The following is a 42891-nucleotide window of genomic DNA, read 5'->3' as shown; positions in this document are numbered from 1 at the left end:
TCGGACGGGTGAGTCCGGTGGCTGCGGTGCATGTGGTTCGACGGCTCGGATGCGAGGTGGGCCGCGAACGTCGCTCGTAAGGCTCGCTCCGTGGTGGTCGGTGCGGGTGGAGCGTTCGGCACCTGGTGTATGCGCGTCGGACGGGTGAGTCCGGTGGCTGCGGTGCATGTGGTTCGACGGCTCGGATGCGAGGTGGGCCGCGAACGTCGCTCGTAAGGCTCGCTCCGTGGTCGTTGCGGATGGGATGATCCGGTGCGCTTGGGCTCGGCTTCAGCGACCGTGGCGCAATCGGAAGATGGCCTTGGCTGTGCGCAGATGGCGTGGGTGCCGGTCGAAGGTGGACAGGTTCACCGGTGCCCGGTACCGCTTGCGCGCGATCGCCAGCGTCCGGCTGAACTCGCGCAGTCCCTGGTCGCCGTGATGGTGTCCCTGCCCGTACTCGCCGACCCCGCCGAACGGCAACGCCGGAATCCCGGCGTAGGTGGTCGAGGAATTGATGGTCACAACGCCGACCCGCAGCTGTTCGGCGAAGGATTCGATACCGTGCACATCCCGGGTGAACACCGATACGGCGACACCGTTGCCGACCGCGTTGATCCGCTGCGCCGCCTCGTCCATATTCGCGACCTTGTTGACGATCAGCAGTGGTCCGATGCCCTCGCCGGTGATCGCGACGCTCTCCTCCGGCACCTCGGCCAGCACGATCGGCTCGATATAGGGATCGCGAATCGAATCCAGTCCGCCGACCACCGCGCGTCCGCCCCTGGCCAGCGCGTCGCGCACCTGCTTGCGCACCACATCGACCTGCGACTCCAGAATCATCGGACCATAGGACGCGCGCTTGTCCGCGCCGGGTCGCAGCCGCCGCGCCTGCCCGATCACCAGCTCCAGGAAGCGGTCGTACACGGAGTTGGCGACGTAGGCCCGCTGGATGCCGGTGGAGTTCTGGCCCGCATTGGCCATCGCGCCGAATACCGCGGCCTCGGCGGCTTCGTCGAGTTTGGCGTCGACGTGAACCACCATGGTGCCCTTGCCATTTCGCTCGACCACCACGGGCGTCAAGGTCTGCGCGCACAGCGTGATCACATCGCGCGAGCCCGCATCCGAACCGGCATAGGCGATTTTGTCCACCTTGGCGCGACAAAGTGCCGCGGTGGTGGCGTGATCCCCGGTAACGACCTGCAGCACAGGCTGATTCGGCGCCAGCTTGTTCCAGCTGTCCGCCAGCCAGACCCCGACGCCGGTGGTGAGCTCGTCGGGTTTGAACACCACGGCATTGCCCGCGGCCATCGCGTAGGCGATCGAGCCCATCGGGGTGAACACCGGGTTGTTCCACGGCCCGAGCACACCGACCACGCCGAGTGGCAGATAGCCGACGGAGGCATGCTGATTGCGGGTCAGCCAGGTGGAGCCGAGCTTGCGCCGATCCAGTACGCGCGCGGCATTGCGGGCCGCCCAATCCAGATTCTCGACGGCGTGCATCACCTCGATTGCCGCGTCCGCCGCGGGTTTTCCGGTTTCCTCGCACAGGATTTCCACCAATTCGCCTGCGCGCCTGGCGATGCTGCGTTTCCAGTCCAGCAGCCAGCGTTTGCGGGCACTGAATCCGAGCTCCGCCCACCACTTTTCGGCGGAGCGTGCGGCGCGCACGGTGCGGTTGATTTCGCCCGAACCCATTACGGCGTAGTTGCCGACGATTTCGCCGGTGCGCGGGTCATAGGACGTCAACACGTTCGGTCGGCTCGATCCTCCCGGATGCGCTGCCAGCCTGGGCTGCGCGGTCTCGGCCATGGTCACCTCTCGCAGGGTCGATCCGCCGCAGTCCGCTGAACGCTTGGCGAAGCAGCGCTGCCGCAAACGAGTGAGTGCTAGTTCCCCCGCCTAGCAGACTATGGTCGCCGCGACGGTGCGACAAGGTGTCGTCGCCGCCCCTACGCTGCCCCTCGAGGGCCGCCACCAGGGACGTTCTCGAGTCGGGTGGATCGGCGGGAAGAAATGTGAGTAAGGACACAGTTAGGGCGCGGTCCGCTGGGTATGGCGCGGTCCGCCCTGCGGGGATGCCCAGCCCGGTAACATCACGCCTGGCGGCAGGGATCACTAACCGGGACGTATTCATGCGCGCACTTCGGCGACCCGGTCGTCGCCGCCCCGGCCCCGCGAACGCCGCCGATCAGACACAGTGGAGAGTTGATGCCGAGCTTGAACCAAGCGGATTCGCATACCAGCGAGCCGCCACCCATCGACGGTGGTGACACCGCCGTCGCGGTCGCGGATGTCCGAAAGTCATTCGGCGATGTGCACGCACTGCAGGGCATCAGCTTCACCGCCGCGCGGGCGAGTGTGCTCGGCATCCTCGGGCCCAACGGTGCGGGTAAGACCACTATGGTCAAGGTGTTGTCCACCCTGCTGCGGCCGGACTCCGGCACCGCCGTGGTCGCGGGCCACGATGTGCTGAAGGATCCGGCGGGTGTGCGTCGCTCGATCATGATGACCGGCCAGTACGCCGCGCTCGACGAGAACCTCTCCGGCCGGGAGAACCTGGAATTGTTCGGTCGGCTGATGGGCCTGGGCAAATCGTCCGCCCGCAAGCGAGCCGACACCCTGCTCGAGGAATTCGATCTGGTGAGCGCGGGCCGTCGCGCGGTGCGGCACTATTCCGGCGGTATGCGTCGTCGGGTCGATATCGCCTGCGGACTGGTGGTGCGCCCGGAGGTGGTGTTCCTCGACGAGCCGACCACCGGTCTGGATCCGCGCAGCCGCCAGGGCGTGTGGGATCTGGTGACCGCGCTGAAGAATCAGGGCATCACGGTGCTGCTCACCACGCAGTATCTCGAAGAAGCCGATGTACTCAGCGACAACATCATCGTCATCGATAAGGGCACGGTGATCGCCGAGGGCACCGCCGACGAACTCAAGGAGAAGACCGGCGGCAGCTACTGCGAGGTGGTGCCGCTGGATCCGACCCAGCTCGGCAAGGCCGCCATCGCACTCGGTGACCTGGTGCCCGCCGCCGTACTCGCCGATATCAATGGCGGCGGCGACCAGATCTCGATTCCCGCACCCGACGGCGCGGCCACGCTGTCGGAGGCATTGCGCAGGCTCGACGCCGCCGGGATCCAATTGGCCGATATCGCGCTGCGCAGGCCCTCGCTCGATGATGTCTTCCTCTCCATTACCGGCCATTCGGGCGGCCACGCGTGAGTGAGCGACGCCTTGATACCGGACTGGAAGTCACGACGGAGCCGAGCGCCAGCGAGGCGCCGTCGTGAGTTCTGCAACCGTTGAGCAGCCCGATTCGGCGCTGCTCTTCGCCGAGCTGCCCACGGCCCGGCTCTCTTACTTCGCACAGTGGCAGGCGCTGGCCGGACGCATTGTGCGGACCATGGCCGTCAAGGGTGAACTGATCGTCGCGATGATCACCCCGTTGGTATTCACGCTCGGCTTCTATCTGCCGCTGCGCTACGTCATGAAGTTCCAGGGCATCGACTACGCCCAGTTCGTCATGCCGATCATCGTGCTGCAGACCATGGCGTTCACGATGATGTCGAATGCCCAGTTGTCCGCATACGAGGCGCTGACCGGTCTGAGCACCCGACTGCAGACGATGCCGATCGGCATGCTGGTGCCTTTGAGCGCGCGGATCGGCGCCGGCCTGGTCCGTTCGCTCACCTCGCTGACCGCTGCGATCATCTTCGGCTACATGATCGGCTTCCGCTTCATCGCCGGCCTCGGTCAGGCCGTGCTGTTCTGTGTGTTCTCGCTGGCGGTCGGTACCGTGCTCGCGCTCGGCGCGGACGCGCTCGGCAGTCTGACCAAGAGTCCGGAGTCGCTGAGTCAGGCATTGACGCTGCCCACCTTGATCTTCGGCATGCTCTCCTGCGGATTCGTCCCGGAAAGCGCCTTTCCGATGTGGATCCGGCCGTTCGTGCGCAATCAGCCGGTCTCCCAGTTCTCCTTCGCGCTGCGCGATATGGCCCATGGCGGGGTGACCTGGGATGTGCTGTGGGTGCCGCTGACCTGGCTGGTCGGTCTGGCGATCGTCTTCATTCCGATGGCGATCTGGGCGAGTGTGAGGCGGTCATGAGTTCTGTCGAAACCTTGGAGCGCACCGAGGTGGACGGATTCGCCCCGCTCCCGCGGGTGGCCACGCCGTCCGAACGCGCGCTGTCGACCTGGATCACGCACAGTCTGATCCAGTGCAAGCGGCTGTTGCTGGTGTGGGCACGCGATCCCGCGACCACCATCCAGACCCTGATCTATCCGGCGCTGACGCTTTTCATGTTCCGCATCGTGCTCGGCAATTCGATCACCGCGGCCACCGGAAAACCGAGCATCTACGGCCAGGTCGCGCTGATCACGTTGGTCGCGGCAATGTCGGGTGCGGTGGTCAGCGCACTCGGCTTCAAGGGCGAGAAATACACAGGACTACTCGGCCGGTTCTGGACCATGCCCGTGCATCGGGCGGCCGGCCTGACCGGCAGGCTGCTCGCCGAGGCGGTTCGCGTGCTGGTCACCACACTGTTCGTGATCGCGGTCGGCCTCACCCTCGGCTTCCATTTCGGGCAGGGGCCGCTGGCGGCCATCGGATTGATCGGCATTCCGGTGCTGTTCGGTGTCGGCTTCGCGGTGCTGGTCACCGCGTTGGCCACCATTACCGAGGGCGTCATGCTGGTGAGCATTATCGGCATCGTCAATACCCTGCTGATGTTCTTCAATACCGGGTTCGTGCCCGTCATCGCCTATCCGACCTGGTTGCAGGACGTGGTCGCGAACCAGCCGATGAGCTGCGCCATCGATGCGATGAAGGGACTGTCCTACGGCGGTGCCGTCGCCGAACCCCTGTCGAAGGCCGTCGCCTGGGTGCTCGGGCTCGTTGTCGTATTCGCGTACCCCGCGATCCGCGGCTACCGGCGCGCCGCCGAAACCGGCACCTGATCCGGTCAGCCGATCCGGCCTGGTTCGCGGTCGGCTGCGGCGAAGTCGAAACCGACCCAGCGGTTTCGGTTCGTCCAGCCGACCAGGTCGTAGCGCCAGCGGAACGGCCAGGTGCGGGCGACGGTATTGAAGAGGACGGCGCCGAGCGCGGTGTAGTCGTCGTGGGCGGAGAGCAGGGCACGCTGGCCGCGGGGTGAGGCATTGAAGAACGCGTCGAACATGGCGGCGGACTGTTCGGCGGTCAGGCGGCCAAGGCCCCAGAGACCGCGCATGCGCATCCAGTAGGTAAGGCGCGCTTGCCAGGGCCACAAATCGGCGAGTGGGTCGCGGCCCTCTAGCAGTGCGGTGATCGCGGTATCGACCAGCGCGAGCGAATCCGCGACGCTGTATCCAGTGCACGGGTGCATCATGCCGCCGCGTGAGCCGAATGGAATCGCCTGGGCCGTACCCTTTCTCGGCGGCCGCTGATCCAACGGGTAATGCGCGGCCTCGCTCGATTCTGTGCCGGTGAGCGTGATTCCGTGCGCGGCCAGCCGGCTCAGCGCACGCTTGCGCAGTTCGTGCTGCGGCATGCCGCCGCGCAGTCCTTGGCTGACCTCTTCGAAGAGCACCGTACCGTCGCCGAGCGGAACCGCGTAGAGGAACGACGGCGGCTCGTCTGGTCCCGCACCATTCGTCAACCGCCAATCCAGCAGCAGCGCTTCGCCTTCGGTCACCATCGGCGCTGCGGCCTCGGCATCGACGAAGATACCGTACGCGCTGGCGGCCCGGCGCTGTCGGGGTGTCGGCAGTCCGCGGGTATCGAAAACCGTTGCGGCCCTGAGGATCGTGCCATCCGTGAGCTCCACGTCGTTGGCTCCGACACGAGTGGCCCGCCCGGCGACGACGGTGGCATCGTCGAGCGGTAATGCATCGCGCAGTCCGGTCTTCGACAGTACGCAGTACGGACGGTCGATCCGATGCATGGCGTTCGTCCAGACTGCCGGCTTCGGGACGCGGACGGCAATGGCGCTCGGCGGCAACCACTCCGGCAGTTCATCGATCCAGCAGGCGAACGTGGGCGGCCAGAGCCGGTCCGGCCGTGGATCGACGGCGACAACGGTGAGTCCGGCGCGCACCGCCCGGTGCGCAAGGGCCCGCCCGGTCGGCCCGAGCCCGACCACGCAGACCTCGAATTCCCGGATCGCACCGTCACTCATAAAACGCATTCAAACCCTTCTGTCTGCGCCCCTGCAACACGCCGCCCCCGCGCACCCCCTCCATATCGACTGCGTGCCTGCTGTTGCTGGCGTGCGGTTCAGATAAGTGGTGTGCATACCCTGGCGCAACCTACCTGGGCGTGACCCAGGTAGTGATGTCGGCGTGCACGACCTCGAGGCCGTGCTTGTCGTAGATGGCGACCGGGACGATGAGCTCTTGCCCCTCGGTGATCAGGGTGAAGTCGGGCACCTCGGCCAGTTTCGCGACCGCGCGCAGACCGGTCTCGGCCTTGGCCAGGTATTGCACATTCATGGCCTTGGGAATCCAGCGATGGGTGTCGGGCACCGTTGCCTCGCTCAGCATGCCCATTGCCACCTCGGCCAGGTTGCAGGCCGCGATCGCGTGGAAGGTGCCCAGGTGGTTGTGGATACCGAACCACTTCGGCGAGGTCACCTCGCACAGTCCGGGCGCCAACCGCACGACGCTCGGCAGGACTGTCCCGAAGTAGGGCACCCTGGCCACCATGCCCAGCGAGAACAGGGTGTGCCCCAGCCGGTTGTCCGGCAGCTTGTTCCAGATGCGATGGGTCGCGGTCGGTTTCGTCATGTCCCTATCTTACTCGGAAGTAAGTTTCCCGGTGATGGGGGCGTGGCACGCTGTGCTGCCATGTGGGGGAAGTGGGTCGTCAGATCAGTGGCAGCCGCCCGTCGGCGGCTATCCGCAGCCCGGTCGATACCCGCCACCCGGTAGCGCTGGGGCATATCAACCCCACGTCTGACCTGACTGCCGTCGGTCCCTCGGCGGGTGCTGGCACCCCGCATTTCCCCGCTGCTCATCCGCGGACCGGTAGCCTGGGCACGCCCGGGATTCGCACTCTGACCTGGCGGTGAGTCGTTGGTAGGGGGCGGATTTGAAGTCGCCAACGCGGTCGGGCATACTGTTCGGGTTGCCTTGCACCGGGTCATGCCGTTCGGCGGTTGTGGCGGGTGGCGAGGCGAGCAACACCCAATCGTGTACCTCGCTGGACATCCAGCGTGGGTGCGTCCGGGACAGCGTTCCAGGCCAGGTGAAGTTTCGAACCGAGGCCGAGGAATGAGCGGAGGGGCGACACGCCCGACCGCGTGGACCGGAGAACCATGACAGATGAACAGCGGCGAGACTGTCGCATGTCAACCGGCGGAGCCGGACGGCGTGCCCGGTCGGGGGTCTCACTGAGACGTCTTTCGTGTGTTCGGGCTGTGCAATTGAAGGTGGTACGGAAGCCGGCTTCCGGACCACGAACGATAAGCGGAGAAAAGGACACTTAGCGTGGCGGGACAGAAGATCCGCATCAGGCTCAAGGCCTATGACCACGAAGCGATCGACGCGTCCGCGCGCAAGATCGTGGAGACGGTGACCCGCACCGGGGCCCGTGTGGTCGGGCCGGTGCCGTTGCCGACCGAAAAGAACGTGTACTGCGTCATCCGTTCGCCGCACAAGTACAAGGACTCGCGCGAGCACTTCGAGATGCGGACGCACAAGCGGCTGATCGACATCCTCGACCCGACGCCGAAGACGGTTGATGCCCTCATGCGCATCGATCTCCCGGCCAGCGTCGACGTCAACATTCAGTGACGGGGACTCGAATCATGACTGATAACAAGAACAGGCCCGCGGCGGGCATCCTGGGCACCAAGCTCGGTATGACCCAGGTGTTCGACGACAAGAACCGCGTCGTCCCCGTGACCGTCATCAAGGCCGGACCGAACGTCGTTACCCAGATCCGCACCGTGGAGCGCGACGGCTACAGCGCCGTCCAGGTCGCCTTCGGCGCCATCGACCCGCGCAAGGTGAACAAGCCGGTCTCCGGCCAGTTCGCCAAGGCCGGTGTCACCCCGCGCCGCCACGTCGCCGAGATCCGGGTCGCGGACGCCTCCACCTTCGAGGTCGGCCAGGAGATCAACGCCGATGTCTTCGAAGAGGGCGCCTACGTCGACGTCACCGGCACCAGCAAGGGCAAGGGCTTCGCCGGCACCATGAAGCGCCACGGCTTCCGTGGTCAGGGCGCTTCGCACGGTGCGCAGGCAGTGCACCGTCGCCCGGGTTCCATCGGTGGCTGCGCCACCCCCGGCCGCGTGTTCAAGGGCATGCGCATGTCGGGTCGCATGGGTAACGACCGCGTCACCACGCAGAACCTCTCGGTGCACAAGGTCGACGCCGAGAACGGCCTGCTGCTGATCAAGGGCGCGATCCCGGGTCGCAAGGGCGGCGTCGTGATCGTCAAGAGCGCAGTGAAGGGTGGTGCGCACGCATGACCAGCGTCGAGAAGAAGACCAACCTGACCCTCCCGGTCAAGGAACTCGGCGGCAAGACCAACGGCACCGTCGAGCTCCCCGCGGAGATCTTCGATGTCACCGCGAACATCTCGCTGATGCACCAGGTCGTCGTCGCGCAGCTCGCCGCCGCACGCCAGGGCACCCACGCGACGAAGACGCGCGGCGAGGTCTCCGGTGGTGGCAAGAAGCCGTACCGCCAGAAGGGCACCGGCCGCGCCCGTCAGGGTTCGACCCGCGCGCCGCAGTTCACCGGCGGTGGCACCGTGCACGGTCCGCAGCCGCGCGACTACAGCCAGCGCACCCCCAAGAAGATGATCCGCGCCGCACTGCGCGGAGCTCTCTCGGATCGTGCGCGCAACGAGCGCATCCACGTGATCAGCGAACTGGTCGCGGGGCAGACCCCCTCGACCAAGACCGCGAAGTCCTTCCTGTCCGAGCTGTCGGACCGCAAGAAGTTCCTCCTCGTCCTCGGACGTGAGGACATCGCGGCCTGGAAGAGCGTGCAGAACCTGGAGTTCGTGCACCCGATCGCGCCGGATCAGCTCAACACCTACGACGTGCTGGAAAGCGACGAAGTGGTGTTCAGTGTCGAGGCCTTGAACGCCTTCGTGCACGGCCCCGCCGAATCCGCACAGGAGGAGAGCAAGTGACCACGATCGCCGACCCCCGCGACATTCTGCTGGCGCCGGTCATCTCGGAGAAGTCCTACGGACTGATCGAGGAAGGTACCTACACCTTCATCGTGCACCCGGATTCCAACAAGACGCAGATCAAGATCGCCGTCGAGAAGGTCTTCGGTGTGAAGGTGACCAGCGTCAACACCGCCAACCGTCAGGGCAAGCGCAAGCGGACCCGCTTCGGTTACGGCAAGCGCAAGGACACCAAGCGCGCGCTCGTGACCATCTCGGCCGACAGCAAGCCCATCGAGATCTTCGGAGGCCCGGTCGCGTAGGCGGCTGGGAATCCAGAAAGCAGAGAAGAACTCATGGCAATCCGTAAGTACAAGCCGACAACGCCGGGCCGTCGTGGCTCCAGCGTCTCGGACTTCGCTGAGATCACTCGGTCGACCCCCGAGAAGTCGCTGATCCGCCCGCTGCACAGCAAGGGTGGCCGCAACGCGCACGGTCGCATCACCACCCGCCACCGCGGTGGCGGCCACAAGCGTGCCTACCGTCTGATCGACTTCCGTCGCCTGGACAAGGACGGCATCCCGGCCAAGGTCGCACACATCGAGTACGACCCGAACCGCACCGCCAATATCGCGCTGCTGCACTACCGGGACGGCGAGAAGCGCTACATCATCGCCCCCAAGGGCGTGGTGCAGGGCACCCCGATCGAGTCCGGCCCGACCGCCGACATCAAGCCGGGTAACAACCTGCCGCTGCGCAATATCCCGACCGGTACCACGATCCACAACGTGGAGCTGCGTCCGGGCGGTGGCGCCAAGCTGGCCCGTGCCGCAGGCATGAGCATCCAGCTGCTCGGCAAGGAAGGCCCCTACGCCACGCTGCGTATGCCCTCCGGTGAGATCCGCCGCGTCGACGTGCGCTGCCGCGCCACCGTCGGCGAGGTCGGCAATGCCGAACAGTCGAACATCAACTGGGGTAAGGCCGGCCGCATGCGCTGGAAGGGTCGCCGCCCCACGGTCCGTGGTGTCGTCATGAACCCGGTCGACCACCCGCATGGTGGTGGTGAAGGCAAGACCTCCGGTGGTCGCCACCCGGTCTCGCCGTGGGGTCAGCCGGAAGGCCGCACCCGCAAGCCCAACCGTCCGAGCGACAAGCTCATCGTCCGCCGTCGCAAGACCGGCAAGAAGCGCTGAAGGAGGAGGTAAGAAATGCCACGCAGCCTCAAGAAGGGCCCGTTCGTCGACGACCACCTCCTCGCGAAGGTGGACGTACAGAACGAAAAGGGCAGCAAGCAGGTCATCAAGACCTGGTCCCGTCGTTCGACCATCATCCCCGATTTCATCGGTCACACCTTCGCCGTCCACGACGGCCGCAAGCATGTACCGGTGTTCGTCTCGGAGTCCATGGTCGGCCACAAGCTGGGTGAGTTCGCGCCCACCAGGACGTTCAAGAGCCACGTCAAGGAAGACCGGAAGAGCAAGCGGCGATGACCACTGAGACTCAGAACCCGACTGCGCGCGCGACCGCCAAGCACGTTCGCGTGACCCCGATGAAGGCTCGTCGTGTCGTGGACCTGGTCCGCGGCAAGCGGGTCGAGGACGCCCTCGCGATCCTGAAGTTCGCGCCACAGGCCGCGAGCGAGCCGGTCGCCAAGGTCGTGGCCAGCGCCGCGGCGAACGCCGAGAACAACCTCGGCCTGAACCCGTCGACCCTGGTGATCTCGACCGCCTACGTCGACGAAGGCGCGACCATGAAGCGGTTCCAGCCGCGTGCCCAGGGCCGTGCGTTCCGGATTCGCAAGCGCACCAGCCACATCACCATCGAGGTCGAGAGCGTGCCCACCGCCGGTGGATCCACTCGTAACCGCCGGAAGGGAGGGGCAAAGTAAATGGGACAGAAGATCAACCCCCATGGCTTCCGCCTCGGTATCACCACCGACTGGAAGTCGCGTTGGTACGCGGACAAGCAGTACGCGGACTACGTGAAGGAAGACGTCGCCATCCGCAAGCTCCTCGCCAGCGGCATGGAGCGGGCCGGCATCTCCAAGGTGGAGATCGAGCGCACCCGTGACCGGGTTCGCGTCGACATCCACACCGCGCGTCCGGGCATCGTCATCGGTCGCCGCGGCGCCGAGGCCGATCGCATTCGCGCCGAGCTGGAGAAGCTCACCAAGAAGCAGGTGCAGCTGAACATCCTCGAGGTCAAGAACCCGGAGTCGGATGCCCAGCTCGTCGCCCAGGGTGTGGCCGAGCAGCTGTCCAACCGTGTGGCGTTCCGTCGCGCGATGCGCAAGGCCATCCAGTCGGCCATGCGTTCGCCGAACGTCAAGGGCATCCGGGTGCAGTGCTCGGGCCGCCTCGGTGGCGCCGAAATGTCGCGCTCGGAGTTCTACCGCGAGGGTCGCGTCCCGCTGCACACGCTGCGCGCGGATATCGACTACGGCCTCTACGAGGCCAAGACCACCTTCGGTCGCATCGGCGTGAAGGTCTGGATCTACAAGGGTGACATCGTCGGTGGCAAGCGTGAGGTCACGGCCGCGGCCGCGCCCGCCGCTGGTGACCGCCGCGAGCGTCGGGAGCGGCCGAGCCGCCCGCGTCGGTCCGGTTCCGCAGGCACCACCGCGACCAGCACCGAGGCCGGGCGGGCAGGCGCTGCTACCGCGGTTGCCGACGCCCCGGCAGAAACACAGGAGGGCTGACGCATGTTGATGCCACGGAAGGTCAAGCACCGGAAGCAGCATCACCCGGGCCGCAGCGGCATGGCCAAAGGCGGCACTTCGGTCGCGTTCGGTGAATACGGCATCCAGGCTCTCGAGCCCGCCTACGTCACCAACCGGCAGATCGAGTCCGCGCGTATCGCGATGACCCGCCACATCAAGCGTGGCGGCAAGATCTGGATCAACATCTACCCGGATCGCCCGCTCACCAAGAAGCCGGCCGAAACCCGCATGGGTTCCGGTAAGGGCTCGCCCGAGTGGTGGATCGCGAACGTCAAGCCCGGACGCGTGATGTTCGAAATGAGTTACCCCAACGAGGAGACCGCTCGTGAGGCACTGCGCCGCGCGATGCACAAGCTCCCCATGAAGTGCAGGATCGTGACCAGGGAGGAGCAGTTCTGATGGCTACCGGTACACCGGCCGCAGAGCTCCGCGAGCTCAACGAAGAGGAGCTCGTCGCCCGCCTGCGCGAGTCGAAGGAAGAGCTGTTCAATCTGCGCTTCCAGATGGCGACGGGTCAGTTGGACAACAACCGTCGCCTGCGCGTCGTGCGTCACGAGATCGCGCGCATCTACACGGTCATGCGCGAGCGTGAGCTCGGCCTGGCCTCGGCACCCGCTGGTAAGGGAGATGCGGCATGAGTGAACAGGAAAAGCGCGGTACCCGTAAGGTCCGCATCGGTTACGTGGTCTCGGACAAGATGAACAAGACCATCGTGGTCGAGCTGGAAGACCGCACGCGGCACCCGCTCTACGGCAAGATCATCCGCTCCACCACCAAGGTGAAGGCGCATGACGAGAACGAGATCGCCGGCATCGGCGACCGCGTCCAGTTGATGGAGACCCGCCCGCTGTCGGCCACCAAGCACTGGCGGCTGGTCGAGGTCCTGGAGAAGGCCAAGTAACCGTAGCGACTGCTTGCAGGTCGCTCGAAACGGTCAGCCTTTACCCGGCGGTAAAGCAAAGGCCCGCTTCCCATTTGGGAAGCGGGCCTTTTTCATTTTCGGTCGGCGGTTCGGGTTATTCACCCGCTCCAATGTGTAGCGAGTCGATCGTTTCGATTGGATATCAATTCCAGCGTTGTGGTGATAACGGTCGACAGCGTGGGAAGTAGTTGGTCGCGGCCCGGTGGATTGATCCAGTGCGCACCTTCACGGGTCCAGCGTCCGAGACTTGTCGGGATCATCAGGGCGCTGCCGACCACGGGCACCCAGATGTTTTTGCGCGACAGCAGTTCCAGGATTTGATTGCCGGGCGAGTAGTCCGCGGCCGCGACGAAGGTCCAGCGTATCTGCCGCGCCAGCAGCGGGCCGGAAGTGCCCTGGTGTAGCAATGAAACCCGAACCTTTTCGGCCACTGGCTTGGGCATGTGGACGATGCCCAAATGGTTTGTCACCGGCAACATGACGTAGCCGCCGCGTTCCTCGGCGGGGAGATGAAACTGTTGGCGGTAGTAGTCCGCCCAATCGACGACGCTCTCGAGTTCCACGGTGGCCTTTGTCCCGTTCAGCACTGATGTCGTTTGGTTTACAAGTAGCCTGAGGCCGGATCAGATGTATGCCCGGAATATCTTTCCGGGATTGTTGCCCAGCCGAGTCGGAAGATTGTGTTGTGCGCGGAATGACCCAGAACCTCACCATCGGTGAGCGGGTGTCTTGGTATCGGCGTCGTCGCGGTATGTCCCAAGATGTGCTAGCTGGTCTTGTCGGGCGGACAGACGATTGGATGAGCAAGGTCGAGAACAATCGGATTCCACTGGACCGCTTGTCGGTGATACGGCTACTCGCGGACGCATTGGATGTTTCGCTGGGAGATCTGATCGGTGATCCGAGTCTGTTGGAGTGGACCACCGACACCGGGACTTCGACAATCCCGGCCCTCCGGGCCGCGCTGATGGACTACAGCCATTTGATGCCCGCGCCGGTGCCGCCCGAGCGTGATTCGGACTCGGTTCGACTTTCCGCCCTGGAACGAGAACTGTCTGGTGTTTTCGATGCCTATCAGGGCGCGAGGTTCGGGTTTGTCGCGGGTCGACTGCCCGGCCTGTTGTCCGCCGCGCTGACCGTCGCCCAGCGCGATGGGGACGAATCCGGGTATCGGCTGTTGGCGCTGTGCTATCAGGTGGCGGCCTCGGTGCTGACCAAACTCGGCGAAACCGATTTGGCTTGGAACGCTGCCGAACGAGGTCTCGCGGCGGCTCAGCGCACCGATGATCTCGCGGTTGTCGGTTCGCTGATGAGATCTGTCGCCTTCACGGTGATGTCCACGGGCCGCGTGCAACCCGCTGTCGATCTGGTCGAAGCCGGAGCGGCCTACTTGCAGCCGTACCTGCGCGAGGGGCGCGACGAGATATTGTCGGTGTACGGAACGTTGCTGCTCGTCGGCTCGATGGCAGCCGCGCGTAGTAACCGGCGGGACACCGTGCAGGAGTTTCTGGCCGAGGCGGATGCGGCGGCGACGAAGTTGGGTGGTGATCGGAACTGTTTGTGGACAGCGTTCGGTCCCACCAATGTCGCAATCCATCGAGTCAATACCGCGATGGAACTCGGTGATGTGCAGATCGCGCTGCGATTGGGTCCCGGCCTGGATACCTCCGCTCTCCCGGTGGAGCGCCGGATCCGTCACCAGCTCGAGCTGGCGCGCGCATTCAATCTGGCGGGTCGCCAACAGGATTCGGTATCGGCTCTACTCCACGCCGAGCAGGCCGCTCCGGAACAAGTTCGCCATCATTACCTCAGCCGACAACTCGTACTCACCTGGATGCGCAACGCCCACGGCAGTCCGTCCTTCGTTTTGCAAGCCTTGGCCCAACGAATGCAGGTCGTGAGGTGAACCAATGACCAACGAGGACAATCGGTTTGCGCGCGCACGTCTGGCGGCGGGAGCGCTTTTCGTGCGCGGCGACGAGGTGCTGTTGGTACATAAAACTTATGGCAGCGGTTGGGATATACCCGGCGGGTACGTAGAGCCCGGGGAGTCGCCAGGTTCGGCCTGCCGTCGCGAGATCAGCGAGGAACTCGGAATAGACCGCCCACCAAAGCAATTGCTTGTTCACGATTGGGCGCCGAGTGAAACCGATGGCGACAAAATTCTCTACGTTTTCGATTGCGGTGATCTCGGATCCGATGAGCAAGCCATCACTCTCCAGGAGACCGAACTCGACCACTGGGCATGGGTGCCATTGTCAGAACTCGATGACTACCTGATTCCGCGACTCGCCCGCCGACTACGCCAAGCGCATATCGCGCGTTCCGCGAGCCGCACCGCCTACCTGGAACACGGTGAGCCCGCGCCGCAGTTCCCGACGTGAACTAGCCTCGGTCAGGTGTTCGCGATCGATATCCGAAGCGGGAAGATTCGGGCGCTGTACCGAATTCTCAACCGCCGACCAATACTTCGGTTGGAGCGACTTGCCGAATAGTTGACGGCTGCTTGTCGCATGGCTGCGGGGTGCGCGCCGTAGCTGGGATCATGCGATTAATCGATGGAGTGGGGGTGACCGGACTCATCGATCTGCGGTATCGCCATCGACGCGGGCGGATTTCCGGCCGGTTTCGCGGTGGCCGCGGCACTCGGACTTGGACTCGGTGCCGGGCTTGCGCTGCTGGTCAGGGTGGTGCGCGGTGTCGTCCGGGAAAGGCGGCCCGCCGGGGTGCGCTGAAGTCGCTCGAACAGGGTCTTGCGTTATACGTATACATCTACTTATAGTGATTCCCGACGGACGCCGCCGGGCCTGCTCGGGGTGACCGGAAAACAGGAGATCAACTCACCGCAGCGGACCGAATCGGGGTCCGCTGGCGTCAATCCCATGCTTTATTGCATATCTATTTATGAGATGGGGAATCGTGAACGCTGATTCGCACACACCAACCGATGCCGACACCACTTCGGGGGTGGTCACGATCAATATCGACAAGAGCGCTTCGGATATGCGAGATGTGCTGCTCAGAGTCGGTCCCGGCGGTTCGCGCAGGCAGCGCTTCGTCGGGCGCAAGCTCGGTGAGGCCCGGGAGTTCACCAAGTCGGGAATCCAGGTGGTCCGGGTCTACCTGAGCCGCAAGGGCAAGTACGTGGTGCATCGGCAGCAGTCCGACTGGATGGATTTCGCACAGACGAACTGGACTCGGGACCTGAAGAACTGGCGCGAGATCTTCGACGTCGACGATCAGACCTGGGGCGACTACACCGTGGACATCCTCGACTCGGTCGAGGAACTCGCCGAGCGGGTTCCGGCCCGCATCTACCGCGAACTCGTCGACACCGAGACGAGTCCGAAGATCGACGAACTCGACATCTGAGACCGATCCGCTCGTTCGGATCTCGAAAGGACTTATCCCACATGTTCGCTCGACTGGGCGCGATCGTTGTGCACAACCCGTGGAAGGTGATCGGTCTCTGGCTGCTCATCGTCGTCGCGGTGGTGGCCTCGGCGCCACAACTCAAATCGACCACCGACCAATCCGAATTCCTGCCATCGCACTACGAGTCGATCCAGGCAATGCAATTGCAGCAGCGGGCATTTCCACAGCAGCAGGCGCCCGCGGCACTGCTCGTCTTCGTCCGCGCGGACGGCGCACCGCTATCCGAGGCGGATTCGGCGAGCGTGACGGCGATCGCGTCCAAGCTCGATGACGAGCGGATCAAGGACGTTATCGGCATCCAGGCCGTGCCGGTCTCGGAGAACCGGTTGGTGCAGATCGCCGCGGTGCAGATGACGAAGGTGACCAATGCGGGCGATACGACGCAGAGCGATGCGGTCGAGAAACTGCGGGACGCACTGCGGGATCAGGTGCAGGGGACGGAGCTGAAGGCGGGCGTCACCGGTCAGGCGGCACAGATGCTGGATCAGACCGAATCCGGCGAAAAGGGTATGGCCATAATCGGTATCGCGACGGTGGTGCTGATTCTGGTGCTGCTGCTGATCATCTTCCGCAGTCCGATCATCGCGCTGCTGCCGATTGTCGTGATCGGTGCGATCTCCGGGACCGTCAACGGCCTGATCGCGATGGTCGGCAAGGCCTTCGACCTGAAGATCGACAGTTCGGTGAACTCCATCCTGCTGGTGGTGCTGTTCGGTGTCGGAACCGACTACATCCTGTTCCTGATGTTCCGGTACCGGGAGCGGCTGCGGGCCGGCGAGGATCCGAAGACCGCGATGGTCAGTGCGGTCGCCAAGGTCGGCGAGGCCATCACCTCGGCGGCGGGCGCGGTGATCATCGCGTTCATGGCGCTGATCCTGTCAACGCTCGGCATGTTCCGTGCGCTCGGTCCGGCGCTGGCGATCGCCGTCGCGGTGGCGTTGGTGGCCGGGCTCACGCTGGTGCCCGCCGTGGTTTCGCTGTTGGGTACCAAGGTGTTCTGGCCGTCGAAGGCGTGGCAGCAGGAGCCGAAGGGTGCGCGCTTCGGTGCGATCGGCGCGGCGATGGGGCGGCGGCCCGGTGCGTTCGCGGCGGTTTCCGGTGGGCTGCTGGTGGCCCTGGGGGTGTTGGCGTTCGGTTTCCACCCGACATTCGATCTGAGCTCGGGCTCGACCTCGGACTCCGCCGAATCGACGGTCTACAACAAGGAATTGCTCAAAGGCATGCCCGCCGGGGCGACTCAGCCGTCCGAGGTGCTGTTGCATTCGGAGACCGGCACACCGCTCGACGGTGACCAGCTCGCCGCCTACCGAGCCGTACTCGCCGCGGTGCCGGGTGTGAATCAGGTTGGGGCGCCGACGGTATCGAGTGACCGACTGGCCGCCGACTTCCAGGTGACCCTCAATGGTGCGCCTGAATCGGATGCCGCGCTCGATACGGTGCGTGATCCGCTGCGGGATGCCGCGCATTCGGCGGCACCCGCGGGCACAACCGCGGTGGTGGGTGGCATCACGTCGGTGTACGCCGACTTCCAGGACGCGATGGTCCACGACTACAAGATCGTGTTTCCGGTGGCGGCGATTCTGATCATGATCGTGCTCGCGCTGTTGCTGCGCAGCCTGGTGGCACCGTGGTACCTGATGGCCTCGGTCTTCCTCGGCTTCGCCGCGACGCTCGGTGCCGCGGTACTGGTTTTCCAACACTTCCAAGGCAATTCCGGACTGATCTTCCACCTGCCGGTGATCATGTACCTGTTCGTGGTCGCCCTCGGCACCGACTACAACATTCTGATGGTCGCTCGCCTGCGTGAGGAGGCGCGGGCCGGAAACGAGCCGAAACAGGCTGCGGCCCTCGCGGTTCGGCATACCGGTCCGACGGTCGCCGCGGCCGGGGTGATCCTGGCGGGCACCTTCGCATCGATGATGCTGGCGGGCAACAATGTGTTGTCGCAGATGGGCTTCGCCATCTCCGTCGGCATCGCGATCGCCGCATTCGTCATGGCGATGTTCTTCACCCCGGCTGTGACCGCGCTGATCGGGCACCGCGCCTGGTGGCCGGGGCATGGAGACCGGGAATCGAAGGGGGAGTCCGAGCGGACATCGCAGGATGCACGCTGGGATCAGTACGCCTACTCGGATACGTACTACAGCTAGCGAGCAGCCGCTACCGCGCCAGAACCCCGGTAAGTCCAGGCCGCTGACCGAACAAGGCCGTCCGACTCGGAACATCCGAGCGGACGGCCTTACCTTTCCGCCTGCGGCCCGACTCGTCGTCACAGATCCAACGACGGAGAGGCGTTGCCAGTATGGCGCAGGCAAACCCCCCAACGCCTACAGGAAAACGCGTTGTCGAAAACTAGTTTTCTTTAAGCTATGGTTGAGGAGTGTCCGGGCTGGCGCGGCATGTGTGGTCGCCGAGATTTGAGGAGGCTGAGTGGTGAGTGGGCAGCGAGTTCTGGTGACCGGGGGGAGCGGGTTCTTGGCGGCGTACTGCATTGCGGAATTGCTGGCGGCTGGCTTCCAGGTTCGGGCTACGGTCCGGTCGCCGGGTAGGGAGTCCGCGGTCGGTGACCATGTGGCCGCGGTGCGCGGCGATACGGCGGGGACCGGAGCTGAAAGGTTGTCGTTCGCGGTCGCCGACCTCACTGGTGATGCGGGCTGGGCGGAGGCGATGCAGGGGTGCGACTTCGTGCTGCATGTCGCTTCCCCGTTCCCCGGGAGTGCTCCAGAGGACGAGAATGAACTGATTGTTCCGGCGCGGGAGGGGACGCTGCGTGTGTTGCGTGCGGCGCGGGACGCGGGAGTGGCGCGGGTGGTGATGACGTCGTCGTTCGCCGCGATCGGTTACGGGCACCCCGCGACGGAGCGCGAGTTCACCGAACAGGACTGGACGGACGTCGATGGTCCGGGTGTGCCTCCTTACATCAAGTCCAAGGCGTTGGCCGAGCGGGCTGCGTGGGACTTCATGCAGCGCGACGGCGGGACGATGGAGCTTTCGGTGGTCAACCCGGTGGGTATCTTCGGGCCCGCGTTCGGCCCGGACATGTCCAGTTCGCTGCGGATAATCCAGCAGATGGTGGCTGGGAAGATGCCCGGTGTGCCGAACCTGGCGACCGCAGTGGTCGACGTCCGCGACGCCGCCGATCTGCACGTGAAGGCGATGACCAGCCCGAAGGCGGCGGGTGAACGGTTCATCGCCGCCGCCGGCGACGCGGTCTCCTTCCGCGACATCGCCCAGACCCTGCGCAAGCGGCTCGGCCCACAAGGCACCAAGGTCGCCACCCGTCCGCTGCCGAGCTGGTTGGTGCGCCTGGCCGCCCGGTTCGTCCCGCAGTTCCGGGCGATGACCGGCAATCTCGATGTTGTCCGCCATGTCGACAACTCCAAGGCCCGCACCGTGTTGGGGTGGACACCGCGTTCTACCCAGGACACGGTTACCGCGACCGCCGAGAGCCTGATCCGCCTAGGCCTGATCCCCTGACCTGCCGGCAAGCCGGCCTATCCCATCACCACCACGTCCATCGTCGAGGAGGTAGACATGCCGATCAGTACAGTGGCCGGCGTGGTTCAGCGGCTCGTGCTCCCGGCATCAGCTGCAGCAACCAGCTGGCCGCGGTGGCGGGCACAGGTTTGGCCGCGGTGCTGGTGAACACCGTGATCGCCCGCAAACCGCCGTTGGGCGGCCTCAACCTGGGCGATGACCCGGTCGCCAACACAATGGCGCAGGCCAGGACCCGCGGCCGAGCCTGGATGGAGGCGACCCCGCGCAGTCGGTGGGTCCTCACCGCCCACGACGGCGTCGAACTCGCCGGCTACTACTTCCCCACCACCCAGCCCGCCGCGGATACGGCTGTGCTCATCCACGGGCACCGCGCCGACGCCTCGCTCATGGGGGACTTCGCCCGCCACTACCGCGACCGCGGCTTCAACGTGTTCATGGCCGATAACCGCGGCCACGGCGAAAGCGGCGGCGCCTACGTCGGGATGGGCTGGCTCGACCACCTCGACTACCTCGCCTGGACCCGGCGAATCGCCGCCACGGTCGCCGCCGACACCGGCCGTGACGCGCGGATCGTCGTCCACGGCGTGTCCATGGGCGCTGCCACCGCCCTGATCATGAGCGGATCACCCGACCTGGCCGAGCATGTGCGCGCCGTCATCAGCGATTGCTCATTCTCCAGCGCGCGCGACGAACTCGCCCACCACCTGCACGCCCGGCACCTGCCTGCCTCCCCTACTCTGGCCATCACCGATCGGCTCTGCCTGCGCATGGCCGGCTACCGCCTCACCCGGGCCAGTCCGCAACAGGCCATCACCGGGGCACGCACACCGATCCTGCTCATCCACGGCAGCGCCGACACCTACAACCCCACCTGGATGGGCCGCCGCCTCCACCAGGCCCACCCCGCCGCCTGGCTATGGATCGCCCCCGGCGCAGAACACGGCATGTCGTACTACACCGACCCCGACACCTACCTACACCAGATCGACCAGTTCCTCACCGCCCTCACCGCCCTCCAACCGGATGACAGCCACCCTGGTCCATGAACAAGCACCCCGATCACTCGACCACCACTCCCGGGACCATGACCCAGCCGCAGATCACCGACCCGCCCTCGCGACGTCAGCGGCTCACCGCCGAACGCCGACAGCAGATCCTGGACGCTACCTACGACCTCGTCGCCGAGGTCGGCTACGACAACGCCACCATCGACGAGGTCGCCCGCCGCACCAGATCCAGCACCGCCACCCTCTATCGGCAATGGGACAACAAACCCCGCCTGGTCATCACCGCCCTGGCCGCCCGCAAATACCCGCCGCTGCCCGACATCGACACCGGCGACCTGCGCCAAGACCTGCACACTCTGGCCCGCAACATGCCCCCACCGCACCCCGTCGGTGCTCCCACCCTCGGCATCTGGCAAAGCGTTCTCGCAGACCCCGCCCTGGCCCGGGCCCTGCGCGACGTCCTGTTCGCCCCCTACCTCGACGCCCTCAAAGCCATCCTGCGGCGTCACATCGACCGCGGTGCCATCCACCCCGACAACCCCGCGCTCCAACATACCGAGATGCTCCTGCTCGGCAGCTTCTTCATCGAGAAACTCCTCTACGGCCAAGAAGCCACCCCCGACCAGCTCATCGGCGTCATCGACGCCCTCCTGCTACCCGCCCTCACCAGCCAATAAGGCCGCGACGTGCGACCGAGCAGATCAGCCGCCGGTGAGAGTGCGCCTGCTGGCCATGTTCAGCTTCACCTCCCCATAGCGCAGGATGTGTGTTCCCAGAACAGCGGCGTCAACCCGCGCTTGTGCGCGTCGGTGGCCAGGATGTCGGCGCACTCAGGGGCGTCGAGCAGATCTTGGATCATCAGAGTTTTGACATAGACCAGGGCGGCTTGGGCGATGCGAAGGCACAGGAAGATCGTCTTCTGTACCCTGCCCAGCTCGATCATCGCCTGATACGTCGGGTGGTTGGCGTTGGCCTTCATGAACCGCCGCAGGATCGCCTCCGTCGACGCGGTGCGGATCGCGGTCGCGTTCTTGACCATCTGGTCGTACTGCTGGGCGATCAACTCCCACTTAATCGGCCTGGTCAACGCCGGCCCGAGTTCAGGCCACGACTCGGACTCCCCGGCAGCTGGACGGTACAACCTGCTGTCGGGTAAGGGTTAGCTGCTGATCGCGTAGGGGCGGCGGACTCGACGGGCGAACTCCAGGACTTGGGCGATTGCGGTGCGCGACAGGCCGACTTCCTCGCCGATGCTGGTGGGGGTCCACGATTGGTCGGCGAGCATGAGGATTTCGGCGAGTTGTTCCACGGGGATGACCGAGAGGCCGCGGCCCGCGATCGCGCGGGCTACCGACCACACCTCGACGTCATCGCTCTCGGAACCGAGGTTCTCGGTCAGCAGGTGCTCGGCCGAAAGTGATTGCACGACTTCGCTGATCACCTCGCTGGTGGTGCGACGCGGCGCATCATCCGGAACAAGCTGCCTGACCTCGGCCTCGGTTGCCGCGGTCTGGTCCGCGTGCTCGGCTGCCGAGTTTTCGGTGTTCGAAGTGCGATGCCGCTCCAGTGCGTGCGTGACTCGCTCGGCCGAAGTCGGTGTCGCGGAACCGCGGGCAGCACGCTGGGGTTCGGTGGGTGCGTTCGTGGGCGTCGGAGTTTCGGTACGAGCGCTCGACTTCGCTGGTTGAGTGGCGTCGGCTGGTGCGCTTGTGCGCGAAAAGGTTTCGGTACGGGTGCTGGATTTCGCTGGGTCGGAAGCGTCGGCTGGCGTGCCCGTGCCCGTGCCCGTGCCCGTGCCCGTGCCCGCTGCGGCCACGGTGCTTGACGCCGTGGCGCGACTCGTGTCGGCCATTGCGCGGTCCGCAGTCGCCTCGACGGCGCCGTCACCTGCTTCGACAATCGCGGTATCGAAGATGCTCAGCTGTGACTGCGCTGGGGGGCGTGTGCCGATGTTCTGCGATTCGGCCACTCCGACAACAGAAGTTGTGCCGGTACGGCGAGGGGACCACGAGTCGCGAGCGGAAGTCGCGGTTGTGGCATCGGGCTCGAAGCCTGCGGCACCGATGGCCGCGCGCTCGTCCCGATGGCCGGCATCAGCCGCCGCAGTCCGGAAGGCTGTGCCGGTGTCAGGGGCAGTCGCATCATCGCCGACAGTGGCGGCGGCCGTAGGTGCCGTGCTGCCCAAGCCGCTGCTGGAATCGGTAGCTCCAGGCTCGTCGCGAGTGGAAGCAGTGGTCGCGGATCGGGCATAAGGACCGTTGGCGGTGACGGCCGTATCATCGGCGCGGGTGCCCGCGGTTCCCGGCGCGGCGGTCCGGCGTTCTAAGCCGGTAGCGGCAAGAGTCGTGTGCTCGTCGCGGGTGGCGGCACTCTGCGCCGCGGCGTGCGGCTCGAAGTCTGTGGCAGCAAAAGCTGTGCCCTGATCAGCCGTGGTCGTCGACGTGGCCTGGGATTCGAAGCCGGTGGCGGCACGAATCGTGTGCTTTTCGGCAGTGGTTGCCGATGCGGTATCGGACTCGAATCCAGCGGTGGCATCGGCGGTGTGCTGGACACGAGCATTCATCGGTGCCGTCGGGACCGCGACGTGTGCGGCGTGAAGTGCGCTCCCGCCGACGTTCGCAGCGGACTCGGGTGCGATGCGCGGATCGCGGTCGGCGGCGTGAAATACGCTCTCGTCGAGGGGGTTCACGGTAGCTGCCGACGTATGGGTTGGCAGTGTGGCGGTGTCGGTGGAGGTTCGCGCGGTGTTCTGGATCGAATCCGACCCACGGACCAGGGGGCCGGGCCGACGGTAGTCGTCGCTCGGGATCTGCTGGGTGAGACGGCCATTGGTCGAGCGGGTGCTCTGCGCGTGGTACACGAGGGTTTCCGTGCAATCGAGGCGTGCGACGGGCACCGGGTCGGGTTGTGCCGCGCGCATCGCGGCCTCGGCGACGTGGGTATCGACATCGACCGGGAAGCGGACACCGGCTTGGTCGAGAACGGGATCGAAACCCTTGGCGGCGAGCAGTTCTCGACGGTCGGCGGGTTCGTCGGCACGGAAGCTATCGATGGGTGCGCCGCGTTCGGTGGTGACCCGCTGCCGGGGCGGCAGTTCGGGTTCGTCCTCGACCAGCGCAGCTCCGTCGATGAGCAGGGCATAGCGCGCGGACACCCAGGCGTGCAACCAGATCACGACGCCGACCATGACCGGCGCGATCGCGTATTCGGCGGCCTGGCCGAAGGCTCCGGCGGCCAGGTGCGGGCCCGCATTGAGCGCCACGGTCGTGCCGAGCAGTGCGGCCTCGAAGAGGACGACCTTGCCCCGATCGAGTTCGCGGCCCCAGCGGGCAGCCGTCGTCGCGGCCACCATGATGGTGATGATCGGGATCGAGATCATCGCCTCGATCCCATAGCTCAACCAGTACAGCGGATCCGCCATATTCCCGCTGGGCACCAGGTTGTGCTGCACATTCACGCCGGCCCACACCATGCCCAGCACCACGACGGCGATCAGTGCGCGCGAGGACCATTCGGCCCGGCGATACAACTGGGCAAGGCGCGCATCCTGATTCGAGACCCGCCGCCGCGCCGCCAGTGCGCGCCGATGCCACCGCGCGTCCGCGTCGTCGGCGCGCTGGATGGCCGACATGGTCCGACGATTGCGCTTCTCCGCCGTGAGTTCGTCCTGGACGGCCCGTTTCCGCTGCCCCCGTCGCTGCGCCCGAACCCATTGCGCGAGTTCGCGTTCCGCATCGATTTCGGCATCCGACAGTGCCTGCACCAGCGCCGCATCATCTTGCAGCGGCAACCGCCCCCGCGCGTTCGCGACCCGCTCGGCCAACGCGTCGATCTCCGACCTACCGGTCGACTGTTTGTCGCGCATCGCGAGCCTTCCCAGGAGCAGGTGTCACAGCGACGAGGACCTGTTGCTCGAACATATGTGTGATCGCACCGAGATTAAACCGCTACCCGCCCGAGGTCAATGCCGCGCACCCTGGAAACTCGAACAAATGCGCGAACTGGACGCGCCCTAGTCGCTGGTTCAGGCGTTCTTATGGCAGACCGCCTCGAGCATGATGCCGTCGGGGCCGGTCCAGAAGGTGGCGTAGTACGGCGGGGGGTATTGGGGGAATTCTTGTGGGGCGTGGATGATTTCATCGCCTCGGGTGGTGGTCCACGCGTGGACGCGGTCGACAGCGGCGCGGGTGCGGACCATGAAGGCGAGGTGTTGCAGGCCGGGTGCGGTTCGCACATAGCCGGGGGCGTCGGCGGGGTAGAAGAAGATGTACGTGCCAGGTTTGTTGTCGGCGGGCCAGTAGGCGAATTGGTCGGCCGCACTGAGCAGCGGCGCGTAGTCGAGTAGGGGCATCAGCTCGTCGTAATACGACCGGGCCGCGATGAGATCGGTGACGTTGATGCCGAGGTGTCCGAGGGGCATCCTCGAAATTTACGCTCGTGCGGTATCAGGTGAGGGTGGTGTGCCAGACAATGGCGGCGGCCAATGCACCCGCTCCATTGACCGACCAGTGCAGCGCGATGGGGGCCAGGAGGCTGCCGCTGCGGCGGCGCAGCCAGGTGAACACGACGCCGGCCGCGGCGGTGGCGAGGACGGCGAGCAGGATGCCGACGAGCTGGCCGACCGGGCCGCCGCCGAAGAAGCCGGTCAGACCCCGGTTGCTGGTGGTCAGGCCGAGCGAGGAGGCGATATGCCAGAGGCCGAACAGCAGCGAGCCCGCCGCGAAGACGCCGCGGGCGCCGTAGACGCGGTCGAGCGTGCCGTGCAGGACGCCGCGGAAGGCCAGTTCCTCCGGAATCGCGGTCTGCAGCGGTATGACGATCATCGATGCGATGAGCGCGCCGGAGATGGTGGCGTAGCGGTCGGCGAGGAAGAACGGCCGGGTGATCGGCAGCAGCGCCCCGATCGCGACCACCGTGAGCACCAGGCCGACCGCACCGACCGCATAGAGCGTGCCGCGCCGCCAGTGTCGCGGTGAGAGTCCGAGTTCGGACCAGCCGAGTCCGCGCCGGCGCATGAGCGCGAGCAGTACGACGGCGGCGATCGGAACGGTGAGGATGCTCGCCCATGCGGTGGTGAAGTGGGCGATCAGATTCGTGCCGGCCAGGACGATCACCACAACGGCCACGTCGAGATAGGCGTGCAGTTTGTGGCGGGGCGGTGCCGCTTCGTCGAGGTCGTGTTGAAGCATCCGGCCCAGTCTACGGACGTCCGCAACTGGCGCGAGGGGTGCGGCTCCGGGGCTCTGCGTCATCAACATGGTCGTACTCGTTTTCGCGGAACGTGCCGTCGGCGTTAATGCGGACCCCGCCACCCCTGCGGATCCACCCATGCCTGCAGCGTCCGAGCACTGTCGAACCGGCGCGGCTCGCCGCTGATCGGATCGGTGAACTCGAGTGATGTGGCCAGCAATTGCAATGGCCGTGTGAAGTCGTGCACAGATTTGTCGGTGAGCACCGGATAGAAGTCGTCGCCGAGGATCGGAATGCCGAGCCCGTTCATGTGTAGTCGCAGCTGATGGGTGCGTCCGGTCAGCGGTCGTAGCCGATATCGGCCGAGTCCGTCCCGCTGCTCCAGCAACTCGATCCAGGTCTCCGCATTGGGCGCACCCGCCACCTCCTGCGCGGCCAGCACCTGCTTCTCCTTGATAATTCGGCTGCGCACCGTGCGCGGCAGCGTGAGCTCCGGATCGAAGGGTGCGATGGCCTCGTACTCCTTGCGCACTGTGCGCCGGTGGAACATGGTCTGATAGGCCCCGCGCCGGGCCGGATTGATCACGAAAAGCACAAGTCCGGCCGTGACGCGATCGAGCCGGTGCGCCGGAATCAGATCGGGTAGGTCGAGTGCGCGGCGCAGCCGCACCAACGCCGTCTGCAGGATGTGCTGGCCCCGCGGAATCGTCGCCAGGAAATGCGGCTTGTCCACCACGAGCAGATCGTCGTCGCGATAAACGATCGGGATATCGAACGGCACCACGGTCTCATCGGGTAGGTCCCGATGGAACCAGACCGCGCCGCCCGGCACGTAGGGCGCGTCCGGCGTGATCGGACCGGATAGGTCGACGATTCCGCCCGCGTCCAGCAGTTCATCGATCCGTGCGGCGGGAACGCGGGGCAGCCGTTCCACCAGGTGATCCCGAATGGTCGCCCAATCGCCCTGCTCCGGCAGGCGGAGCCGGGCCGGATCCAGGCCGTGCCGCTTGGGCAACGGCGGCTGCTGCCTCCTTCTCATTACCGACGACCTTAGTCGGTAATGAATACCCAGCTCACGGCCGGGCCGGGGTCAGAATCCGCGCAGCCGATCCGGGGTGACGCGCACAGTGACCGAGTAATCGGCATGGAACTGTTCCTCGGTCGTCGAAAGCGAGGCGAGTCCGTCGGTGTATTTCACGGTGAACTCGGCGACTTCCGCCGGTGTCGGCCCGGCTTCGTCGATGTGCGCGGTGCCCGTGAGAATCACCACATCGCCGCCGGTCGCGGTGCTGTTCAGATGCAGCGACACCCGTGGATTGCGGGCGATATTGCGCAACTTCGGCTTATCGGCCTGGCTGAAGATCAGGAATGCACCGTCGCGCCATTGGAACCACACCGGATTCGGCTGTGGTGTCCCGCTGGGGCCGACCGTGGTCAGCCAGATGACATCCTCGCGTTCCAGGCGGGCGGCGACCCTGGCACCGAATGCGGTGCCGGTGTCGACGACGGGCGTGGCGGAGCGATCGGATTCCGTCGTTGGCCCACCCGTCACCCGGTCGCCATCCCTGCGCGATGCTGTACTCATATTTGTGCCAACGCGCACACCGCATGGTCGATTCCGCGTCGGCGCCGCCGCGTCACGGATGCCTACGGTTCGGCCCGTTCGTCCAGCACCATCCGTCGCGACTCGACCAGCGTCTGTCTGGCGCGGCGGCGGACCTTGCAACTGTCGACACTGCAATACAAGTGCACCTGCATCGCCCGGTGCGCCTGTTGCCCGGTCAAGGATCCGGGTTCACGGTCGCACTCGCCGATATTCGAAATAATTGTCGTGACAAGCATTTTCATACCTCCAACCGCAGTCGCAATCTGTGTAGCTCGATAAGTTAGTAAGGCCAGGACGCGAAAGGTGCTGGGATAGTCCGCCGTTCACATAAGTTTCCCCGGCACGTCGAAGATGTGTTGCCGAATGCGGTAACGGAGCCGGTCATACGGTATCGAGCAGGGCGATAGCGATCTCCCGCACCACTTGATCGGTGGCTTCGGAACGCTGTGCCGCCACACCCGATCGCATCGACGCCGCACCCTCCATGAGCGCGACAAAGGTTTCGGCGCACGCCCGAGCAGTGTTCTCCGCGCACCGAGGTCGACGCGCGCGGATGAATTCCGTTACCTGACGGACATATTCGGAATAGAATTCGGTAACAACGGGCCGGATGGTTGGTTCCGCGGCCGCGATTGCCCAGATTTCGACGAACGGACGCGCCGCGGAACCGTCATCGTGTTCCGAAAGCAGATAAGTGACAGCGCATTCCGGATCGGTGACATCGCGCAGCCGGGTTCGTGATCGGTCGATCGCTTGTTCGGCCGATGCCGCCGTCACCGGACCGGTCACGCCGCCCATCCAACTCGACGACAGCAGCACCGGTGCGGTCGGGCGCAGCGTGGCGGCGACCACGGCGGCCCGAGTTAGGCGGATTGTCCAACGGGTGATGTCGATGTACGGAATGCCCGCGCGCACCGCGGCCCGCAGCACGCGATCGTCGATCGTACGCACCACGGCTCGTGCCGCGGCGTGGAAATCGGTGTCGGAGCCGAGATCCCACGGTGCGCGCTGCGCATCGAGTTCCGCGGCAAGTGACCTGCCGCGTGCGGGATTTCGGCCGGTGAGCAGCAGTGGCCAGGGCGCGGCGGCGAGCCGGGCGAACTCGGCGCCGACGGTGCCATAGCCGCCGACGATCAGCACCGGAGCATTGTCGTGGAACCGCAGATGGTCGGGCATGCCGACGCATATAGGTCGTGTGACCTGGATTGTCGAGCAGTCACCTTGCCGCCCGGTCTTGTGAAGTTGCATATATGAGACGCGTCGTCGGCTTTGGATCGGCCAAAGCGAAACGTTCCGTGCGGCTTCCGGCAGCGCCGGGACGAACTCGGGGCTACGGTGATCCGCAAATCGATCCCGAAGGGCAGCGGGATCGAGGGTAGGAGGTAACGACGTGTTGTTTCCGCCAATTGCATGTCTGGAGCCGGGCGAACCGTTCCTAACGGTTGGTTCGGAAAGCGGATCGCCGCGCGCGGTGCGGCGAAGATCATTGTGCGAGGGGAAGTTCCAATGGCAACAGGGGTGGCGCCGTCGGGCGCACCGGAGTATGTCTCCGATAGATACACAAAGGGGCTCGCGGTATTCGAAGAATGGCAATTGCACCGCTACAACCGGGAGAGCTATTTCGCGCATCCGTTGCGCGGCGTACAGCTGGGAATTCGCTATCTAACGTTGCCGCATTATTTCGGCAGAGTGCCGCCGGTTCGGCTGTGGTTGCGGCGGTTCGGCGGGCCGCGGGTATTGCCGGATTTCGCCTGCGTCGGCGCGCTGAAGAGCGGAACCACCGACCTGGCCAGCTATCTCATGCAGCATCCGAGCATCCTGGCGCCGCTCACCAAGGAGATCGGCCACGGCTATACACAGTTGTGGGGGCCGTACTTTCCGACGGAGCGGGAGAAGGCCGAGGTGCTGCGATGTACCGGCCGGGCGCTGGCGGGCTACTTCGACCCAGCGCTGCACGATCTGCTGTTGATCGACAACTACCGTGCGGTCCGACCGGACGCCAAGATCCTCATGATGTTGCGCGATCCGGTGGAGCGCGCGTACTCGCACTACAAATGGGACCTTTTTCTCAGTAGCAACGACGGCCTGCGCGTCATGCCGTACGGCAAGACCTACGCCGACTACGTCGGGTACGCGCTGGAGATGTTCCCCGCGCCGTCGCCACCGACCACGCTGCCCTCCATGCCGGTGCTCGGCACCGGTGTCTACGTCAATGCGGTCGCCCGCTGGCTCGAGGCATTCGGCAAGGACAACGTCCACATCGTCACCGCCGAGGACTTTTTCGCCGATATCTCGAAGACGGTGTGCGGCGTCCACGAGTTCCTCGGGCTGCCCGCCGTCGAGCCGGTCCACCACCACGTCTTGAACCGTAATCCGCTCGAAATCCCCGAGCCCGACGCGGATTCGGTGGCCCGACTGCGCGAGTTCTATCGCCCGTGGAACGAGAAGCTGTTCGAGGTGATCGGGTGCGACCTCGGTTGGAACGACCACTAGCTCCCGGCAAGATAACTTAGCCTAACCTACCCTCTTGGTCGATCTTGTGTGAAGATGGTGCCGATTCCGGCGAGAGGCTCCGCGATGGGGCGAGAGGGGCGAGGCAGATGACGGTGGAGGAGACCGGAAACCGGCCGCCGAAGGCGGTGCTGAAAGCGCGAAAGCAACGGGAAGCCGCGGCGCGCAAGGAGATCCTCGCGCCCGTGCGCCGCACGCTGACGCTCGCGAGCACAATCGTGGCCATCGCCTCGGTCGGCACCGTCGTACCGTTCGTGCTGATCGTCGCGGCCTGCCGGGAACTGCTCACCGACCAGGTGGATACCGATCGGGTGTGGCGACTGCTGCTGATCGCCGTGGTGGTGCTCGTCGCGCGTGGCCTGCTGCAGGCGGCGGCGCTGACCTGGTCGCATCTCGTCGATGCCGGATATCAGCTGACCCTGCGTCGGTTGTTGGCGGCCAAGCTGACCAGGGTGCCGCTCGGCTGGTTCGGCGAACGGTCCTCCGGCGAGGTGAAGAAGTATCTGCAGGACGATGTCGAGGCGCTGCACTATCTGGTCGCGCATGCGCGACTGGAGTTCGTCGGCGCGCTCACCGCGCCGCTGGTCACCCTCGGCTATCTCGTCAGCGTCGACTGGCGACTCACGCTGGTACTGCTGATTCCGCTGTTCGCCTATGTCGTGTTGTTCAGCCGGATGATGGATCAGGACGGACGCGATCGCATGGCGGTCTATACCCGCTGGGAACGCCGAACCCAGGACGCCACCATCGAATTCGTCGATGGCATTCAGGTGGTGCGGGCGTTCGGTCAGGCGGGTAAGGCGCACACCGTATTCCAGGAGGCGGTGGACGGACAGGCCGACAGCCTGAATCGGATGAAGATGCCGATCATTCGTATCCAGTCGGCCTCCGACATCGTGGTCACTCCGGTGTTCGTGATGCTGGTCGTCGTGATCGCCGGGCTCGCCGCCGTGGGACTGGACTGGGTCGCACCGCTGGATGTATTGCCGTTCTTGCTCGTCGGCCTCGGCCTGGGCAGTGCGCTGCTCGGTCTCGGCTACGGATCTCAGGCGCTGCGGGCCGCCGGTGCGGCAGCGGTACGTCTGTACGAACTGCAGCAGACGCCCGAATTGACTGTGCCCGACACGGTGTCGGCGCCCGATCCCGCGGCCGCGGGTGTGGTGCGGTTCGAGGGCGTGAGCTTCGGATACCGCTCGGATCACCAGGTGCTGCGCGAAATCGACCTCGAGCTGCGACCCGGCACCATTACCGCGCTGGTCGGACCGAGCGGGTCGGGAAAGTCGACGCTCGCTAAGCTGCTGCCGCGCTTCTACGATGTCGGTGCCGGGCGAATCACCATCGCGGGCCGCGATATTCGCGACTTTCCGACCGAGGAGCTCTATCACACCGTCGGATTCGTCTTCCAAGATGTGCGTTTGATCCGCGGCACCATTCGTGAGAACCTGCGGCTGGCCCGCCCCGACGCCGATGATGCCGCACTGGAGCAGGCGGCCCGAGCGGCCCACATCCACGACCGCATCGTGGCGCTGCCGCGCGGTTACGACTCCGAAATCGGTGTCGATGCGACGCTGTCGGGCGGTGAGGCGCAACGACTTTCGATAGCCCGCGCGCTGCTGGCCGATACTCCGGTGCTGGTCCTCGACGAGGCGACCGCCTTCGCGGATCCGGAATCCGAGGCGGCCGTGCAGGATGCGCTCGCGCTGCTGGTCGCGGGCCGGACCGTACTGGTGATCGCGCATCGGCTGCACACCATCACCGGTGTCGATCGGATTCTGGTGCTGGAGCGCGGATCCCTGGTCGAGCAGGGCGAGCACGCCGGTCTGCGCGAGGCGGGCGGTACCTATCAGCGGCTCTGGGAAATCAATGAGGCGGCGCTCGCGCTGGTCGAAAATATCGAGGTGACACGATGATTCGCAAGGTGCTCGGGCTGATCCCCGCTGATCTGGCCCACCTGACGCCGAGACTGTTGGCGGCCATCATCGCTCAGGCGCTGAGTCAGTCCGCTGCGTATCTGCTTTTGGTGCCGGTGCTGGAGGCGTTGTTCGACAATGAGCTCGGCCGCGCCTGGTTCTGGGCGCTGTGGATGCTGGTCGCGGTCGCCGGGGTCGTCGTCTTCGGATATCTGCAGGCCGTGCTCGGTCTGCGCATCGGCGTCGGTATGCAGCGCGGGCTGCAGACCAGGCTCGGCGATCAGCTGAATGCCCTGCCGCTCGGCTGGTTCGAGACGCACAGTGCCGGACCGCTGTCGCGGATCGTGGTCGAGAATGTGCGCGAGATCCAGGGCCTGATCGCCTATCTGCTGACCAAGGTGCTCACCGGCATCGTCGTTCCGCTCGGTGTCGCGCTCGGCATGCTGTTCATCGATCGGCGGATCTCGCTCGCCATGCTGCTCGCCGCACCGGTGCTGTTCCTGGTGAACGGTCTGGCCAATCGCGCCTACACCCGCTCCGATGCCCGGATGCACGAGGCGGCGGCCGAAGCCGACTCACGGGTGCTCGAATTCGCGCAGGCGCAGCCGGTATTGCGCGCATTCGGTGCGGTGGGACCGGGCAACCAGGCACTCGACGGTGCGCTGGCAGGGCAGCGGTCGGCGATTACCCGGTTGATGTTCGCTTCCGTGCCGGGTCTGATCGTATTCGCGCTGTTCGTGCAGGCCGTATTCCTGGTGCTGGTCTACCTCGCGGTGGGCCGGGTTACCGACGGCGCGGTTTCGGCGGCGGCCGCGATCGCGCTCATCGCGGTGAGTTCCAGGTTCATCGAACCGCTGAATCAGGCCGCGCAGCTGGGCAATGCGCTGCGGTCGGCCGCGGCGGCCGCCGACCGGGTCACCGAACTGCTCGCCGAACCCGTACTGCCGGAGGCGAAGTCGGCGGTGACGCCGGGTGCGCCCTCGGTTGTGTTCGACCAGGTGTCCTTCGGATACCGGCCGGGTGAGCCGGTGCTGTCGGAGCTGAGCTTCGAGGTGCCCGCCGGGACCACCACCGCGATCGTCGGGCCGAGCGGCGCGGGCAAAACGACACTGCTGCGGCTCGCGGCGCGGTTCCACGATGTCGAGGCTGGCCAGGTCGTGGTCGGCGAGCACGATGTGCGCGAGCAGCCGTCGCGGACCCTGCTCGGCCAGCTCTCGCTCGTCTTCCAGAACGTCTACCTGTTCAACCAGTCGGTGGCGGACAATATTCGGATCGGCCGCTCCGATGCCAGCGACACCGAACTGCAGCGCGCGGCCGAGGCGGCCAGGGTGGACGAGATCGTCGAGCGGCTGCCCGACGGTTACCAGACCGCGGTCGGCGAGGGCGGTGCGACGCTGTCCGGCGGTGAGCGGCAACGGGTTTCGATCGCCCGCGCGCTGCTCAAGGATGCGCCGATCGTGCTGCTCGACGAGGCAACCAGCGCGCTGGATCCACACAGCGAGGCGGTCGTGGCGCGCGGGATGCACGAACTCACCAGGGATAAAACGGTAATCGTCGTCGCGCATCGGCTGGCCACCATCGCACATGCCGATCAGATCCTGTTCCTCGATGGCGGGCGGATCGTCGAACGCGGCACGCACGCCGAACTTTTGGCACTCGACGGCCGATACGCCGACTTCTGGAACGAGCGGTCGCGAGCCAGTGGTTGGCGGTTGGAACCCGCGCCGGCCTGAGGGACCGGGCCGCCGTGGGTATTCGGGTGACCGGACGCCGCGGCCTGGATGTCCCCGGGCGGGCGACCCTGGCGGAATGCCGCCAAAATATCGTCGGCGGCACGCTGGGTATCGACTGGTCCGCGCGCACTACCGATGAATTGCCGCCGACGTCCGGCGGCAATTCGCGCATCAGCATCGCGCATCGGGCGGTGCCGACACGTCGTCAGAAAGTAGCGATCAGGTCATCCCCGAGGATGACTACTTCCAATACGCGCGGTATTTGATCGCGGTTTTCGGCAGCCCGTGGGTGGTCTTGAGCGCCTTGACGATGGACCGCGTGGTGTGGCCGTCACACGCGACCCAGGCGAAAGCGTCCTTCGGGCACGCCATTTCATTCGCCTGCTCGCGCAGCAACCGACCGTTGTCGATGCGCTGCACCCATTTCACCTGATGGTGCGGCTTATTGCGGACCGGGAGTCCGGTGTCGGATTCGTATTGCCATTCCAGCCAGACGCGGGCGGGCACATCGCCGATCGCGTCGAGCAGCGAATTGATGGCGGGCAGCGATGCGGTATCCCCGAAGATGACGAACTCGCTCGGGAGCGGATCGGGCAGCTGGAAATCCGAGCCGAGCACCGACACATCCAGCTGGTCTCCGACGGCCGCCTTTTGCGCCCACATCGAGGCGGGGCCGTGGTGTACCGCGAATTCGATAGAGAATTTGTTCGCGTCCGGATCGGGATCGACCAGCGTGTAGCCCCGCTGGTGCTCGCGCTCACCGTTCGGAATCCACAGCCGCACCCATTGCGTCGGATGCACCGGATGATCGGCGAGCAGTCCGCCCGCATCGAATCCGAGCCGCAGGTACTTATCGCTGATGTACTCGGTCGAGGTCACCGTGAGCCGGTAATCCTCGGCACGCCATGCCTTCAGCATCAACCCTTCGAAGCCTCTACCCATGCAGCTAAGGTTAGCCTAAACACACTCTGGTGTCGTGGGGTGTCCGGTGAAACGACTCCGAATGGCCGTGTGGCCCCGAAGTAGTGCGCTACCTCGGGGCCAACTCGCGCGTGTCGCAGGTGATTACAGATTGCAGGGCAGCATCGCGACGCTCGCGATGGTGCATTCGGCCTCGCGGGTCAGCTTCCAGGTGCCGTCGATCTGCTTCCAGGACAGGTCGAAGTACCAGGGATCCCAGCCGTCGATGGCGGTGGTCAGCTGGGCGGTGAGCAGATCGCCGGAGACATTCACCGGGCCGAGAACGTCCCAGCGGAAGCTCGGCGGGGCCGAGGCCATGACGCTGCCGACCTGGTCGACCAGGCTGAGACCGGCCTCGCCCGCCTCGAGTTCGGCCGCGCGGGCGGAGCGCGAAGCGCCGGTGTTCAGCACCAGTTGCAGTTTGGCCTTCAACTCACCGAGGCCGGGAGTGGCGGTCCGCATCGGCGCGCCGAGGGGTGCGGCGGTGGCCGGGGCCACGGTGGCGACGGTGCCGAATGCGCCGATCACGGCGGCCGCAGTGAGCGAGAACGCCGCGCTGGCAAGGCGTGCCGCCGGTCTATTTCTGGTGCTGAGCATCGGTTCTTCCAATCGTTCGTATGCCGGGAGCGTGCCGGGCAAGGACTGGCACTACAGTGCAATATAAGGTAAGCCTATGCAAAGCTGATAGTCAGAAGTTAGGTGACCCTGGTTGCCGCCCTCAGATCGAACGCAGGAGAACCGTGGACACACTGTTGGTGGTCGGAGCCGGGCCGAAAGCCCTTGCGGTGGCGGCAAAAGCACACGTCCTGCGGAAATTGGGGTTGGCGGCGCCGCGGGTGATCGCGGTCGAGGCGCATGCCGTCGGCGGCAACTGGCTGCCGAGCGGCGGCTGGACCGACGGGCAGCACCGGCTCGGTACCAGTCCGGAGAAGGACATCGGATTCCCGTACCACTCGACCTGGGCGCGCGGGCACAACCGGGCCATCGACGAGGCGATGACGGCCTACAGCTGGACCTCGTTCCTGGTCGAGCACGGCACCTACGCCGAATGGATCGACCGCGGCCGCCCCAGCCCGCAGCACCATGTCTGGGCCAAATATCTGCAGTGGGTGGCCCGTGCGATCGATCTCGAATTGGTCCTCGGGACGGTGGATTCGGTCGCCGCGGCGGCCGACGGCTGGCTGGTTTCGGTAACCGATGCCGCCGCTGGCGACTGCTTGCAGGTCGCTCGAAACAACACTGCTGCGATCACCCAAATCGACACCGACGCGCTGATGATCACCGGTCCGGGCCACAGCCGTCGCGCCCTGGCCGAGCACCCCCGGGTGCTCAGCATTGCCGAATTCTGGGATCTGGCAGGTAAACGCGCGCTGCCGGTCTCCTCGCGAGTCGCGGTGATCGGCGGCGGTGAGACCGCGGGTTCGGCGCTGGACGAGTTGGTTCGCCACGACATGCTGACCATCTCGGTGATCACGCCCAAGGCCACCATCTACACCCGCGGCGAAAGCTATTTCGAGAATGCGCTTTTCAGCGATCCGACCAAGTGGAACGCGCTCAGCATGGACGAGCGTCGTGATGTCATCCGGCGCACCGACCGCGGCGTCTTCTCGGTTCGCGTGCAGGAGAGCGTGATCGGCGATAACCGTGTGCACCACCTGCAGGGGCGGGTCGTGCGGGTCGCCGAACAGGGCGACGGCGTGGCGGTGACGCTGCGCAACGACCGGCGCCCGGATCAGGTGCACAACTTCGACCTGGTGGTCGACGCGACCGGCGGGCAGCCGCTGTGGTTCCTGGAACTGTTCGATTCCGACGCCGCCGATCTGCTCGAACTCGCCGTCGGCGGACCGCTGAACCAGGCCAGGCTGGAGGCCGCGATCGGCTACGACCTGGCGGTCACCGGACTGGACGCGAAGCTCTACCTGCCGAATATGGCAGCCATCGCGCAGGGGCCAGGGTTCCCGAATCTCAGCTGTCTCGGCGAGCTTTCGGATCGGGTACTGCGTACGGCCCCGGCGCGTCAGGTCGTCGGTGCGCGGCGGGGTGCGGCCGCCCGACTGGGCTGATTCGCCCCGTTATCTCCCTATACATCTACGTGAGGTTTTCATGCGCATCGTTTCGTTCGGCTTCCAGACCTGGGGCCGCAAAACCCTACAGGCACTGATCGATTCGGAACACGAGGTCGTGCTCGCGGTCACCCATCCGGCCAGTGCGGATTCGTATAAGGGGATCTGGTCGGATTCGGTCGAGGACCTCGCCCGCGAACACGGTATCCCGGTGCATCTGACCGAACGGGCCGATGCCGAAACCATCGACCTGGTGAAGCGGGTCGAACCGGACGTCATCGTGGTGAACAGTTGGTATACCTGGATGCCCGCTGAGCTCTACAATCTGCCCCCGCACGGCACCTTGAACCTGCACGATTCGCTGCTGCCCAAGTTCACCGGCTTCTCCCCGGTGCTGTGGGCACTGATCAGCGGCGAGTCCGAGACGGGTCTGACCGTGCACCGGATGGACGAGGGCCTGGACACCGGCGACATCCTGGTGCAGCGCGCATTGCCCATCGGTCCCACCGATACCGGTACCGAATTGGTATTGCGCGGTATGGAACTCATCCCCGGCGCGCTTCGGGAAGCGCTGCACGCACTGGAATCCGATACCGCGCAATGGAAGCCGCAGCGCAAGTCCGAGCGGACATACTTCCACAAGCGTTCCGAGCGGGACAGCCGCATCGACTGGACCTGGTCCGCCGTTGATCTGGAGCGTTTCGTGCGCGCGCTGTCCGAACCGTATCCGCGCGCGTTCACCTACTACCGCGGCGAGCGGATCGAGGTGCTGGAGGCGGCGGTCTCGGAGGCGCGTTACGGCGGCACGCCCGGTCGGGTGATCGTGCAGGAAGGCGGCGGCGCGGTGGTGTGTGGTCCGGAGGCGCATCGCGGGCGCAATCGCGGCCTGGTGCTCACCCGGATTCGTGCCGCGGACGGCACCGAACATTCGGCCGCGGAATTCTTCACGCGCGGTGGTTATCTCACCGATCAGTGAGGCGGCAGCAGTAGACGGTCCGCCCGGATCGGTAGACTTATTAGGGTAGGCTACGCTAATATCGGGCGACCGTTCAGAAGAAGCGACCGTTCAGAAGTAACCAGATCAGTGCAGCGAACCGGGGGTTGTTGTACGCCGCCGATTGAATGACGCTGCCTGGCGCGACCATTGCGCCGGGACGTCCGGCGGAAGCGCAGGAGTCAAGAAATGCCAGCAAATCTCGGATGGATCCGGCAATTCCACCAGCCCCGCTCCGTCGAATGTCCGCCCCTGTTGATCTGCCCGCACGCGGGTAGCGGCGCGTCCACCTATCGCGCCTTCTCGAAGGTGCTCAGCGAGCACTTCGATGTGCTGATCTTCCAGTACCCGGGTCGCCAGGACCGGGCACGCGAGGCGGCACTCGCCACGCTGCCCGAACTCGCCGCCGGTGCGTTCGCGGAATTCCGTACCTCCGAACACAATCGCGGTCTGCCGCTGACGGTGTTCGGCCACAGCATGGGCGCGATGGTCGCCTTCGAACTGGTTCGCAATGCCGAGGCGGCCGGACTCGAGGTGCGGTTGCTCGCGCCCTCCGCCGCCGTCTCACCCGGCCGCGCCGTCGACCTGCCGCCGCATCCGAGCGAGGACGAGCAGATTCTCGACCACCTCGGCGCGCTGGAGGGCACCGGCGCGGATGTGCTCGGCAGCCGCGAGGTCATGCGGATGGCGCTGCCGGTGGTGAAGGCCGACTACCGGGCCTTCGATGCCTATACCTGCCCGGCGGATGTCCAGGTGCGGGCCAGGATTCACGTGCTCGGCGGCGCCGAGGATCACTTCATCACGCCGCGTGAGCTGTACGGCTGGTCCAACCACAGCGTCCAGGACATCGACGTCACCATCTTCGACGGCGGGCACTTCTATCTGAACGACAATGCCGCCGGTATCGCGGAATTGCTGGCGCCCGAACTGGATCGCGTCGGATGAGCACGGAAGTGGATCCGATCGTCGTCTCCGGGATGGCCGTCGAGGCGCCGGGCGGTATCGAGACGCTGCCCGAGTTCTGGTCGGCGCTGGCCGAAGCCCGCGAACTCATCGGACCGTTCCCGCGCAATCGGGAATGGCCGATCGAGGAGCTGCTTTCGCTGCATCGCACCGAAGGCTGGAGCCGGGTCGCCGACGCGGGTGGTTTCCTGTCGGAGGCAACCGAATTCGATCCGATGTTCTTCGGTATCACCCCGCGCGAGGCGATTTCGATGGATCCGCAGCAGCGGGTCGCGATGCGGGTGGCCTGGCGGGCACTGGAGAATGCGGGCATCAATCCGGGCGCACTGGATGGCGCCGAGGTCGGTTGCTTCATGGGCGCGTCCATCAACGAATACGGGCCGCAGTCCGGTGTGGTCACCGAGTACTCCGGATATCGGGCCACCGGGACCGCCCTCGGCGCGGTAGCGGGTCGGATTTCGCACAGTCTGGGACTGATCGGGCCGTCGCTGACCACCGACACCGCCTGCGCATCATCGCTGACCGCATTGCACCTGGCCGCCAATGCCGTGCGAGGCGGTGAATGCGAGTGGGCGCTGGCCGGCGGCGTCTGTGTCATGGGTTCGCCCGCGGCGTTCTTCGAATTCTCCAAGAACAACGCACTCGCCGTCGACGGACACTGTCGCTCCTATGCCGCCGACGCGACCGGCACACTGTGGGGCGAGGGCGCCGGGGTGGTCGTCGTCGAATCCGAATCCCGCGCACGCGAACTCGGCCACCGGATCTACGGCCGTCTGCTCGCCACCCGGGTCAACCACAACGGCAAGGGCGCACCGCTGGCGGTGCCCAGCGCGACGGCACAGCAGCGGCTGATCGAGAAGACCTTGGCGGCGGCCGGAATTCGACCCGAGGACATCGGCCTGATCGAAGGACACGGCACCGGAACACCGGTCGGCGATCCACTCGAACTGACCGCCCTCGCACAGTCCTACGGCAGCGCCGACCGCGGCACCGACGGTCCACGACTCGGCTCGGTGAAGTCGAATATGGGCCACGCACAGGCCGCCTCCGGGGTGCTCGGCTTGATCAAGGTGCTGCTGAGCGGGGCGAACGGTCAGATCGCGCCGAGCCTCTACGCGGACAACCCGACCACCGAGGTGGATTGGGCGGCCACCAGTCTGCGGTTGGCCACGAAACTCGAACCCTGGGACCCGATCGCCGGCGTCCGCTACGGCGCCGTCTCCTCGTTCGGCGTCGCCGGCACCAATGCGCACGCGATCTTGGCCATGCCCGTGCTGGAGGATATCGATGCCTGATTACCGACTACCGGACGGGACCGTCCCGGTACTGCTGTCCTCCGACACCGCCGACGGGTTGCGCGGCGAGGCGGTCGCCATCCTGGGATACCTGGAGCGGTATCCCGGCGTAGCCCCGGATCGCCTGGCGGACATGCTGTTTCGCACCCGGATGGCGCGTCGGCGGCGGGCGCTGGCGATGGTCGACAATCGCGACGGTCTGCTCGACGCGTTACGGGCGATCGTCGCTGGTGCCGAGCATCCCGCGGTCGTGGTGGCCGATGGTGCCGCCACCGGGCGTGGCATCGGATTCGTCTTCCCTGGACAGGGCAGTCAGCGCCCGGGCATGGGCAAGCTCTGCTACGACCTCTCCCCGGCCTTCCGGCGCGCGGTCGATGATTGCACCGCGATCTTCGAGCAGCGCTTCGGTCATCGGGAACCGCTGCACTATCTGCTCGGCAACGAGGGGCAGTTCGAGGACCACGTGCGGGTGCTCCAGCCTGCGTTGATGTTCCAGATGTACGCCTTCGCCGCCATGTGGCGCGCGGCGGGTGTCGAACCCGCCGCGACCATCGGGCACAGCCAGGGCGAACTGGCCGCCGGTGCGGTATCGGGAATCATGACGCTGCGGGATTCGGTGCTCGCGGTGACGCATCGGGCCTTGGCCGTCGATCAGCTGTCGCCGCGCGGCTATTCGATGGCGGTGCTCGGCATGGACCGCGACCAATGTGAGGCACTACTCGCGCGACACTCCGGCTGGGCCGAGCTGTCGGTGGTCAATTCGGCACATATCCTGGCCATTTCGGGTGACCGCGAGACCATCGTCGACATGGTGGCAACCGCCACCGCGCGTGGTCAGTTCGCCAAGGAGATCCGCGTCGCGTATCCGGCGCACACCTCGGTGGTCAGCGAGTACCGGGCGGGTCTGGAAGCGGCGCTCGGCGACGAAATGAGCGGCCCGAATTTCATTGCCACCGAAATCCCCTGCTACGGTGCGACACTCGGCACTACCATCACGCCCGATCTGCGGCACGACCAGTACTGGTATTGGAATCTGCGCAACCGTGTCCGGTTCGATCGGGCGATTACGGCTGCCACCGCCGACGTCGACACCTTTGTCGAGATGTCGGAACATCCCATGCTGCAGTTGGCTATTCAGGAAAACCTCAGCACGGTGCGTCCGGATCCGGCCCGGCCGCAGCGGGAGTTCCGGGTGATCGGCACCTCGCTGCGCACCGCGGCGGGACTCGGTGAGTTCACCCGCAATCTGGCGACCGTCGCGGTGCACGACCTGAACTATCGATGGGATGCGCTGCGGGTCGAATCCGCTTCGGACACAGTCCATTTGCCGCTGCGCGACTTCCCCAACACCGTGCTGAATCCGCAGCGACTGTGGGCCACCTACCGGACGACGGCGAATGCGACGCCGGTGGCGCCCGAGCACACCGCGACCCGGCTCGCCGAGCACTGGGTGCGGCTCGAGCGCCGTTCGCTGGTTTCGCCGCGCACCATCCTCGTCGTCGACCACACCGGACAGTGCGCCGAACTCGCGGCGGCACTGTGCACCGCGGCTCACCATCATGGTGGCGGCGCGACCGTCTACGACCCCGACCAGCCCGCCGACACTGCCGCCTATGACTCGATAGTCGTGCTGCTGCCGGAGTTGCCGGAGCTGGACGGGCCCGCCGCGGTCGCGGAACTGGCGCGGTTCTATGACGCGCGCTGGCTGCCCGAGCTCGACACCACGGTCACCGACTGCTGGCTGGTGACCGTGGGCGGCGAAGCCGCGGTCGCCGACGATCCGGCACCGCATCTGTTCCACGGCGCGGTCTCCGCCGGATTCCGCTGCATCGGACTGGAAAATATCGGCACCGCCTTCCGGCACCTCGACCTCGACGCCGCCGATGCGGAGCAGGCCGCCAAGATCGTGCGCGCACTGCATGCCAAGAATGAACCGCAGCTGGCGCTGCGCGCGGGCGGGCTCTATGCCAAGCGGCTCGAGGTGGAAACCGAACCGGCTGCCGGAGTTGCGGATGATGCGGAGCTCGAGCACGTCGTCATCGTCGGTGGGACCGGCACCCTCGGACTGAAGTTCGCGGAGTACCTCGCCGGTCGTGGTGCGCGGCGAATCACGCTGCTCAGCCGGTCCGGTGAAACCGATTCGGTCGCAGGCCGTTTGCGAGTCGTGCGACAGATCGGCACCGCCGAGGTCGCGGTGGTCGCGTGCGATGTCGGCGACGAATCCAGCGTGCGTGCCCTCGCCGCCACGTTGGCCGACACCCCCGCGACCATGCTGGTACACGCCGCGGTGAACTATGTGCGTGCCGAATTCGCCGATGTGAGCACCGAGAAGCTGTTCGAGATGGCGGCATCGAAGATCATCGGCACCGACCACCTGCTGCGACTGCTGCCACTGGCCGCGGATGTCCGTATCGTCATCTGCTCATCCGCCGCGGCCACCTTCGGGGGTCGCGGGCAGATTCTCTACGCCACCGTCAACCGGATGCTCGATGTCCTGGCCATGCGCCTGCGTGCGGCGGGCACGAATGCCATTGCGATGCAATGGGGTATCTGGGACCTCGAGGGACCGTTGCACACGGTCGGCGTGGACCGGATCGCCGCCGCGGGCGGCCAGTCCATGGACCCGCGCGACGCACTCGCCATCGGTTTCACCGAGTACGCCGAAATCGGGCGGCCCGGCAATCGCATTGTGATGGCCGCGGATTGGTCGCAGTTGAACGACATCATCTCGGCGGTCGGCTGGGGGCCGCTGCTCGCCGATGTGCTCGCGCGAGTGGACCCCGGCTCGCCGCGGGTAGCGCCTGCCGCCGCCGTTCCCGCCATCGTGGTCGCGCCGGAGGTGGTCGTGCCGTCCGTCGGTTCACTGTCCGATCAGGTGCGCATCGAACTGGGCAAGGTGATGGGCGCCGATGGGCTCGATGCCATCGACAGCTCGGTGCCGCTGGTGGCACTCGGCCTGGATTCGCTGCAGGCATTGGACTTCCGCAAGCGAGTGCAGGCCGAACT

At 65.8% G+C, this 42891-nt stretch carries 41 protein-coding genes and 1 pseudogene (1 of these 42 cut by a window edge); 29 read left to right on the top strand and 13 right to left on the bottom strand.

Translation table 11 applies throughout. The annotated features are described in order from the left end of the window. Positions 1-270 precede the first annotated feature (270 nt). Positions 271-1791: an aldehyde dehydrogenase family protein gene (locus AB0L58_RS28550; RefSeq protein ID WP_364391106.1), complete on the bottom strand. Its 1521-nt coding sequence runs from the start codon at positions 1789-1791 to the stop codon at positions 271-273. Positions 1792-2190: 399 nt separating this feature from the next. Here AB0L58_RS28550 and AB0L58_RS28545 point away from each other — a divergent pair, with 399 nt between their 5' ends. From AB0L58_RS28545 to AB0L58_RS28535, 3 genes are all read left to right on the top strand, one after another. Then, positions 2191-3201: an ATP-binding cassette domain-containing protein gene (locus AB0L58_RS28545; protein WP_364391080.1), complete on the top strand. Its 1011-nt coding sequence runs from the start codon at positions 2191-2193 to the stop codon at positions 3199-3201. Between the two features lie 115 nt (positions 3202-3316). Next, positions 3317-4084 (top strand): ABC transporter permease, encoded by a 768-nt coding sequence (locus AB0L58_RS28540; RefSeq protein WP_364391104.1) that lies wholly within the window; start codon positions 3317-3319, stop codon positions 4082-4084. Beyond that, positions 4081-4935 (top strand): ABC transporter permease, encoded by an 855-nt coding sequence (locus AB0L58_RS28535; RefSeq protein ID WP_364391077.1) that lies wholly within the window; start codon positions 4081-4083, stop codon positions 4933-4935. The genes AB0L58_RS28540 and AB0L58_RS28535 overlap by 4 nt, the downstream gene beginning before the upstream one ends. A gap of 5 nt (positions 4936-4940) precedes the next feature. Here AB0L58_RS28535 and AB0L58_RS28530 read toward each other — a convergent pair whose 3' ends face one another. Continuing rightward, positions 4941-6134, bottom strand: coding sequence for a lycopene cyclase family protein (locus tag AB0L58_RS28530; protein ID WP_364391075.1), 1194 nt, complete (start codon positions 6132-6134; stop codon positions 4941-4943). 130 nt (positions 6135-6264) lie between these two features. Further along, positions 6265-6741, bottom strand: coding sequence for a hotdog fold domain-containing protein (locus AB0L58_RS28525; protein ID WP_364391073.1), 477 nt, complete (start codon positions 6739-6741; stop codon positions 6265-6267). A 702-nt stretch (positions 6742-7443) separates the two neighbouring features. Between AB0L58_RS28525 and rpsJ the strand changes: the two genes are divergently transcribed. From rpsJ to rpsQ, 11 genes are read left to right on the top strand one after another with little or no spacing between them, the layout of a single operon-like run. Further along, the gene (rpsJ, locus tag AB0L58_RS28520) at positions 7444-7749 is read left to right on the top strand and encodes a 30S ribosomal protein S10 (protein WP_003938093.1); all 306 of its coding nucleotides are present in this window, start codon (positions 7444-7446) and stop codon (positions 7747-7749) included. A 14-nt stretch (positions 7750-7763) separates the two neighbouring features. Continuing rightward, entirely contained in the window at positions 7764-8429 is a 666-nt protein-coding gene (gene rplC / locus AB0L58_RS28515; protein ID WP_043719739.1) for a 50S ribosomal protein L3, read from the top strand. Next, positions 8426-9100, top strand: coding sequence for a 50S ribosomal protein L4 (gene rplD, locus AB0L58_RS28510; RefSeq protein ID WP_364391070.1), 675 nt, complete (start codon positions 8426-8428; stop codon positions 9098-9100). Before rplC ends, rplD begins: the two co-directional genes overlap by 4 nt. Next, positions 9097-9402, top strand: a complete 306-nt coding sequence (rplW, locus tag AB0L58_RS28505; RefSeq protein WP_040686547.1) for a 50S ribosomal protein L23 — start codon at positions 9097-9099, stop codon at positions 9400-9402. The genes rplD and rplW overlap by 4 nt, the downstream gene beginning before the upstream one ends. A 33-nt stretch (positions 9403-9435) precedes the next feature. Next, complete coding sequence (gene rplB / locus AB0L58_RS28500) at positions 9436-10272, top strand: 50S ribosomal protein L2 (protein ID WP_364391068.1); 837 nt, start codon at positions 9436-9438, stop codon at positions 10270-10272. A 15-nt stretch (positions 10273-10287) separates the two neighbouring features. Then, a complete protein-coding gene (gene rpsS / locus AB0L58_RS28495) occupies positions 10288-10569 on the top strand; it encodes a 30S ribosomal protein S19 (RefSeq protein ID WP_040686549.1) in 282 nt (93 codons plus the stop codon). Continuing rightward, a complete protein-coding gene (rplV, locus tag AB0L58_RS28490) occupies positions 10566-10967 on the top strand; it encodes a 50S ribosomal protein L22 (RefSeq protein WP_364355561.1) in 402 nt (133 codons plus the stop codon). Before rpsS ends, rplV begins: the two co-directional genes overlap by 4 nt. Then, positions 10968-11777 carry a 30S ribosomal protein S3 gene (gene rpsC, locus AB0L58_RS28485; RefSeq protein WP_364391066.1) on the top strand — a complete coding sequence of 270 codons (810 nt, stop codon included), beginning with the start codon at positions 10968-10970 and terminating at the stop codon, positions 11775-11777. A 3-nt stretch (positions 11778-11780) separates the two neighbouring features. After that, positions 11781-12197, top strand: a complete 417-nt coding sequence (rplP, locus tag AB0L58_RS28480) for a 50S ribosomal protein L16 (RefSeq protein ID WP_067519522.1) — start codon at positions 11781-11783, stop codon at positions 12195-12197. Next, positions 12197-12436: a 50S ribosomal protein L29 gene (gene rpmC / locus AB0L58_RS28475; RefSeq protein WP_040686552.1), complete on the top strand. Its 240-nt coding sequence runs from the start codon at positions 12197-12199 to the stop codon at positions 12434-12436. Before rplP ends, rpmC begins: the two co-directional genes overlap by 1 nt. Beyond that, a complete protein-coding gene (rpsQ, locus tag AB0L58_RS28470) occupies positions 12433-12699 on the top strand; it encodes a 30S ribosomal protein S17 (RefSeq protein WP_364391063.1) in 267 nt (88 codons plus the stop codon). Before rpmC ends, rpsQ begins: the two co-directional genes overlap by 4 nt. A 119-nt stretch (positions 12700-12818) precedes the next feature. Here rpsQ and AB0L58_RS28465 read toward each other — a convergent pair whose 3' ends face one another. Next, on the bottom strand, positions 12819-13283 hold the full coding sequence (locus tag AB0L58_RS28465; protein ID WP_364391060.1) for a hypothetical protein: 465 nt from the start codon (positions 13281-13283) through the stop codon (positions 12819-12821). Between the two features lie 131 nt (positions 13284-13414). On the opposite strand from AB0L58_RS28465, the gene AB0L58_RS28460 reads away from it, so the two are divergent. The 7 genes from AB0L58_RS28460 (at position 13415) to AB0L58_RS28430 (ending at position 21337) form a co-directional block, all read left to right on the top strand. Then, a complete protein-coding gene (locus AB0L58_RS28460) occupies positions 13415-14626 on the top strand; it encodes a helix-turn-helix transcriptional regulator (protein WP_364391058.1) in 1212 nt (403 codons plus the stop codon). Positions 14627-14630: 4 nt separating this feature from the next. Then, positions 14631-15104: an NUDIX hydrolase gene (locus tag AB0L58_RS28455; RefSeq protein ID WP_364391056.1), complete on the top strand. Its 474-nt coding sequence runs from the start codon at positions 14631-14633 to the stop codon at positions 15102-15104. Positions 15105-15639: 535 nt separating this feature from the next. Next, positions 15640-16092 (top strand): EXLDI protein, encoded by a 453-nt coding sequence (locus AB0L58_RS28450; RefSeq protein ID WP_364391054.1) that lies wholly within the window; start codon positions 15640-15642, stop codon positions 16090-16092. Positions 16093-16133: 41 nt separating this feature from the next. Further along, positions 16134-18305: an MMPL family transporter gene (locus AB0L58_RS28445; RefSeq protein ID WP_364391051.1), complete on the top strand. Its 2172-nt coding sequence runs from the start codon at positions 16134-16136 to the stop codon at positions 18303-18305. 283 nt (positions 18306-18588) lie between these two features. Next, the gene (locus AB0L58_RS28440) at positions 18589-19632 is read left to right on the top strand and encodes an aldehyde reductase (protein ID WP_364391049.1); all 1044 of its coding nucleotides are present in this window, start codon (positions 18589-18591) and stop codon (positions 19630-19632) included. Positions 19633-19766: 134 nt separating this feature from the next. Then, positions 19767-20699 (top strand): alpha/beta hydrolase, encoded by a 933-nt coding sequence (locus tag AB0L58_RS28435; protein WP_364391047.1) that lies wholly within the window; start codon positions 19767-19769, stop codon positions 20697-20699. Positions 20700-20737: 38 nt separating this feature from the next. Further along, on the top strand, positions 20738-21337 hold the full coding sequence (locus AB0L58_RS28430; RefSeq protein WP_364391045.1) for a TetR/AcrR family transcriptional regulator: 600 nt from the start codon (positions 20738-20740) through the stop codon (positions 21335-21337). 65 nt (positions 21338-21402) lie between these two features. Here AB0L58_RS28430 and AB0L58_RS28425 read toward each other — a convergent pair. The 7 genes and pseudogenes from AB0L58_RS28425 to AB0L58_RS28395 form a co-directional block, all read right to left on the bottom strand. Then, positions 21403-21804: pseudogene (locus AB0L58_RS28425) on the bottom strand (Tn3 family transposase); the annotation flags it as partial. A 15-nt stretch (positions 21805-21819) separates the two neighbouring features. Beyond that, the gene (locus tag AB0L58_RS28420) at positions 21820-24525 is read right to left on the bottom strand and encodes a hypothetical protein (RefSeq protein WP_364391043.1); all 2706 of its coding nucleotides are present in this window, start codon (positions 24523-24525) and stop codon (positions 21820-21822) included. Positions 24526-24684: 159 nt separating this feature from the next. Then, complete coding sequence (locus AB0L58_RS28415; protein WP_364391041.1) at positions 24685-25080, bottom strand: VOC family protein; 396 nt, start codon at positions 25078-25080, stop codon at positions 24685-24687. A 25-nt stretch (positions 25081-25105) separates the two neighbouring features. Next, positions 25106-25849 carry a type II CAAX endopeptidase family protein gene (locus tag AB0L58_RS28410; protein WP_364391039.1) on the bottom strand — a complete coding sequence of 248 codons (744 nt, stop codon included), beginning with the start codon at positions 25847-25849 and terminating at the stop codon, positions 25106-25108. Between the two features lie 104 nt (positions 25850-25953). Beyond that, the gene (locus AB0L58_RS28405) at positions 25954-26889 is read right to left on the bottom strand and encodes an RluA family pseudouridine synthase (RefSeq protein ID WP_364391037.1); all 936 of its coding nucleotides are present in this window, start codon (positions 26887-26889) and stop codon (positions 25954-25956) included. 51 nt (positions 26890-26940) lie between these two features. After that, positions 26941-27435: a TIGR03667 family PPOX class F420-dependent oxidoreductase gene (locus tag AB0L58_RS28400; RefSeq protein WP_364391035.1), complete on the bottom strand. Its 495-nt coding sequence runs from the start codon at positions 27433-27435 to the stop codon at positions 26941-26943. Between the two features lie 402 nt (positions 27436-27837). Next, the gene (locus AB0L58_RS28395) at positions 27838-28632 is read right to left on the bottom strand and encodes a hypothetical protein (protein WP_364391033.1); all 795 of its coding nucleotides are present in this window, start codon (positions 28630-28632) and stop codon (positions 27838-27840) included. Positions 28633-28962: 330 nt separating this feature from the next. Here AB0L58_RS28395 and AB0L58_RS28390 point away from each other — a divergent pair, with 330 nt between their 5' ends. The 3 genes from AB0L58_RS28390 (at position 28963) to AB0L58_RS28380 (ending at position 33610) form a co-directional block, all read left to right on the top strand. After that, the gene (locus AB0L58_RS28390; protein WP_364391031.1) at positions 28963-29949 is read left to right on the top strand and encodes a sulfotransferase domain-containing protein; all 987 of its coding nucleotides are present in this window, start codon (positions 28963-28965) and stop codon (positions 29947-29949) included. 107 nt (positions 29950-30056) lie between these two features. After that, entirely contained in the window at positions 30057-31877 is a 1821-nt protein-coding gene (locus AB0L58_RS28385) for an ABC transporter ATP-binding protein (protein ID WP_364391028.1), read from the top strand. Next, entirely contained in the window at positions 31874-33610 is a 1737-nt protein-coding gene (locus AB0L58_RS28380) for an ABC transporter ATP-binding protein (RefSeq protein WP_364391025.1), read from the top strand. The genes AB0L58_RS28385 and AB0L58_RS28380 overlap by 4 nt, the downstream gene beginning before the upstream one ends. A gap of 240 nt (positions 33611-33850) precedes the next feature. On the opposite strand, the gene AB0L58_RS28375 is transcribed toward AB0L58_RS28380, so the two are convergent. Next, positions 33851-34552, bottom strand: a complete 702-nt coding sequence (locus AB0L58_RS28375) for a siderophore-interacting protein (RefSeq protein ID WP_364391022.1) — start codon at positions 34550-34552, stop codon at positions 33851-33853. 123 nt (positions 34553-34675) lie between these two features. Next, positions 34676-35167, bottom strand: coding sequence for a hypothetical protein (locus tag AB0L58_RS28370; RefSeq protein ID WP_364391020.1), 492 nt, complete (start codon positions 35165-35167; stop codon positions 34676-34678). Between the two features lie 143 nt (positions 35168-35310). On the opposite strand from AB0L58_RS28370, the gene AB0L58_RS28365 reads away from it, so the two are divergent. The 5 genes from AB0L58_RS28365 to nbtC form a co-directional block, all read left to right on the top strand. After that, positions 35311-36633 (top strand): SidA/IucD/PvdA family monooxygenase, encoded by a 1323-nt coding sequence (locus AB0L58_RS28365; RefSeq protein ID WP_364391018.1) that lies wholly within the window; start codon positions 35311-35313, stop codon positions 36631-36633. Between the two features lie 40 nt (positions 36634-36673). Further along, positions 36674-37609, top strand: a complete 936-nt coding sequence (locus tag AB0L58_RS28360) for a methionyl-tRNA formyltransferase (protein WP_364391017.1) — start codon at positions 36674-36676, stop codon at positions 37607-37609. A 207-nt stretch (positions 37610-37816) separates the two neighbouring features. Then, on the top strand, positions 37817-38572 hold the full coding sequence (locus AB0L58_RS28355; RefSeq protein WP_364391015.1) for an alpha/beta fold hydrolase: 756 nt from the start codon (positions 37817-37819) through the stop codon (positions 38570-38572). Further along, positions 38569-39885, top strand: coding sequence for a polyketide synthase (locus AB0L58_RS28350; protein WP_364391013.1), 1317 nt, complete (start codon positions 38569-38571; stop codon positions 39883-39885). Before AB0L58_RS28355 ends, AB0L58_RS28350 begins: the two co-directional genes overlap by 4 nt. Continuing rightward, positions 39878-42891, top strand: partial view of a nocobactin polyketide synthase NbtC gene (gene nbtC / locus AB0L58_RS28345; protein WP_364391011.1) — the 5' portion only. It continues 85 nt past the right edge of the window; 3014 of the gene's 3099 nt are visible here — the first part of the coding sequence; its start codon is at positions 39878-39880; the stop codon falls past the right edge of the window. The genes AB0L58_RS28350 and nbtC overlap by 8 nt, the downstream gene beginning before the upstream one ends.

This window comes from Nocardia sp. NPDC052112 (genome assembly GCF_040680135.1).
In the GTDB taxonomy this organism is placed as follows: Bacteria; Actinomycetota; Actinomycetes; order Mycobacteriales; family Mycobacteriaceae; genus Nocardia.
This window is presented reverse-complemented; position numbering and strand designations above follow the sequence as displayed.

Bases quoted from the DNA above. Each gene is read 5' to 3' on its own strand.
- AB0L58_RS28535 (WP_364391077.1), top strand. From the start codon at position 4,081: ATGAGTTCTGTCGAAACCTTGGAGCGCACCGAGGTGGACGGATTCGCC.
- rplC (WP_043719739.1), top strand. From the start codon at position 7,764: ATGACTGATAACAAGAACAGGCCCGCGGCGGGCATCCTGGGCACCAAG.
- AB0L58_RS28390 (WP_364391031.1), top strand. From the start codon at position 28,963: ATGGCAACAGGGGTGGCGCCGTCGGGCGCACCGGAGTATGTCTCCGAT.
- AB0L58_RS28420 (WP_364391043.1), bottom strand. From the start codon at position 24,525: ATGCGCGACAAACAGTCGACCGGTAGGTCGGAGATCGACGCGTTGGCC.
- AB0L58_RS28460 (WP_364391058.1), top strand. From the start codon at position 13,415: ATGACCCAGAACCTCACCATCGGTGAGCGGGTGTCTTGGTATCGGCGT.
- AB0L58_RS28445 (WP_364391051.1), top strand. From the start codon at position 16,134: ATGTTCGCTCGACTGGGCGCGATCGTTGTGCACAACCCGTGGAAGGTG.
- rpsQ (WP_364391063.1), top strand. From the start codon at position 12,433: ATGAGTGAACAGGAAAAGCGCGGTACCCGTAAGGTCCGCATCGGTTAC.
- AB0L58_RS28550 (WP_364391106.1), bottom strand. From the start codon at position 1,791: ATGGCCGAGACCGCGCAGCCCAGGCTGGCAGCGCATCCGGGAGGATCG.
- rpsS (WP_040686549.1), top strand. From the start codon at position 10,288: ATGCCACGCAGCCTCAAGAAGGGCCCGTTCGTCGACGACCACCTCCTC.
- rplP (WP_067519522.1), top strand. From the start codon at position 11,781: ATGTTGATGCCACGGAAGGTCAAGCACCGGAAGCAGCATCACCCGGGC.
- AB0L58_RS28385 (WP_364391028.1), top strand. From the start codon at position 30,057: ATGACGGTGGAGGAGACCGGAAACCGGCCGCCGAAGGCGGTGCTGAAA.
- AB0L58_RS28400 (WP_364391035.1), bottom strand. From the start codon at position 27,435: ATGAGTACAGCATCGCGCAGGGATGGCGACCGGGTGACGGGTGGGCCA.
- AB0L58_RS28370 (WP_364391020.1), bottom strand. From the start codon at position 35,167: ATGCTCAGCACCAGAAATAGACCGGCGGCACGCCTTGCCAGCGCGGCG.
- AB0L58_RS28375 (WP_364391022.1), bottom strand. From the start codon at position 34,552: ATGGGTAGAGGCTTCGAAGGGTTGATGCTGAAGGCATGGCGTGCCGAG.
- AB0L58_RS28430 (WP_364391045.1), top strand. From the start codon at position 20,738: ATGACCCAGCCGCAGATCACCGACCCGCCCTCGCGACGTCAGCGGCTC.
- rpsC (WP_364391066.1), top strand. From the start codon at position 10,968: ATGGGACAGAAGATCAACCCCCATGGCTTCCGCCTCGGTATCACCACC.
- AB0L58_RS28415 (WP_364391041.1), bottom strand. From the start codon at position 25,080: ATGCCCCTCGGACACCTCGGCATCAACGTCACCGATCTCATCGCGGCC.
- AB0L58_RS28350 (WP_364391013.1), top strand. From the start codon at position 38,569: ATGAGCACGGAAGTGGATCCGATCGTCGTCTCCGGGATGGCCGTCGAG.
- rpmC (WP_040686552.1), top strand. From the start codon at position 12,197: ATGGCTACCGGTACACCGGCCGCAGAGCTCCGCGAGCTCAACGAAGAG.
- AB0L58_RS28380 (WP_364391025.1), top strand. From the start codon at position 31,874: ATGATTCGCAAGGTGCTCGGGCTGATCCCCGCTGATCTGGCCCACCTG.
- AB0L58_RS28530 (WP_364391075.1), bottom strand. From the start codon at position 6,134: ATGAGTGACGGTGCGATCCGGGAATTCGAGGTCTGCGTGGTCGGGCTC.
- AB0L58_RS28410 (WP_364391039.1), bottom strand. From the start codon at position 25,849: ATGCTTCAACACGACCTCGACGAAGCGGCACCGCCCCGCCACAAACTG.
- AB0L58_RS28355 (WP_364391015.1), top strand. From the start codon at position 37,817: ATGCCAGCAAATCTCGGATGGATCCGGCAATTCCACCAGCCCCGCTCC.
- rplB (WP_364391068.1), top strand. From the start codon at position 9,436: ATGGCAATCCGTAAGTACAAGCCGACAACGCCGGGCCGTCGTGGCTCC.
- rplD (WP_364391070.1), top strand. From the start codon at position 8,426: ATGACCAGCGTCGAGAAGAAGACCAACCTGACCCTCCCGGTCAAGGAA.
- AB0L58_RS28395 (WP_364391033.1), bottom strand. From the start codon at position 28,632: ATGCCCGACCATCTGCGGTTCCACGACAATGCTCCGGTGCTGATCGTC.
- AB0L58_RS28360 (WP_364391017.1), top strand. From the start codon at position 36,674: ATGCGCATCGTTTCGTTCGGCTTCCAGACCTGGGGCCGCAAAACCCTA.
- AB0L58_RS28405 (WP_364391037.1), bottom strand. From the start codon at position 26,889: ATGAGAAGGAGGCAGCAGCCGCCGTTGCCCAAGCGGCACGGCCTGGAT.
- AB0L58_RS28525 (WP_364391073.1), bottom strand. From the start codon at position 6,741: ATGACGAAACCGACCGCGACCCATCGCATCTGGAACAAGCTGCCGGAC.
- AB0L58_RS28455 (WP_364391056.1), top strand. From the start codon at position 14,631: ATGACCAACGAGGACAATCGGTTTGCGCGCGCACGTCTGGCGGCGGGA.
- rplV (WP_364355561.1), top strand. From the start codon at position 10,566: ATGACCACTGAGACTCAGAACCCGACTGCGCGCGCGACCGCCAAGCAC.
- AB0L58_RS28545 (WP_364391080.1), top strand. From the start codon at position 2,191: ATGCCGAGCTTGAACCAAGCGGATTCGCATACCAGCGAGCCGCCACCC.